This window comes from Acetobacter fabarum, assembly GCF_022483405.1.
Taxonomy (GTDB): domain Bacteria; phylum Pseudomonadota; class Alphaproteobacteria; order Acetobacterales; family Acetobacteraceae; genus Acetobacter; species Acetobacter fabarum.
This window is the reverse complement of sequence record NZ_JAKVNI010000001.1, coordinates 1,772,118-1,829,788: the sequence shown is the minus strand read 5'-3', so window position 1 is coordinate 1,829,788 and position 57,671 is coordinate 1,772,118. Positions and strand designations below refer to the sequence as shown.

Sequence of the window (57,671 nt, the reverse complement as noted above, 5' to 3'; positions counted from 1 at the left end):
AATGCCAGAGAGGACAACTGCCCTTCCAGCCGGGCCTGCCTTGGATTTACTGAAATATCAGCCACGGAGAATTGTCCCTGTCCGCCGAATTTTTTTCTGGAGCAGCATAATGCCGTAAATGAGCGCCTCAGCCGTTGGCGGGCAGCCCGGCACATACACATCCACGGGAACAATGCGGTCACACCCACGCACAACGGAGTAGGAGTAATGGTAATACCCCCCACCATTGGCGCATGACCCCATGGAAATAACCCAGCGCGGCTCGGCCATCTGCTCGTACAGGCGGCGCAATACCGGGGCCATCTTGTTGGTGAGTGTGCCTGCCACAATCATCACATCAGACTGACGGGGCGACCCGCGGGGAATAATACCCATACGGTCCAGGTCATAACGCGGCATATACGCGTGGATCATCTCCACCGCGCAGCACGCAAGCCCGAAGGACATGGGCCACAGGCTACCCGTGCGCCCCCAGTTGACCAGCTTATCCAGGCTTGCAACCACAAAGCCCTTTTCAGCCAGAACACCGGTAATGCCACGCACCACCGCATCCTGCTCAGACCCCGGCGGCAGAGCCTCCCTGTTCCACATAATGGCGTTTTCGTCGTGATGTGTGGTCATGCTGGCGTCCTCTCTCAATCCCAGTCCAGCGCGCCTTTGCGCCATTCATACAAAAAGCCGATCCCCAGCACGGCCAAAAAGCCAAGCATGGACAAAAAGCCGAACAGCCCGATCCGCCCCAGGCTGATAGCCCAGGGGAACAGAAACGCGACCTCCAGATCGAAAATAATGAACAGAATGGCCACCAGGTAAAACCGCACGTCAAAGCGGCGCCGGGCATCATCAAAAGGGCCAAACCCGCACTCATACGCCGTGAGCTTCTCAGGATATGGTTTTTGGTGCCCGCTCAACAGAGCCATACCGAGCATTGCGGCCGCGATAACAACCGATACGCAACCAAAAATCAGAACCGGGGCATAATCGCCTAGAACAGACTGCATGGAAAATTCCCGCACGCATGAAAGGCTTGTAATAAGCCGTTTGATGCAGTCACCCTAGACCCGCAAAATGCAGACGGCCATGCACGAACGCGTATGGTCGCGGCCACTTTGTTGTGAATAAAATGGATTGGCGAAAAAAAAGGCTCCCTGCCCGGAGGAGGAAGCCATTAGCAGAATAAATTATTTTGCTCCACAACACACAATGTTGGGAATGGTGGGCGATGACGGGATCGAACCGCCGACCCTCTCGGTGTAAACGAGATGCTCTACCGCTAAGCTAATCGCCCGCGCCCTATGTGTCATAAAACAAAACGGCCGGCAACCCCTTTTTTCAAAGAAATTGCCGGCCGGTCTGAAATAAAATCCGAAGGAGGATTATTTGCTAACGGCGTCCTTCAGTGCCTTGCCCGGCTTGAAGCGGACAGAGGTAGAAGCCGGAATATCAATTTCCTCGCCGGTACGGGGGTTACGGCCTTTGGCAGCCTTGCGGGTTGCGGTCACAAACGTGCCAAAGCCCACCAGACGTACTTCCTGCTTTGTGGACAGAGCTTTTTCAATCGCACCGAATACGGCGTCGACCACTTCTCCGGCCTTAGCCTTCGGCAGGTCAACGGCCTCTGCTACTGCTGAGACGAGCTCCTGCTTGTTAAGCGGCTTCTCCATCTTACGCCTTTCACTTTCTTTCAATTCATAGGAGCGGCGGGCGGGTTTCGTCCGCCTCTCCGCTGCCTGAACGCACTATGAAGCCGTTTTTTCCTACGTCAACCAAGCAAACGCAAACTTCGGGCTTCTCATGCATTTTGGTTAATGCGGCAGCACCGAAGCAACTGCCTGTGCACCGTTGGCGGGCACTGTTTCAGGCACCTCTTCCCAGTGAATCGGCTGAGGCTGGCTGACCAGTGCACGGGCCAAAACTTCGTCCACATGCGAAACGGGTACAATTTCCAGATTCTTCTTCACGCTGTCAGGAATTTCCGCCAGATCCTTCTCGTTTTCCTGCGGAATAAACACCGTGCGAATACCTGAACGAACAGCCGCCAGAAGCTTTTCCTTCAGCCCCCCAATCGCCAGAACACGCCCCCTGAGCGTTATTTCACCCGTCATGGCAACGTCACGACGGACGGGAATACCGGTCAGAACACTTACCAGAGATGTCACCATGGCAACCCCTGCAGAAGGACCGTCCTTAGGAGTCGCACCTTCGGGCACATGCACATGGAAGCTGCGCTTGTCGAAGATCGTTGGCACGATTCCAAAACTGGCCGCCCGACTCCGCACAAAAGAGAACGCAGCAGAGATGCTCTCCTTCATGACGTCGCCCAGCTTGCCGGTTTCAACAATGCCACCTTTGCCCGGCACCATAACGCTCTCAATGGTCAGGATTTCCCCGCCCACTTCGGTCCAGGCCAGACCGGTTACAACACCGACCATGTCCTCCGCCTCGGTCTCACCGTAGCGGAAGCGCTGCACACCTGCGTATTTTTCCAGATTACGCGCCGTAACCGCGACCTTTTTGGCCTTACCGGTCACAATCTCCTTCACCGCCTTACGGGCAAGCTTGGCCAGTTCGCGCTCAAGGTTACGCACACCGGCCTCACGCGTGTAATACCGGATAACATCACGCAGTGCGTCCTCATTGATCGACCATTCACCCGGCTTGAGGTTATGCGCCTCGATCTGCTTGTTAATGAGGTGCCGCTTGGCGATCTCGACCTTTTCATCCTCCGTGTAACCGGAGAGGCGAATGACCTCCATGCGGTCCAGCAGCGGCTGGGGCATATCCAGACTGTTGGCCGTTGTCACGAACATGACATCGGACAGGTCGTAATCGACCTCCAGATAATGGTCAGCGAACGTGCCGTTCTGCTCAGGGTCCAGCACTTCCAGCAGAGCCGATGCCGGATCACCCCGCCAGTCGGATCCCAGCTTGTCAATTTCATCAAGCAGGAAGAGCGGGTTGGATACCTTCGCCTTTTTCATGCCCTGAATGATCTTGCCGGGCATGGAACCGATATAGGTGCGGCGGTGCCCACGAATTTCGGCTTCATCCCGCACGCCACCCAGGGACATGCGTACATAATGCCGCCCCGTTGCCTTGGCGATGGAACGCGCAAGGGAAGTCTTGCCCACACCCGGAGGCCCGACAAGGCACAGAATCGGCCCCTTGAGCTTTTGCGAGCGGCTCTGAACCGCCAGATACTCCAGAATGCGTTCCTTGACTTTTTCCAGCCCGTAATGATCGGCGTCCAGAACTTCCTCTGCTTCAACCAGATCATGGCGCACTTTGGTCCGCTTTTTCCACGGAATGCTCAAAATCCAGTCGAGATAGTTCCGCACAACCCCAGACTCGGCAGACATCATGCTCATGCCGCGCAGCTTCTTCAGCTCGCTCAGAGCTTTTTCGCGCGCTTCCTTGGAGAGCTTGGTCTTGGCGATCCGCTCTTCAATTTCGGCCGTTTCGTCCTTACCGTCCTCACCTTCGCCAAGTTCTTTCTGAATGGCTTTGAGCTGCTCGTTCAGATAGTACTCGCGCTGTGTCTTTTCCATCTGGCGTTTGACACGGTTGCGGATTTTCTTTTCCACCTGAAGCACATCTATTTCTGCTTCAATGTGGCCGAAAACCTTTTCCAGCTGCCCCTGCACGGTGGGGGCCTCCAGAATTTCCTGCTTTTCGGAAATCTTGAGCGAGAGGTGACTCGTCACCGTATCTGCAAGCTTGGACAGATCATTGATCTGGTTAAGCGAGACCAGAACCTCGGACGCAATTTTCTTGTTGAGCTTCATATACTGCTCAAACTGCGACACGATGGAGCGGCCCAGAGCCTCGGCTTCCGGCCCAATAGCCGCCTCGGCTGGCATTTCCTCAATATCGGCTTCGAAGTGGCCATTCACCTCATGCAGCGCCTTAACGCGCACACGGCGAACCCCTTCAACCAGCACTTTGACCGTACCATCGGGCAGCTTGAGCAACTGCAGAATGGTGGACAGCGTGCCAACCCGATAAATATCGTCAGGCGTGGGGTCGTCCTGTGCTGCGTCTTTCTGGGCTACCAGCAGAATGTGCCGGTCGTCTTTTGTAACCGAGTCCAGAGCCCGTACAGATTTTTCCCGCCCGACAAACAGCGGAACAATCATGTGGGGGAAAACCACAATATCGCGCAGCGGCAGAACAGCCACGTGGGTATTCTTGGTATGGGCTTCCACGACAGTTGCATCAACCGCAGGAACAGACTGTTCGGGCACGGCCGAAACTGCCTGATCGCTCTTGCGCCTACGCCGTGGTGCCGGTTTTTCGTTATCAGCCATCGTCATGACCTCCCGATAAGGACGATCGGTGCCGGGCACCCGCCAAGCGGCATACCCCTGCACTGAAGAAGGTACCCCCAAAAGGGAACACCCCCGTGTTTCTCTTATGTTGTTATGCCCACAACCCGGAACAATAGGGCAGAGGCAAGAACAGCACGAACAGGTGACCCGCTCGTGCTGCTTACGCTAAAACTCTAACCTGCCTCAGGCGGATTGCTCTGCTGGCACGTCTTTCTTCTTGCCGTAAACATAGACCGGGCTGGCCTTGCCATCCGCCACCTCGCGGTTGACAACCACCTCCTCGACCGTATCAAGCCCCGGCAGGTCAAACATGGTCGCCATGAGGATGCTCTCCAGAATGGAACGCAACCCACGGGCCCCGGTCTTGCGAACAATGGCCCGGTCCGCAATGGCCTTGAGCGCATCATCCGTAAAGGACAACTGGACATCTTCCATCTGGAAGAGCCGCTGGTACTGTTTGACCAAAGCGTTTTTAGGCTCGGTCAGAATCTTGATCAGTGCGGCCTCGTCCAGATCACCCAGCGTTGCCAGAACAGGCAGACGCCCGATGAATTCGGGGATAAGGCCAAACTTCATCAGATCTTCAGGCTCAACATCGTGCAGGATTTCCCCCATCCGGCGGTCATCGAGCGAACGTACATCAGCCCCAAAGCCAATGCCCGTGCCCTTGCCACGTGCAGAGATAATCTTGTCCAGCCCGGCAAAAGCCCCACCGCAGATAAAGAGCATGTTGGTCGTATCCACCTGCAGGAATTCCTGCTGCGGATGCTTGCGACCACCCTGCGGGGGAACAGAGGCAACAGTGCCTTCCATCAGCTTGAGCAGAGCCTGCTGCACGCCTTCCCCACTCACGTCACGCGTGATGGAGGGGTTGTCCGATTTTTTGGAAATCTTGTCGATTTCGTCAATATAGACAATCCCGCGCTGGGCGCGTTCCACATTGTAATCGGATGCCTGCAACAGCTTGAGGATGATGTTCTCGACATCTTCCCCCACATACCCGGCTTCTGTCAGGGTTGTGGCATCAGCCATTGTAAAGGGCACGTCCAGAATACGCGCCAGAGTCTGGGCCAGCAGTGTTTTACCCGAACCCGTAGGCCCGATGAGCAGGATATTGGACTTGGCAATTTCCACATCGCCTGCCTTGGTCACCTGCGACAGGCGCTTGTAGTGGTTATGCACCGCTACGGAGAGCACCTTTTTGGCCTGCATCTGACCAATAACGTAGTCATCGAGAACCTTGCAGATTTCCTTGGGGGTAGGAACACCCTCGCGCGACTTGACCTGCAAGGTCTTGTTCTCTTCACGGATGATATCCATGCAGAGTTCAACGCATTCATCGCAGATAAACACGGTGGGGCCAGCAATAAGCTTGCGCACTTCATGCTGTGATTTGCCACAGAACGAGCAATACAGCGTGTTCTTGGACTCTCCGGACTTTGTACTCATCAGCCCACTCCCCCGATCACTCCGGACTCTACGGAACCCGGAGCCAAGCCCTGAGCCTTTTCTGCATGCCCAGGAACAGACGACCCCCTTATTGTAACAGGAGGCTTAAAGTATGCCAGATTAAGGATGACCTTTATCCTTTTTACCTGCTTCGGCCGCTTTGTGGTGGCTGATCACTTCATCCACAATACCAAAAGACTGGGCTTCGGCTGCGGACATGTAGCTATCACGCTCAAGCTTCTGCTCGATTTCTTCCAGCGTGCGGCCAGTATGTTCACGGTAGATTTCGTTCAGGCGCTGCCGGATAATCAGAATTTCCTTGGCCTGAATTTCAATATCGCTCGCCTGCCCCTGTGCACCGCCAGAGGGCTGATGCACCATGACGCGCGCGTTAGGCAGCGCAAACCTGCGCCCTTTTTCACCGCCAGCCAGCAGCAGGGAGCCCATGGAGGCCGCCTGACCGATGCACACCGTGCTTACGGGGCTGCGGATGTATTGCATGGTGTCGTAAATAGCCAGACCGGCCGACACAACACCACCGGGGCTGTTGATGTAAAAGGAGATTTCCTTGGTCGGGTTCACACTTTCCAGATACAGAAGCTGCGCGGAAATAAGCGAAGCAACCTGATCATAGACAGGCCCGGTCAGGAAGATGATCCGTTCCTGCAAAAGGCGGGAATAGATATCAAAAGCCCGTTCACCGCGAGAGGTCTGTTCGACCACCATCGGCACCAGTGCATTGCTGAAGATCTCAACGGGATCACGATCCCTCATACCACTCATTCCCGTACAAAAAACTTAAACGCCCCTCCCTGCCTCTGCCATGGACAGAACCAGGGTCAGGCACACTGATTCAAGATAGAGATAAAGTGGCAATATGCCACCCCAGAAACGAAAAACAGCCCCAAAAAGAATGTCCCGCCAGTTCACACTGGCGGGACAGAGCCGTTTTATCAGATATTAGCTGGGGGAATATCTGATAGTTCTTCCAGACTCACGTCCTTGTCCGTGACCTTGGCGAGCTCAATCAGGTAATCGACAACCTTGTTTTCAAAAATCGGTCCGCGCAGGGATTCAGCGGCCTGCGGATTCTTCTGGAAGAATTCAAAGACCTCTTTTTCCTGACCGGAGTAGCGCATGGCTTCTGCCCGCACAGCCCGCCCAAGTTCTTCCGCACTGACGGAAATACCGTTCTTGCGGCCGATTTCAGCAAGGAGCAGACCCAGCCGCACGCGGCGTTCCGCAATTTTGCGGTAGTCAGCGCGAAGGGTGTCTTCGTCCTTGTCCTTGTCTTCGTCATCAAGCTGACCAGCCTTGCGGTCGGCTTCCACCCGATTCCAGATCTGCTGGAACTCGGCTTCCACCATACCTTCAGGGGCAGCAAAATCTGCCTTGCTGGAAAGGATGTCGAGCAGGTCACGCTTGATACGCAGGCGGGACATCTGGTCGTATTCGCCTTCGATCTGCTTGCGCACCAGATCCTTGAGCTGTTCAAGGCTTTCAAAGCCCATGTTCTTGGCCAGCTCTTCGTCCACCGGGGCGTCCACAGCTTTTTTGAGCTGGTTCACCTTGATGTCAAAGGTTGCTTCCTTGCCAGCCAGCTCTTCTGCGCCGTAATCAGCGGGGAAAGTCACGGTAATGACTTTTTCTTCACCCGGCTTCATGCCTTCGATCTGTTCGGCAAAGCCCGGAATAAAGCCTTCGCCACCGATCTCAACATTCACGTCCTGAGCGGTACCGCCATCAAAGGCAACGCCGTCCTGCTTGCCAACAAAGTCAATGGCGACAACATCGCCCTTGCCTGCGGGACGCACTTCCTCGATCACTTCAAAGGTACGGCCACGCTTGGCAATATCTTCGAGCACCTTGTTGATCGCTTCGTCAGAAACCGGGGTTTTCAGGCGGGTCAGCGCGAGGTCGGAAAGGTCCGGCACAGCAATTTCTGGCAGGATTTCGCTTTCCACCTTGAATTCCAGATCCGCGCCCTTGTCTTCCTGACCGGAAACCAGATCAACCTTGGGCTGGCCAGCGGGGCGCAGGCCACGCTCTTCAAACACTGTGCGAATGGCATCGCTCACGGCCTGTTCAAGCACTTCGCCCCAGATGGCATCGCCATAACGCTGGCGTGCCAGAGAGACAGGCACCTTGCCCGGACGGAAGCCCGGCAGGTTCAGATTGCCAGCAACTTCCTTAAGGCGCGCATCACGCTTAGCCTCAAGTTCCGCGGCCGGAACTGTAACTGTGAAACCACGCTTCAGCCCTTCAGAAAGGGTCTCGGTAACCTGCATCGGCCAGGCCTTCCTCTCGGTACAAAAAATCAGTCACCCGCTGCACTAACGCCAAAAGGCGGCGGCGGACTGCGGACGGGAGCATGAAAATTTATTGGTACGGGCGGAGGGACTTGAACCCCCACAACTTGCGTCACCAGAACCTAAATCTGGCGTGTCTACCAATTCCACCACGCCCGCGCACACTCAATATACTCACCGTCGGCAAGATGCGTGGACTTAGCTCAAAGTGCCGGGCACGGCAAGACACCGAAACGGATTTTGCACATGCTAGTGCCCCTGCGCCTGCTCCGCCTTCTGCCGGGCAAGCCCCAGATAGCGGTCCAGATCCTCCGCCACAGGCCACGGACCGGCCTGCAAACCGGCCTCCCCATGGAGCCAAACGCCCGCACACGCCGCCTGCCACGCAGGCATACCTGCCGCCAGCAAGGCCGCAATCACGCCCGAGAGCGTATCCCCAGACCCTGCCGTACCCAATGCTGCGGTGGCATGCGTGTTAATTGCCAGCCGTCCATCGGGGGCCGCAATCATGGTGGAAGCCCCCTTGAGCACGACCACAGCATTAATCTGTCGGGCAGCCTCCCGCACCTGCTCGGGCGAGTTATCCCCCACAGGGCCGAACACCCGCGCAAATTCACCCGTATGGGGAGTAATCACGGAAACACCACGCAGTTTTTCCGGCTGCCCGGCGCAGGCACTTAGTGCGCCGGCATCGGCCAGCACACTCCGCCCCGAGTCCAGCAGCATGGGCAGGGCTGCCTCCACCTCTACCTCTGCCAACCCCGGACCGCAGACCCACACATGCCTGCGCTTGTCCTCCAGCAATTGTGCCAGCGGGGCATCATCCACAATCAGGCCCGGCTGCCCCAGACGGTAGGCCGGAGCAGCAGCCCCAGCCGCCACGCGCACAAGCCCCGCCCCCACGGAGCGCGCACCAGAGGCACATAGCCGCGCGGCACCGGGCATGGATTGCCCGGCACAAATACTCACCACACCTCGCGTGTATTTGTTGCTCTCCCCACCCAGCATGGGCAGCGCCCACAATCCGGGGCTATTGTGCCACGTGTTGGCTGGCACGGCCGCCAGCACAGAGTCGGGCACACCAATATCCGCCAGAACCAGGCGCCCAAGCAGCCCCCGCGCCGGGTAAAGCAGATGGCCGGGTTTGAACCGGCAGAACGTAACAGTCATGGCAGCCTGCGGCGCATAACCGCGCACCTGCCCTGTGGCTCCATCCACCCCCGAGGGCGTGTCCACCGCCACAATCCGGCGGGCTGCGGCTAGTGTTTCGGCCACTAGGCCACCCACATCACGGCTTAGCCCTGCACCAAATACGGCATCCACCACCAGTTCAGCCCGCGCGGCCTCTGCCGGAGCAAAAGGAACACGCGGCCCTTCATAGGCGGCACTGGCGCGCCCTGCATCCGTATCCGCCCGAGGGGGAGCCAGCTCCGCCACGGCAACCGGCCAGCCCATACCTGCCAGATACCGGGCGGCTACGTACCCATCCCCCCCATTATTCCCCGGCCCGCACAACACGAGCACGCGCGCAGGCCGCTCGTACCGGCGGATGGCGCGCGCAACGGCCCGGCCTGCGTTATCCATAAGCGTGACAACAGGCACATGGGCTGCACTCTGCCGGTCCATCTCCCCCATTTGCAAAGGGGTATAAAGGCTGAGGGAAGAAGGATAAGCAGGTTGCATGCTTGGCTCCGCACAGGGTGTGTGACTACTGTCAGGCATAATAGCCCCTTGCACCCGCCCCGTCCCCTTGGCAATCAGGCAGGCAGATACGCACCGGGCATGATGCTGCGCATAACAGCCTTCGCGCCCATCCCCACCCCCAACCGTGCCAACACGGAGACACCATGCCACATTCCATCCTCTGGAGCCTTGTTCTCGCTCTCCACCTCATCAGCATCATCATGTGGATTGGTGGTGGCGCTTATGCGGCTGTTGTGCTGCGCCCCAGCCTGAGCCTTCTGGACCAGACACAGCGCAACTCCGTGCACCTGCAAACCATGGCCCGTTTTTTTAAGGGGCTGACACACGCCATTCCCACAACGCTGATTACCGGCTGGCTGCTGGTGCTGCACGAAGGCGGGTTTGCCAACGCACCGTGGACAACCAACGTCATGCAACTGCTGGGCCTGATCATGGCGGCACTGTTTGTACGGATGTACATGGGCACCTACCAGAAGCTGCGCCGGGCCATCCGCCCGCAGGCATCGGGTTTCGACTCGGTACGCAAGCAGGTGCTGGTTATTGTGGCTCTGGGAATCATTACCGTGCTGGCAGCCAGCCTTGGCCATCCTTTTGTGTGAAGATAACAAGTATCCCAGCCAAAAACTTGATTTTAAGCCCAAAGACCTTTATCGGAACTAGCGCCTGAGTGGCTTTGTAATACCATGGAATAACTGGCAAACGGTCTTTGCCGGACATGCACAAAGCCACCAGCAAGCTGAGCAACGACAGACCTAAGTTCCGAGAGCATATTGACAGCCAAAACAACCGCCCGCCCCCGCAAGACGACAACTCGCAGCCGGAAAAAGGCGGCGGTTTCCGCCAGTTCAACCGCATTGGATGTGCAGGATACCGAGGTGGAAAACACCTCTCCCGCAGCCGATGCCGATGCTCCCGCTGAGGAAAAACCCGCTCCCAAAAAACGCGCACCCCGCCGCCGTACAGCCAAAGCCGAATCGGCTGCCGAGCCTGTAGCGGACGCAGCCGCAAATGAAGGCGCAACCACAGACGCCGTAGCCGAAGAGGCTCCCAAAAAACCACGCGCTCCGGCCAGACGGCGCACAAAGGCGGCCACGGCCACCAAATCCGCCCCTGCAACAAAGGTGGAAGCCCCCGTTGCCGTGGAACTGCTGGTGCCGGTCACCCCTGCGCCAGAAGCTGCTCCCGCCCCGGTTGAGCCTGCCACACCGGCAACTGCGGAACCCGTTGCGGAAGAACCAACGCTAACCTTTGCCGACCTTGAGCTTTCCAAGCCCATTCTGCAGGCCATTGATGAGATGGGGTACAAGCACCCCACCCCCATTCAGGCACAGGCCATTCCCGCCGTGCTCATGGCACGCGACGTGCTGGGCGTTGCCCAGACCGGCACCGGCAAAACGGCATCCTTTACGCTGCCCATGCTGGAAATTCTGAGCGACTCCCGCGCTCGTGCCCGCATGCCGCGTTCGCTCATTCTGGAGCCCACGCGTGAACTGGCCTTGCAGGTCGCGGAAAACTTTGTGGAATACGGCAAGCACCTCAAGCTCAACCATGCCCTGCTGATTGGTGGTGAGAGCATGGCTGACCAGAAGGAAGTGCTCAACCGCGGCGTGGACGTGCTGATAGCAACCCCCGGCCGTCTGCTCGACCTGTTTGAACGCGGCGGCCTGCTGCTGAACCACACCAAAATTCTGGTCATTGATGAAGCAGACCGGATGCTGGATATGGGGTTCATTCCTGACATTGAAAAAATTGTCAGCCTGCTGCCCCCTTCCCGCCAGACGCTGTTCTTCTCGGCAACAATGGCGCCGCCCATTCGCAAACTGGCGGATGCGTTCCTGCATTCCCCCAAGGAAATCACGGTTGCACGCCAGTCTTCCGTGGCAACAACCATTACAACCGGGCTGGTCATTGTTGATGAATTCAGCAAGCGCGAAACACTGCGTCTGCTGCTCAAGGACCCGGAACTCCAGAACGCCATTGTGTTCTGCAACCGCAAGCGCGATGTGGATGTTCTCACCAAATCCTTGACGAAGCACGGCTTTTCAGTGGGTGCCCTGCACGGAGACCTGCCCCAGTCCGTGCGTTTTTCCACTCTGGAAAAATTCAAGAACAATGAACTCAAGGTACTGGTCTGCTCGGACGTAGCCGCCCGAGGCATTGATATTGGCGGCCTGTCCCATGTGTTCAACTTTGATCTGCCGTTCCATGCGGAAGACTACGTCCACCGCATTGGCCGCACTGGCCGCGCCGGGCGCGAAGGGCATGCCTTCAGCATTGCCACGCCGTATGACAAGACACTGGCCGAAGCCATTGAACAACTGACCGGCAAACCCATTCCCCGCCTTTCCATCGAAGGCGTGCAGCAACTGGAATGGTCGGAAGAAAAACGCCCACGCGGCGGCAGCCAGCCCCGTGGCGGGCAAAACCGCAAGGACAAACCGGCCCCACAGCGGGAGCGTGAACCCAACCGCACGCGTGAAGCAACCCGCGAGCGCGACCGTGAACCCAACCGTGAGCGTGAACAGCAGCGCCCTGCCCAGCAGCAGGCCGCTCAGCCTGTTGCCAATAAGCCCCAGCCCCATAAAGGTGGGCGCAACCAGCGTGATGAAATTCCACCCGCACCCGCAGGCGAATTTGCAGGCTTTGGTGACCAGACGCCCGCCTTCATGCTGCTTCCACGCCGCAATTCTTCACGCCCGGCCACACCGGGTGTGCTTGAAGCAGAAACAGTGCAGGATACCGCCCACGTCTCTGACGTGGCATCCTGACCCAAGGAAAATTAGTGTCCGACATACAGGAAGTCACCATCTCCCATCTTGCAACTCAGGGAGATGGTGCCGCACGGCTCCCTGACGGACATACCGTCTTTGTTGCAGGGACGCTCCCCGGTGAGCAGGTTCGCATCCGCATCCAGCCTAATGTGCGCGGCCAGCTGGTTGAGATTGTCACACCCTCCCCCCATAGAACGACCCCGCCTTGCCCGCTGTTTGAGCGTTGTGGCGGCTGCACCTTGCAGTATATGGACCAGCCCTCCCTTCTGGCGTGGAAGACCGGGCTGGTAAGCCATGCACTGGAAAAAGCCGGGTTTGACATCCCGCAGAACATAACCAGCTTTCAGGTGCCGCCTAACAGCCGCCGCAGGGCTGATCTGGCAGTACGCCGGACGGAACAGGGTATTATCATTGGCCTGCACGCCAAAGGCAGCCAGGACGTAACGGACATGACCAGTTGCGCAGTGCTGCACCCGGCCATTGTGTCCAGCCTGCCAGCATTACGCACCACCCTGCGCACCCTGAATGCTGTGCACAAAACGGCTGACCTGCACATCAATCTGCTGGATTCGGGGCTGGATATTCTACTCAGCACCGATTCTCCGCTCATTGCCACGGACCGGCAACGCCTGACGGCGCTGGCGGAAGAACTGGATATTCCACGCATAAGCTGGCAGCGCCTGAAGGCTGCAACCCCGTATGAAACTGCTGTGCAGCGTGCGCCTGTTTACCAGACCATTGCCGGGCACCAGCTTACCCCCCCTCCCGGTGCTTTTTTGCAGGCAACTGCCCAGAGCGAAACAGCCATCCAGCAGGCTGTGCTGGACGCCTTACCCGCACGCCTTGGCAAGCGCGCCAGCCTGATTGAGCTCTATGCCGGGTGCGGCACGCTGAGCCTGCCTTTGGGGGACCGGTGCCAGGTCCAGGCTTACGAAGGGTATGAACCCGCTCTGGCGGCCCTTAAAAGTGTTGGCAAATCCCGCGTTACCCCTGTCTGCCGTGACCTGAACCGCCAACCCATTATGGGCAAGGATTTAGGCAAGGCAGATGTGGTTGTGCTGGACCCGCCCCATGCGGGGGCAAAGCTGCAGATGCGCCAGATTGCTCTGGGCAAGCCAGACTACGTGATTTACGTGAGCTGCAACCCGGCCGCGTTAAGCAACGATGCAAGCCAGCTTGCACAGGCCGGTTACAGGCTGGAGACGGTTTCGGTCATTGACCAGTTCCTGTGGTCGCCCGAAACCGAAGCCGTGTGCCGCTTTAAACGTGAAAGCTCTCGCCGCAGCCGCAACGCCCTTTCTCATTAGGGTTGATGAACACAAACCCTTCCTCCAGATCGGTTTCACGGTAATCCATCTGTGTACCGATCAGGAAGAGGGTGGCCTTGCGGTCCACCAGCAGGGTCAGGCCATGGTCTTTAACGACTTCGTCCCCTTCCCCGCTCTGCGTCACAAACTCCATGTCATAGGCTTTGCCTGAGCAGCCTTTGGTGGAAACGGAAATACGCAGCAACTCCCCCGCATGCGCCGTGGCGTACAGGTGCCGCAAGCGTGTGGCGGCTGTATCCGTCAGCCGCATAAGAGGGGGAAGTTCCCTTTTGGTTGATGAAATGGTCGCTGTTTGGGACATAACACTCCATCCTTTCCGTTAGAACATATTCAGGGCCAGCCGGGCCTCATCGCTCATACGCGACATATCCCATGGCGGATCCCACACAACTTCCACTTCGGCTGATTTAACACCGGGCACTTTTTCCACCGCATCCTTGACCTGAATGGGCAGTTCCTGTGCGCTGGGGCAGTTGGGGGCAGTCAATGTCATTTCAATACGCACGCGCCCGTCGTCATACAGGTCAATGGCGTAGATCAGCCCCAGCTCGTAAATATTCACCGGAATTTCCGGGTCATGCACCGTGGCTATGGCTTCGATCACGGCATCTTCGGATGCCGGGCCTGTGACTTTACTCTCCCCCTCCTGGGGAGCGGCATCACCATCAGGGGTCCAGCCTTCCACCTTTGCGGTAGCACCTGCGGCCTGATCATGCTCCGCGTGCAGAACAGTTTCCACCGGCATATCCTGCGGCGGAGCAGATGCTTGTGTTTGCGCCTGAACGCCTTCTTCAACCATCGACATGAGAAAAAGCCTCCTTCAGCGCAATCCAAGGCAGTTCTGCGCAGCGTATTCTTGCTTTATGGGACTGCAGTGGAGCAAAAACCTCCAGCGCGCCCAAAGGGGCTGGCTGGGCCTCCACCACCGGAAGCGATGGCGAGCCTACCAGCATGGCCCTGAAACGGTCTGACACCGCAAGTGCCTGAGCAACGGTGTTCCCACGCACATGCTCGGCCATAAGGTCCGCAGCGGCGGCGCAAATGGCGCACCCACGCGTGTTGTGCCTGATGTCCTGAATATGGTGCCCGTCAAGCGCAATATCCAGATGTGTTTTGTCCCCGCATAACGGGTTACGGCCATCACCCTGCACGTCTGGCGCGCTCAGCCGACCGGCGTAAAGGGGAGTGCGGGCACGCTCCACAATCAGCCTGTCATACAGGGCATCACGCTCTGCGGTGGTGGTGTTCACACAAAAAAGTCCCGTATCCGCACCAGTGTATCCGCCAGCACGTCTATTTCTTCCTTCTGGGTGTAAATCCCAAAACTGGCGCGGGCCGTGGCACTCAGGCCCAGACGGCGCATCAGCGGTTCGGCGCAATGGTGCCCGGCCCGTATGGCAATGCCGTTGCGGTCCAGCAGGGTGGCAATATCGTGCGGGTGCACATCAGCCATGGTGAAAGATACCACCCCACCTCGCACACGCGGACGCCCCACAATGCTCAGACCCGGTACTGTACCAAGCCGCGTGAGGGCATGGGCGGTCAGTTCCGCCTCGTGCGCGGCAATGGCGTCAAACCCTATCTTACTCACCCAGTCTATGGCAGCGCCCAGACCAATGGTTTCCACAATTGCCGGGGTTCCCGCCTCAAACTTGTGGGGAATATTGGCCCATGTGGAACGCTCAAACGTGACGGTGGAGATCATATCCCCCCCACCAAGGAACGGCGGCATCTGCTCCAACAGGTCACGCCGCGCCCACAGAACACCAATGCCGGTAGGCCCGTACAACTTGTGGCCGGTAAAGGTGTAAAAATCCGCCCCCAATTCCTGCACATCCGTTTTGTGGTGCACAACGGACTGGCTGCCATCAAACAGCACCAGCGCACCAGCGGCATGGGCTATGTCCGCTATCTGCTTTGCTGGCGTTATGGTGCCCAGCACATTGGACATATGGGTAATGGACACAAGGGCAACCTTGCCATCTGCCAGCAGGGCCTTGTACGCGTCCATGTCCAGATCACCGTCATCGGTGATCGGGGCAACGCGCAGGTCAATACCGGCCCGGTCACGGAGCATCTGCCAAGGCACAAGATTGGCGTGATGCTCCATCTGGGAGATCAGAACCGCCTGACCGGGTTTAAGCAGCGCACCAAAGGAATGGGCCACCAGATTGATGGCTTCAGTGCTGTTGCGGGTAAACACGATTTCCTCGCGCGAGGGCGCATTGAGGAAGTCGGCCACCAGATCACGCACACCTTCATACGCTTCGGTCGTGCGTTCGCTCATCCAGTGCAGGCCACGGTGGATGTTGGCATACTGGTGCCGCATGGTGCTGGCCATGCTGTCGATCACCGCATTGGGCTTTTGGGCCGAAGCAGCACTATCGAGAAAAACCAGCGGGCGGTCATGCACCTTTTCCCCCAGAATGGGGAACTGCTGGCGAATGGCCTGCACGTCCAGCTGTGCGTGCGCGTGGGTTGTGGGGGTATGCGTGCTCATGCGCTTTCTCCCTTACCGGCAAACCGCGCTGCCATAACCGCACGGCAGAAGGTCTGTGCCGTTGCGTCTTCCACAAGGGCGATGGCCTCGTCCAGAAAAGCATCAATCAGCATCTGGCGGGCTTCCTGCTCGGGAATGCCACGGCTGCGCAGATAAAAAAGCTGGTCATCATCCAGTGCACCAACAGTCGCACCGTGGCTGCACCGCACATCATCGGCATAGATTTCGAGTTCAGGCTTGGCGTCTATTTCCGCTTCGGGGGAGAGCAGCAGAGCCTGATTCATCTGGTAGCCATCGGTTTTCTGGGCAATGCGCTCGACCAGCACCTTGCCCTGAAAAACACCGCGCGCATGGCCATCCAGCACATTACGCACCGTCTGGCGCGATGTGCAGTCCGATGCCGCGTGGGTAATAACGCTGGTAATATCCCCCACCTGCTGCCCGGCCAGACGCTGCGCGCCATTCACATGCACAACACCACGGGTTGCCGCCAGACGGGCATGTACCTCGTGCCGCACAAGCTGGCCGCCCAGCCCCAGCACAAAGCTGTCATACACGCTCTGCTGGCCAACATGGGCATACAGGGTGCCAAGGCTGACAGCCTGCGCGCCTTCGGTCTGCAAGGTCAGGTGTTCCAGCGTTGCGCCATCTTCAACCTGAATATCCGTAACAGGGTTATGAAAATACGCCCCCTGCCCCGCCTGCACGCAGATCAGCCGCAGATGAGCTTCCTTTTCCACCACAACCGTGTGCCGTGGGTGGAAAGAAAGCGGGTCCGCCCCTGCAACGCCAAGGGAGATAAGCATGACATGCCCCGCATCCACCCCTGCGGGTACACGCAGCACCAGACCATCCTCCGCCAATGCGGTGTTCAGGGCTACCAACGGGTCCCGGTCTGGGGCGGCCTGCTGGCCAAACTGGGGATCGTCCGCAAAAAAGGACAGATCAACATCATCAGGCAGCGCACTGAAGGCGGGCGCATGCCGGCCATTGACAAACACCACCCGTGGCAGGGCTGCCATGGCGGGGTGGGCCTGCAAGACCCCGTCCAGCAGGGAGCGGACCGTGCTGGCCTCCACCTGCATGGGGGGGGCGGCATAGTCCTGCTTGCCCAAAGCGCGCAGGGTTGTGTAGTGCCATGCCTCTACCTTACGGTCGGGCAGGCCTGTTCTGGCCAGAGCCCCGGCGGCAGATTGCCGCTCTGCCCCGGCAAGGGTGTTCAGCCTGTTTGCAAAGAGCGCTAACGGGCCAGACATATCTTTGCTGAGTGCGTTCACGCCACCTCCGCCAGAAACTTGGTGTAGCCTTCCTGGTCAATCTGGCGGGCCAGTTCCGGCCCACCGGAGAGGATGATCCGCCCACGGGCCATAACGTGAATACGGTCTGGCACCAGATAATCCAGCAGCTTCTGATGATGGGTAATAACCAGCGCCGAGAAGGTAGGCGCGCGCAGGCGGTTCACACCTTCTGCCACAATGCGCAGGGCATCCACGTCCAGCCCGCTATCTGTTTCATCCAGAATGGCAAAGGTTGGCTGGAGCAGGGTCATCTGCAACACTTCGTTGCGTTTTTTCTCACCACCCGAAAAGCCGACATTCACATTACGCTTGAGCATGTCCGGCGCCATGGAAAGGGCTTTGGCCGCCTCGCGCGCCATCTTCAGGAATGCCACGGCATCCAGTTCGTCCTGCCCGCGTGCGCGCCGCACGGCATTAACCGCGGTGCGCAGGAAGTTGGCATTGTTAACGCCGGGCAGCTCGATAGGGGACTGAAACGCCAGAAACAGGCCCGCAGCAGCGCGCTCTTCCGGCTCCATGGCCAGCAGGTCCTGCCCGTGGAAGGTGGCGGTACCGGCTGTTACCTCATACTCCTCCCGCCCGGCCAGAACATAGGAGAGCGTGGATTTGCCCGAGCCGTTTGGCCCCATGATCACATGCACTTCACCCGGCGGGATGCTCAGGTCCACACCACGCAAAATCTGCTTTTTCTGCCCATCCGCATCAATCTGCGCGCACAGGCCGGAAATTTCCAAAAACTGGCTCATACTCTGCTCTCCCTTAACCCACGCTGCCTTCAAGGCTGATCTGCAACAGTTTTTGCGCTTCCACGGCAAATTCCATGGGCAGTTCCTTCAGAACGTCACGGCAGAAACCGTTTACGATCAGGCCGACGGCGTCTTCCTCGGACAGGCCACGCTGGCGGCAGTAAAACAGTTGGTCTTCTGAAATCTTGGATGTTGTTGCTTCGTGCTCGATGCGCGCATTCATGTTGCGGCTTTCAATATACGGCACGGTATGCGCCCCGCACTGGTCACCAATCAGCAGGCTGTCGCACTGGGTAAAGTTGCGCGCACCAGAAGCCTTGGGCTGCACCCGCACCAGACCACGATACGTGCTGTCCGAACGGCCGGCACTAATGGTCTTGGCAATAATGGTGGAGCGCGTGTTGCGACCAAGGTGGATCATCTTGGTGCCGGTGTCGGCCTGCTGGTGGTTATTGGTGACCGCCACGGAGTAGAACTCGCCAACCGAGCCTTCCCCCTGCAGAATGCAGGAGGGATACTTCCACGTAATGGCCGAGCCGGTTTCCACCTGCGTCCAGGATATTTTGGAGCGTGCCCCGCGGCATGCGCCGCGCTTGGTCACAAAGTTATAAATCCCGCCACGCCCGTTTTCATCGCCGGGGTACCAGTTCTGCACCGTGGAATATTTGATGGAGGCATCATCCATGGCCACCAGTTCCACCACCGCCGCGTGGAGCTGGTTTTCATCACGCATGGGGGCCGTGCAGCCCTCAAGGTAGGAAACGGAAGCCCCCTCCTCCACCACAATCAGTGTCCGCTCAAACTGCCCGGTGTTTTTGGCATTGATCCGGAAGTAGGTGGACAGCTCCATGGGACAGCGTACCCCCTTGGGCACGTACACAAACGAACCATCCGTAAACACGGCGGAATTGAGGGCGGAAAAGAAGTTGTCCCCCGCAGGCACCACCGTACCCAGATACTTACGCACCAGATCAGGGTGTTCCTTGACCGCCTCGGAGATCGGGCAGAAAATGACCCCGGCTTCCTCCAGCGTCTTGCGGAAGGTGGTGGCAACGGAAACACTGTCAAACACCGCATCCACGGCCACGGGCATGCGCTCGCCCTCGGGTACTTCCACCCCGGCCAGCAGAGCCTGCTCGTGCAGGGGAATACCCAGCTTTTCGTATGTACGCAGCAGCTCGGGGTCCACCTCGTCCAAAGACTTGGGACCGGGCTTTTTACGCGGTGCCGCGTAATAATGCGCATCCTGATAATCAATGGGAGGGAAAGCGACCTTGGCCCATTTGGGCTCTTCCATGGCCTGCCATGTTTTATAGGCTGCCAGACGCCATTCCAGCATCCATTCCGGCTCTTCCTTACGGCTGGAAATCAGACGGATAATGTCTTCATTCAGCCCTTTGGGAGCCATGTCCATTTCTATGTCGGTTTCAAAGCCCCATTTGTACGTGGACTGGCCCAGCTTCTCTACGGCTTCGCGCGTTTGTGTCACTGCTGGCATTGTTCAGGCCCCTTCCCGTACTGTGTGGGTCGCGTTGAGCTTGTTGATCTGGGAGAGAACCGTGGAGCATGCCTCCTTGGGGCGCATGCTTTCCAGCGAGATTCCCTCCAGTGTTGAGCGTATTGCCGTGTTGATAACGTCCCAGCTACCACACAAACCGCAGGACAGACCGGTATCGCACTCACGCCCGCCAACACAGGCGGTCAGGGCGATCTGGCCATCAACTGCGGCAATCACACTGGCAACAGACATATCCGCCAGGGACCGGGCCAGACGATAACCACCTTTTGCGCCACGCTGGGAGAGCACAAAACCATGGGCTGACAAAACCTTGAGCACCTTGGCAACCGTGGGTTCAGGCACACCCGTAATGGCGGCAAGGGCTGGGGATGTCACCACACCGTCCTGTTCCCCCAGTTTAACAAGTATGACGATCGCATAGTCCGCCAGACGGGAAAGTTTCAGCATAATCCGGCTTTCACCTAATTAAAGACCTGAATGGTCCTGTTTCGGATACATGGCGACAAGCGTTGCCAACGTCAACCCAAAACGTCCTGTTACAGGCAGCCCACTCCAGCCTTTCAACGCATATGTGATCTGCGGTTCCCCGCAGAACTGCCTTTAACCAAGCTTACGCCTATCCCTGCGGCACAAGCCTTTCCATATCCGCTCAAGTGCCATGCGGCTAACTTTTGCCTCGCCCTGCACCACCAGACACGAAAACAGGACTTACTGCGCGTTAATCCCGAATGTCAGCCGGAGAATGGCAAACAGCAGCGCCCCAACCGCAAACCCGACCAGTGTGCCGTTAAAACGAATGAACTGGAGGTCCTTGCCCACACGCAGCTCCAGCTTTTCTGCAATTTCCACCGCGTTCCAGCCCGATACAACGCGGGCAATAAATTCGGCCATCTGGTCGCGCACAAACGGCAGGGCCTTGCCAATTGTGCTGTCCACACGCTCCACAATGCGCTGGCGCAATACCTCGTCATTCCGCAACTGGCCGGCCATACGCGCCAGTGCATCCCGCAGTAGGCAGGCAATGCGTCCCTGCGGGTCCTCCACATCGGCCTCCACCATGCGGCGGAAGCGTAGCCAGATGTCCCCCCACCAGCCCACAACACTTTCGTGCGACAGCACGGAGGTCACAGCCTGCGTAAACTCCCGCCCACGCTCTGGGTCTGTTTCTATCCGGTCGATCTGGAGTCTCACCCAGCTTGTAAAGCCTTCGCGCAGGCTGGAATTTTCCGGATCGATTCGGTCCAGTTCCTGTGCTGCGGCACTCAGCACCTTGGTGGCAATCGAACCCCCAATGGCCCAGCCCAGAATACGCCCCCCCTGCTCCCGCACGCGGTCTTCAATCATGTCGCGCAGAGCGCCTTCCTTGGCCTTCAGCCCGTCCTTGAGCTGACTGAGGAAGTAGGAGAGCACCTCCTGATGCCGGTCATCATCAACCAGGCTGCGCAACGCCTTGGCAATAACGGGGGACAGGTCGCTCCCACCCAGCAGGCCCGGCATAATCCGGCCTATGGCGTTGCTGGCCCTGCCATCTTCCAACCGATCCAGCAGTTGCGGCATGGAGCGCGCCATGGCCCCCACCACCGCATCCTGTGTTGCGGGGTCTTCCAGCAGATTGGCAATAAAGCCGGGTACATCCACCTTGGCCAGCACACGCTCGACCTCCTTGGCGGTAAACACCTGACTGGCCACAAACCGCCCAAGGGCGCGGGCAAGACGGTCTTTTTGCGCGGGCAGAATGGCGGTGTGCGGAATAGGCAGCCCCAACGGGTGGCGGAACAGGGCCACAACCGCAAACCAGTCGGCTACCCCCCCGACTACACCGGCCCGCGCACCGGCGCGGAACATTTCCAGAAAAAAACCATCCTTTACCCAGCCCGCAGCCGGGGCGGCATAGCCCAGAGCAGTCATCCCCCCCATGGCAACCAGCAGCCCTGTGGCTGCATTCTGGTATCGCCGGAGTGTCTGCCGGGCGGCAATGTCTGCTTCCGTGTCGGTATGCGCTGTCATGGAACCATGAATAGCACTCCCCCACCGCCACCCCAAGTGTGCGTGAGGCGGTTGCGCACAGAAAGCAGACATGAAAAGCTGGCGAATAAATTGTTGCCCGAACGTTTTGTTTCTTTTCCGATTCAATCCGCAAGGATATAGAGCGCGCCATGACCACGGATTTTTCTACCCTTCCCCCTCGCATCGGGAGCGTGCTCGCCTCCATTGCCAACATGTCCTCTACCGGCACTCCGGCGGAAGGCACCAACCCCGTTATGGGCACGGCCCTGCGGCTCAGTGATGCACTGGAAAGTGGGACAATCACGTTTGAGGATGTCACCCAGCTGGTGCGTACCCTGCGCGATCAGGCTTTTCTAAACCGCTCACGCCACCTGCACCGCTATGTGGGCGGTGCCACGCTTGATACCGCACAGGACAAGCTGCGCCATGTTGCCGAGCAGCTTTGCGCCAGCCTGCCCACGCCCTCCTTTGCGGCGTATAGCCAGCTTGTTTCCTCCATCCGTTTTGCCGCTGTATTTACGGCTCACCCGACCTTTGCCCTGAGCAACTCGGTGTACGAAGCACTGGCCCAGAGTGCCTCGCGTGATATTCCGCCCGAAACCGCACCGTTTTTTGCAACCCACCGCCGCAGCGTTCACCCAACGCTGGAGGAAGAGTTCACGCTGGCCGTGCAGGCCATTACCCGTGCGCGGGATGCCATAGACCAGCTTAACGCCGCCCTGCTCACCACCGCCAAAAACACCTGGCCGCAGGAGTGGACCACCCTTTCCCCCCGCCCGGTCATTGCCACAAGCTGGGTGGGCTACGATACGGATGGCCGCACGGACATAGGCTGGTGGGACACCCTGCGCCTGCGCCTGCGCATGAAGCTGTTCCAGCTCATGCGGCTCGAACGCCAGATTACCCACGAGGGCGTTCTGGCCCCCGAACTGACAGAGACACTCCAAAAAGCCATAGACTGCGTTAAAGCCCAGATTAGCGCAGTCCCTAACGGTGCAACGGATGGGCAGGCGGTAGCCCGTTTTGCCGAACTGCTGGTAAATGGCCGCACAACAGCACTGACCTGCGCATCCGACCTGAACGCGCTGTTGCAGACCGCTATTGAAAACGCCCCCCCTTCCGCCCAGCTCCCCCTTGCGGTGGCACGGGCCGGGTTTATGGCCCACGGCCTTGGGCTGGCGCACACCCATGTCCGGCTGAACGCCAGCCAGATCCATAACTTTGTCCGCCAGAAGCTGAACCTGCTGGACGACCCGACCAACCCGGCCCAGCGCCGCGCCCTGCTCAACCGTGTGAACGATGCGCTGGAAAGCGTAACCCCCGTACCGGTGGACTTTGGCGCCCTGCTCAGCGACCCCTCATCGGCCGGGCGGCTGATGATGACAATCGCCCAGATTGTCAAATACGTGGATTCCGATACTCCCGTCCGCTTCCTGATTGCCGAGACCGAAACCGGTTACACCCTGCTGACGGCCCTTTGGATTGCAACCTATTTTGGAGTTGCCGACCGTATTGAAATTTCGCCGCTGTTTGAAACAGAAGATGCTCTGGTCAAAGGCGAACACATTGTGGAGGAAGCGCTCCGCTCCCCCACATGGCGCGATTACGTGCGCCGCGTCGGGCGGATATGCTTCCAGTTCGGCTATTCGGATTCCGGGCGTTATATTGGCCAGCTCGCGGCCTCCTACCAGATCGAACGGCTGCGGCTACACATCCATGACCTGCTGGTACGCTGGGACCTGAGCGATGTTGAAGTCGTATTCTTTGACACGCACGGCGAAAGCATAGGCCGTGGCGCACACCCCTTCCGCATGGCAGACCGGCTGGACTACCTCTCCCCCGCCCATGTGCGGAAGCGCTTTGAAAGCTCGAACATCCACTGCCGCGAGGAAACCGCTTTTCAGGGTGGAGATGGCTACCTGCTGTTCGGCAGCCCGGAACTGGCCACCGCCACCATGGCAACCATTGCGGAAAACCTGTTCCTGAGCGACCAGCAGAAAAGTGACCCTATTTACGACCATCCGGACTTTTCGGCCGACTTCTTCTCCAGCGTGATCGACAACATGAAAGGGCTGGTCGCTGACCCCGGCTACGCGGCCCTGCTGGGGGCTTTTGGCCCATCCCTGATTGATCGCACCGGCTCCCGCCCACCCGCACGGCAAAGTGCGGAGGCAGCAACCCGTAGCCGGATCACGCACCCCAGCCAGTTGCGGGCCATCCCCAACAACGCCATTCTCCAGCAGCTTGGCTGGTGCGCCAATACCTTGCAGGGGTTGGGGGCAGCCGCCCAGCGCCACCCCGAAACATTTGAAACACTCAACACCTCCAGCCCCCGCTTCCACCGCGCGCTGGACTTTGCCCGCCATGCCCTTGCCTGCTCGGATGACAAGGTGCTCAAGAGCGTTGTGTGTATGCTGGACCCCGGCTTCTGGCTGGACCGCGCAACGGAAGAAACATCTCCCAAACGGCAGAAAGCTTTTCTGGCCCTTATGGGGGGGCTGGAAGGCCTGAACCTCTCTGCGGAACTGCATACCATGTTCCGCCGCATTCAGGCCGATCATCTGGCCCTGCGTGAAGCATGGCAGCATGCCCCGCGCACGGAGCCACGCATTCGTCTGCTCCATGCCATACGGATCATGCTGATCGAGCGCATCTGGCTGCTGGCGTGCCGTATCCCCTTCTTCATGCCGCGCGGTGGTTTCAACCACGAGATGATGATGCAGCATATCCTGTGTCTGGATATTCCTACGGTTCTGAAGGAAATGAAGTTCATCTTCCCCACAGGCACCGGACCATCCGATCTGGATTTCCACGAGCCACGTGGCCCGCGTGAAGAAGGCATTTACGTGCGCGAACACCGCGACATCTTTACCCCCATGGGCCAGATGTTCGATCTCCTGCGCGAGATCAGCGTAGCGCTCATGCATGATATTGGTGAGTTTGGCTAACAGCTCCTATCCGGGCGGCAAGCGCACCACCGTTTGCCGCCACAGAGCCTGACCAACACACAGACTACCTCCTCCTCCGGGAGGAGCATGCGGCACTCCGATGCTGCTATAATGGGAACTGGAGCCAGCGCTCCCTTCCCTTTTTCCTCTTCCAAAATACAGAACTCAACCCGGCGTATGGCTTTGTGCTGTCCCGATACGCACGCAACAAAAAAGCCGCCTCCCCGAAGGGAGGCGGCCTTGTTGTTTTTCCAACCCGAAGGATGAAAAACTTAGCGGGACTGCGCCATGATTTCGTCTGCCACGTTACGGGGCACCGGATCATAGTGATGGAACTGCATGGTGAAGGACGCACGGCCCTTGGTCATGGAACGCAGGTGAGAAATGTAACCGAACATTTCCTTCAGCGGCACATGGGCACGAACCATAACCGTGGAACCCGAGGTTTCCTGGCTCTGGATCATACCACGGCGGCGGTTAAGATCGCCCACCACGTCACCAACGTGATCGTTCGGAGTGGTTATTTCCACGTCCATGATCGGTTCCAGAATAACCGGACCGGCGTTCTTCATACCTTCACGGAAGCAGGCCTTTGCAGCGATTTCAAACGCCAGCGCAGACGAGTCAACGTCATGGTATTTGCCGTCAAGCAGGGTGAACTTGAAGTCAACCGTGGGGAATCCAGCCAGAACACCTGTGGAAGACTGCATGCGGATACCTTTTTCCACCGCAGGAATGTATTCCTTCGGCACGGTACCACCAACAACCTTGTTCTCGAACGAGATGCCTTCGTTCCGTTCAACCGGCTCGAAGGAAATCTTCACTTCTGCGAACTGACCCGAACCACCAGACTGCTTCTTGTGGGTGTAGGTTTCCGTGTGCGGCTTGGAGATGGTTTCGCGGTATGCAACCTGCGGCGCACCCACGTTTGCATCCACACCATATTCACGACGCAGACGGTCGATGATGATGTCCAGATGCAACTCGCCCATGCCGGACAGAATGATCTGGCCCGTTTCCTGGTCGGTCTTGAGGTGCAGGGAGGGATCTTCACCAGCCAGCTTCTGCAGGGCCAGTGTCATCTTTTCCACTGCGTCCTTGGTTTTCGGCTCAACGGAGATGTCGATAACCGGAACCGGGAAGGACATACGTTCCAGAACAACCGGATCGGAAGGATCGGCCAGCGTGTCACCCGTCTGGGAGTCTTTCAGACCCACGAACGCAGCAATATCACCAGCGTGCACTTCGCTCAGTTCCACGCGCTTGTCAGCGTGCATCTGATAGATGCGGCCAATACGTTCCTTGTGGCCCTTGGTGGTGTTCAGAACGGTGTCACCGGTCTTGAGAACGCCACGGTAGACGCGCACGAAGGTCAGCGTGCCGTATTTGTCGTTGATGATCTTGAACGCCAGACCAGCAAACTTGCCATCGGGGTCAACCGGTAGGATGGGCTGTGCGCTTTCGTTTTCTTCTTCACCTTCCGGCGGAGCGCAACGAATGCCTTCAACGTCGTTAGGAGCGGGCAGGTAGTCAACAATCCCGTCGAGCAGGGGCTGCACGCCCTTGTTCTTGAAGGCCGTACCACACAGAACCGGACGGAATTCACCCGAAATGGCGCCTTTTTTGATGCAGCGCTTCAGGGTTTCAACGGAAACGTCGCCCTTTTCGAAGTATTCTTCCATGGCGGTTTCATCAACAGCCAGGGCCGTGTCCAGCAGGTTCTGGCGTGCTTCGGCAGCCTTTTCCTTCAGATCGGCAGGAATTTCTTCGTCGTGGAACTTCGCACCCAGTTCACCACCTTCCCAGATGATGGCCTTCATTTCCACCAGATCGACAACGCCGAGGAACTGGTCTTCCGCACCGATCGGCAGCTGAAGGGGGATAGCAACGATGTCCAGCTTTTCCTTCAGCGTGTCGAATGCACGGTAGAAGTCTGCGCCGGTACGGTCGAGCTTGTTGATGAAGATGATGCGCGGAACGTTGTAACGGTCAGCCAGACGCCAGTTGGTTTCAGACTGCGGCTGAACACCGGCAACACCTTCGATGATGAACACGGCACCATCGAGCACGCGCAGCGAGCGGTTCACTTCGATGTTGAAGTCGATGTGTCCGGGGGTGTCGATGATGTTGATCCGGTGATCTTTCCAGTCACAGGTCACGGCGGCGGAGGTGATGGTAATACCACGCTCACGTTCCTGGGCCATGTAGTCTGTGGTGGTGTTACCTTCGTGCACTTCACCAATCTTGTGGGACACGCCGGTGTAGTACAGAATGCGTTCGGTCGTGGTTGTCTTACCCGCGTCAATGTGCGCGGTGATACCGATATTACGGATCTTGGACAGATCAGTTGTGGCGGACACGAAAACCTCCAGAAAACAGGTAAGGCGCGACAGGAACAAACCTTCGCGCCTGTGGCCGCCGAACGCCTTGAACGCCCCCTGAAAATTATTGCTTTCAGAAAGCTGGCTGCCGGACACCGGCCGATAGACAAAAGCGCCTGACAAGGAGTGGCAGGCGCCTGAACCGCAGAAACCGGGTTCTGTCACCTAATGTGGCAGACCCCGGTTCCTACGGAATAGACAAAGCCCTGAATCAGACGCCTGCGGCAGCCTGCTTCTTGGCCTGCACGCGCAGAACGCGACGCTTGATGACCTGTGCTTCCGTGGGGAGCTTGCGGTTAGGCGTGCTCAGCAGGAAGGAATCCAGACCACCATTGTGTTCAATGGTCCGCAGGCCACGTGCGCTAACGCGCATGCGAACGGCGGAGCCCAGGATTTCGGACGTCAGGGAAGCTTCCTGCAGGTTGGGCAGAAAGCGACGACGGGATTTGTTGTTGGCATGACTGACGTTATTTCCGGTCAGCACGCCTTTGCCGGTGATCTGGCAACGACGGGACATTGTCTCATCCTTGTCTTAAACAAAAAAGGAACTAGAGGGCCGAGACAAACGCCCGGCGACCACATTCAGGATTGGCGCGGCTTATGACATTAGCCATCGCCCTCAGTCAAGGGTTGAAGCTCAGGCTTTCTCGCTTTCCTCACCACCATCGGCCAGAACGGAGGCGTGAACATCACCCAAACGCACGCTTTGCGCGGCAGAGTCGAGAATGCGCAGGATGGTTTCCTTGTCCATGCTGCGGGCCATCACACCCAGCGATCCGCCAAGCAATGCCGAGGCCACAGCCAGTGGCGGGAACTTCTCATTCCGCAAATGGTCAATGGCGTGTTCGATCACCATTGCGCAGCGAGCAAGATCTTCGGGCACTTCGGGGCGCTGCCCGGCATGTGCTGCATTTTCCGCCCCAGTCGTGGCGTGTGCGTGGTTATCCGCCATGTTTTTACTCCTTACGTTCTGTGCAGCATCTGCCGGATTCGGCGGGATGGCAACAATCAGCAGGTCAGCCCTCCCCCGTGGCCTGTGCAGCCCACATGGCTGCGTACTGGCCCTGTGCCGCCAGCAACTGCGCATGCGTGCCGCGCTCCACAACCAGCCCCTGCCCCATGACCAGAATTTCGTCCGCATCCACAACAGTGGAGAGCCGGTGAGCGATCACAAGGGTTGTCCGGTGGGCGGAAACGGTTTTAAGCGCTGCCTGAATTTCTTTTTCCGTATGTGTGTCCAACGCGCTGGTAGCCTCGTCAAGCACAAGAACGCGTGGGTCTTTCAAAATCGTGCGGGCTATGGCCACGCGCTGTTTTTCCCCACCGGAGAGCTTGAGGCCGCGCTCACCCACCTGTGTTTCGTACCCTTCGGGCAGGGTCATGATAAAATCATGGATCTGGGCCAGCCGGGCAGCTTCCTCCACCTGTTCGGGCGTAGCCCCCAGACGCCCGTAGGCGATGTTGTAGCCTATGCTGTCATTGAACAGCACGGTATCCTGCGGGACAACGCCTATGGCCGCACGCAGGTCCGCCTGACGGTATGAGCGCACGTCATGCCCATCCACCAGAACCGCGCCGGACCATGTATCGTAAAAACGGAACAGCAGGCGGCTTATGGTGGATTTACCTGCCCCCGTGCTCCCCACAATGGCCACCTTGTGCCCCGGCTGCACATCAAAACTGACGCCGTGCAATATCTCCCGCTCGGGGCGGTAGCCAAAGTGCACATCACGGAACGCCACCTGCGCCGGAGCAGAGTCCGCCAGACGCGTGGCAATGGGGAGCGGACTGGCCGGGTCTGCCACTTCCACCACCTCTTCCGTCAGGCTGAGCATATGCTCCAGATCGACCAGAGCGGTGCGGATACCCGAATACACGGAACCCAGAAAATTGAGCGGGCCATAAAGCTGGAGCAGGTAGGTGTTGACCATAACAAACTCACCCACCGTAATACGCCCCACCTCCACATCATGCCCGCCCAGCAGCATGATTGCGGCAAGGGATATGGCAATAATGGCGGCCTGACCGAAGTTGAGCACCCCTAGCGAGTACTGGGTTTTCATGGCCGCTTTTTCGTAGCGGGCCTGTGCGTTGTCGTACCGCCGAGCCTCATGCTCCTCGTTGCCAAAATATTTTACGGTTTCGTAATTGAGCAGGCTGTCCAGCGCCCGACCAGACGCCTCGGTGTTGGTGTCGTTCATACGGCGGCGGATACCCAGCCGCCACGAGGTGAAGCGGACCGTAAACACAATATAGGCCGTGATCATGAGCGCGATCATGAGCACATAAGTCCAGTTGAACAGCCGCCAGATCACCCCCATCACCAGCAAGGCCTGCAAAATGGTGGGCGAGAGGGACATGAGCATGCGCAAAAGCGTTTCCACCGCCTCCGTGCCACGCTCTATAGCGCGCGTAACGCCCCCTGTGCGCCTGTCCAGATGGAAGCGCAGGGAAAGCTTATGCATATGCGCAAAGCTGCGATAGGCTGCCTGCCGTGCCACACGGAAGCGCACGGGTGCGAACAGGGAATCCCGCAGGTTGGTCAACGCGCCGGATACAAGGCGCACCAGCCCGTAGCACAGGATAAGAAGTGCCGGTGCCATGGCCAGACTGTTGGGGTGCACAAACCTGTCCACCACCTTGCTATACACAATGGGCACAGACAGCGTAGCCAGCTCTCCGGCCACAAGAACAACCAGCACCAGCGCCATACGCCAGCGCAGGGCCTTGTTCTCCTGCGGCCACAGATAGGGCAACAAACGGGCAAAAGTATAGGAAACCGGCCTATTGAGTGGGCCAGACACTGCTCTACGGGGGGACATGCCCCCGGATGTGGCACGTCAGGCAGTTTTTGCAACCCCCTGCCACCTTGCCATGCCCGTTTTATGCCCCGATAACAGCATTCGTGTCTGGCACAGCAAGAACAGGACCTTTGCCCTTATGCCTTCCCATGCCAACCCGTTCCTCCGCCATCTGACGGACTGCAACACGGCTACTCTTCCGGGTGGGCGCGCCCCCCTTGCCCTTGGCGGCACGCCTTCTGGCTGGCTGGCGCCCGAATTGTTCACCCGTATGGAGCAGGCTGGCTTTGGCTCGCCAGACAAGGGCTTTAACATTCCCCACCCCAAGGGGCTTGAAGCACTGGGGGAAGAGCTTGCCAGAGAAGGATTTTACAAATCCCACCATGAACTGTTTGATGTTTATCCCGACATGGACCAGCCCGTTGTAGGCCGCATAGACCGCGGAGCGCTGCCCCTGTTCGGGTTTGTGGCAACGGGTGTGCATATGAACGGCCTTGTCCGCAAGGTAGATGGGTTGCACCTGTGGACCGGGCGGCGGGCAGCCAACAAACGGCTGGACCCTTCCAAACTGGACCATCTGGTGGCAGGCGGCATGCCCGCAGGCCACACCCCGCGTGAGGCACTGGTCAAGGAAGCCGCAGAAGAAGCCAGCATACCCGGCCCACTGGCGGAGGAGGCCGTGCAGGCCGGGCGGCTGGTCTATGCCCTGAACCGCCCCGAAGGGCTGCGACGTGATATTTTATACTGCTACGACCTGTACCTACCCGAAAGCTTTGAGCCGACCGCCGCCGATGGCGAGGTAGAAAGCTTTGCCCTGATCCCGCTGAGCGAGGCTTACCGCATTGTGCGGGATACGGATGAGTTCAAGTTCAACGTCAATCTGGTGCTGATCGACCTGTTCCTGCGCACCGGGCTGATTGACCCTACCAGCCCACAGGGCATGGAACTACGTACCGGGCTGGACAAAGGGCTATCGCCCGCCAGCCCGGGCCGGAGCGTAACTTCAGGCTGAGTAGCGGGCGTTAGCACAGGCGGATGCCTCGGCCTCCGCCTCCTTCAACCCGGCCAGCAGACGTTCACGGATTTCCTCCAGCCGCTTCTTGTCCGTAATCTTCAGGCCGAACAGGTCCTTGACGTAAAACACGTCCACCGCCCGCACGCCGTAGGTGGTAATATGGGCAGAGGCGATCTGGAGGTTCTCCCGGCTCATGGCTGCGGTAACGTCATGCAGCAGGCCGGGGCGGTCGCGACCGTTAACCTCGATAACCGTGTAAGTGTTGGACACGCCATTATCCACCACCACCCGTGGGGGCACATGGATGGCCCGCATGCGCAGCGGCATATGGCCAAAACCTGCCCGTGCAATTTCGGCCCCAATATCAAGCTGCCCGCTTAACCCCTGCTCGATCAGGGATGTCAGGCGCGCCAGACGGTGTGTTTCTTCATACGCCTGGCCTGATGTGTCCTGAATCCAGAACGTATCGAGCGCCATGCCGTGGGTCATGGTATGGATGCGCGCATCCACAATGGAGGCCCCGGCCAACGCCAGCGCCCCTGCAATCTTGGAAAACAGGCCCGGTACGTCCACCGTATAGACGGTAACCTCGGTCACACCCCGCGCTGGCAGGGGCAGAACCTCCACCGTAAGGGGGGCGCTACGCGCATCTGCATCACGGATCAGGCGGGCATGGCGGCTGTGGGTCTCGTAATCGAACGACAGCCAGTACCCTGCATAACCCAGTCCCAGAAAGTGTTCGATGTCACGCTGGGGCACACCTTCTTCACCCAGAATTTCGGCTGTTACGTCCTTGGCGTGGCGCACGCGCACATCGCGCTCGGTGGTGGAAAGGCCACCGGCCAGAACTTCCGCCACACGCAGGTACAGCTCCCGCAGCAAGGTTGCCTTCCACGCGTTCCACACGCGCGAGCTTACCGCGCGCATGTCCACAATGGTCAGCAGCAGCAGCAGACGCAACCGCTCGGGGGACTGCACAATATCCGCAACGTCCAGAATGGTTTTGGGGTCGTCAATATCACGCTGGAAGGCGGTATGGCTGAGCAGGAGGTGGTGCAGAACCAGCCATGAGACTGTTTCCGTCTCTTCCCCCGACATGCCTAGGCGGGGGCAGAGTTCGGCGGCAATTTCAGCCCCGATTTCCGAATGATCCCCGCCGCGCCCCTTGGCCACGTCATGCAGGAGCACGGCCATATACAACGCTCGGCGCGAATGCAGGCCCTTGATCAGCTCATATGCAATGGGAATTTCGTCCGCCATGCGTCCGGCGGCCACTTCGTCCAGAATACGAATAGCTTCTACCGTATGCTCATCCACCGTGAACACATGGTAGGTGTCAAACTGCATCTGCCCGACAATACGCGCCCAGTCGGGAATAAGGCGGCCAAAAATCCCGGTCTCGTTCAGGATATGGAGCCAGTAGGAATGACCCGATGGCGGATGGCTGCCATACGCGGCGGAATAAACCGGTGAGTTCTCCTCCGTAGGAGCTGGCGGAGGCAGGGCCGCCCCACGCCTGCGCGGGCGCTGCTCCTCCTCTGCCGTGTCTCCACACAACAGGTCGAGGAAGATGCGCGCGGCCTCGGGGTTGTCCCGCAGGGTAATGGCCCGGCGCTCCCACCGGATAAGCTGGTGCCGCGCCAGCGGGTGCAGTGGACGGCGGCGCAGGCGCGCCCAGTCCAGAATCTGCATCATTTTAATGGGGTCCTGATCAAAGGACACGCCCCGGTCGGGCAGGATCTGCCCGTCAAGCAGGGTAAAGCCTGCCTCACGCATGGCTTCATCCGGTTTGGCGGCATTGGCCACCGGGCCCTGCGCCTGCCGCAGCACGGCGGGTTCGAGCACATGGGTCAGACGCATGACTTCCCGCGCGGTCAGGAAGTAGTGGCGCATAAACCGCTCCACCCCGTTCTGGCGGCCGTGGCGGGTGTAGCCCATACGCGCGCCAATAACGGGCTGCATGTCAAAGGTCAGGCGTTCTTCCGCCCGCCCGGCCACGTAATGCAGGTGCAGGCGCACGGTCCACAGGAAGTCCCACGACCGGCGGGCACGCGCGGCTTCCTGCTCGGTCAGCAGGCCCATCCATATAAATTCCGGGGCCAGCAGGTCACGCACATGGCGGGTGCCAAAGGTGTTGCGGCACATCCAGTACAGGGTTTGCAGGTCCCGCAGCCCGCCCCGGCCTTCCTTTATGTTGGGTTCGACCAGATAGGGGCTATCCCCAAACTTGCGGTGCCGTTCCAGCCGCTCGCGCCGTTTGTCATGAATAAAGCCCGCAGCCCCTGCTTCCACGCAGGAGAGGATGTAGCGGGCCTCGAACATGGCAAACAGGGCTGTATCCCCATCCAGCAGACGTGCGTCCAGCAGGGCGGTACGGACCGTGGTATCCTTGGATGCCTCGGCAATACATTCATCTATCGTGCGGGTGGCGTGGCCAACCTTGCCCCCCAGATCCCACAGAAAATACAGCACATATTCCACTACGGGGTGAGCACGCTCACCCGCGCCCTGCGCGATCAGGAACAGCAGGTCAATATCACTGAACGGTGCCAGCAGCCCGCGCCCGTACCCGCCTGTTGCTGCCACGGCAAACCCCGACCGCCCCCCCATGGCAGGTGGTTCGTCCACTGTGGTCGCCCGCACGGCCAAGTCCACAATGGCGCGCAGCATAACGTCGGCAAAGGTCGCAAGGGTTTTGGCAGCTGCAGCCCCCTTGAGTTCATACTGCTCAAACCGTTTGCGAACATCCGCCTGATAACGCCCCAGATGCCGCCGGAAAATAGCCACGGCCTCATCCCTTGGGGGGATGGCGGCATCATCTGGTGTGGCGTCCCTCAACTCCCGCGTCAGGCATGCGGCAAGGGCTTCTGGCGTCAGGGTCGCCAGAACGGACATGTCGGTTTGCTGCCCGGCGGCAGCCTGTGCGGAAGAGGTGGGCATAGGGTTACGGGTTCAGCTCCTGGGAACGGTCGGGGGTTGGAGGGGATCAGCCGGCAGCAGATGTGTCTGTATCCTGCCCGGCCAGCCTGCGCAGGTCGTACAGCATATCCAGCGCGGCCCTTGGGGTCAGACTGTCCGGGTCAATCTCCATCAATCGTTTCTTTAACGTATTTTCGCATGGTGGGGGTAATGTCTTCTGTGTGTCAAAAAGCGGTAATGGTTCGGGTATGGTATTTTCAGCACGCTCAAGTTCACGCAGCAGGCGGCCGGCCCGCTCCACCACGCTTACGGGCACGCCAGCCAGCCGCGCCACATGCACACCCCAGCTTTTTTTTGCTGATCCTGCAAGCACTTCGTGCAAAAAAACGATCTGCCCGCGCCACTCCCGCACTGCCATTGTATGCAGGCACAAACGGGGCAACGTATCGACCAGCCGCGAGAGTTCGTGGAAGTGGGTTGCAAAAATTGCACGACAGCGCACCGTTGAATGCAGGGCCTCCAGCACCGACCAGGCAATGGCCAGCCCGTCCAGCGTTGCGGTCCCCCGCCCGATCTCATCCACCACCACAAGCGAGCGCGGCCCCGCCTGATTGAGAATGGCGGCTGTTTCGGTCATTTCCACCATAAAAGTGGAGCGCCCGCGCGCCAGATCATCCGATGCGCCAACGCGCGAGAACAGCTGGTCCACCACCCCGATGCGTGCGGAATCCGCCGCTACGGGAAAGCCCCCCTGTGCCAGAATGACCGCCAGCGCCGTCTGCCGCAAAAAGGTGGATTTACCGGCCATGTTCGGCCCTGTCAGCAGCATAACGCGGCGTTCTGGGGCCAGTACGCAGCCATTGGGGGTAAAGCGCGCGCCCCGCGGCAGGGCCGCCTCCACCACAGGGTGGCGGCAGCCTTGCAGGTCAAACGCCGTATCCTCACGCACGTCGGGCCTGCACCATGTTCCACCCGTGGCCAGTGCCGCACAGGACTGCAACACATCCAGCACCGCCAGTGCCTGTGCCAGTTCGGGCAGTTCCCGCTCGGCCAGCACCTTGGCCGTTAGCTCCGCAAACACCTGCTTTTCGCGCTGGGCGGCTTTTTCTGCCGCCTCGGTAATGCGCACGTTCAGGCTGGCCAGCTCCTCCGTGGCAAAGCGGGCTGTACTGGCCGTGCCCTGCCGCAGAATAAGGTCGGGATTATCCTTGAGCCGCGCACTGGCCCCCACAGGCACTTCCATAACGTAGCCAAGCTGGGCGTGATGGCGGATCTTAAGGTTGGAAACCCCAAACCGGGTTGCATACTCCGCCTGCAAGGCGGCAATCAGGCGGCGCGAGTTATCGCGCAGGGCGCGGTGTTCATCCAGCTCCCCATCATAGCCTGCGGCAATCACGCCACCATCATCAAGCCGGGCGGGCAGTTCCTCCGCCAGTGCCATGTGCAACTCGGCCTCCAGCGCACGGGCCGCACCCAGCCAGCCCATGGCATGGGCCAGAACCGTGGGGAGTTGAGCGGCATCCCCTCCATCGGGCCCTGCCAGAATACGGGCAGCCTCACGCGCGGCATGCAGCCCATCGCGTATGCCGGCCATATCACGCGGGAGCCCCCGCCCGAGCGAGAGCCTACCCAGCGCACGGGCAATATCGGGCGCTTTTTTCAGCGCATCGCGCAGTGCTGCACAACGGGCTGCGTGGTTCTTGAGCCACCACCAGCCCTCCTGCCGGGCGGCAATCGCTGTTACCTCCGTCAGCGGGGAGGCCAGCCATTCCGCCAGCATGCGCGCCCCGGCAGCGCTAACCGTGCGGTTAATGGCTGTAAACAGGGTGTGTTCCACCCCGCCATCGCGCGCGCGCAAAATATCCAGACTGGCGCGGGTGGCCGGGTCTATGCCCAGCACGCCATTCTGGCTTTGTGCAATAGGGTGGGCCAGCCGGGGCAGTTTGCCAGCCTGCGAGCGGCGCACATAGTCCACCGCCATGGCTGCGGCCACGCTCTCCTCGTCCGAAAAAGTGCCAAAGGCTTCAATGCTCGCCACATCAAAGGCCGCAGCAAGGCGCTGGCGGGCACTGCCGGGGGCGGGCAATGTGGCCTCGGGCGCGCGCCGGGCTTCATAATCGCCCAGTTCCACGGCGGCACTGGCCAGAATTTCCGCCGGGTCCAAACGCCCCAGCAGGGCGGGCAAGGCAGTGGCGGGCAGGCTTGCTGTCTCAAACAGGCCGGTGGATACGTCAATCCACGCAGCGCCAAGCGGGCCTGCACCTTCGGCCGGGGCATCCTTGCGGCGTTTGCCTTTATCTGCCCCAGCGGGGCAGACCAGTGCGAGCAGCAGGTTGGAGCGGCCGGGCTCCAGCAGTTCATCCTCCGTGAGCGTTCCGGGCGTTACCACCCGCACAATGCCACGTGCCAGTGGCCCTTTGCTGGCGGGGCGCCCTTTGCGCGGCACCTCCGTCTGTTCAGCCACCGCAACCCGGAACCCCCGGCGGATTAAGCGAGACAGATAGGCCGGGGCCGCAGCCACGGGCACGCCACACATGGCTATGGGTTCGCCCCCATGGTTGCCACGGGCGGTCAGGGCAATATCCAGCGCGGCGGCGGCTGCCGTGGCATCATCAAAAAACAGTTCGTAAAAATCGCCCATGCGGAAGAACAGAAGGGCTTCGGGATTTTCCGCCTTGAGCGTAAACCACTGCGCCATGGCTGGCGTAGCGCCATCGGGAGAGATACGTGTCATGCCTGCATCATAAAGCTACAATTCGTGGGAGCAACCGCCCTGCTCTTTGCATAGCACTGCCTGCTCCAGCCAGTGTACGGCCGTTGCAAGCGGGTGGTGCCAACTGGGAACATCCCCCTCCGGGGCAGGCTGCCGGACAATCCGGACCGAAGGGTACCACACGCTGCGCTCCAGCGCACCGGGGGAGACCGTACCCCCTGCAGGAAGGGTAGAGGCCGCAGCCCAGCGCCAGTCCCCTGCATACCGGTTCAGCAACAGGGTGGGTTTGCCCAGCAACCCCGCCAGATGAACAATCATGGTGTCCACACTCACCACCACATCCAACCCGGTTATAAGCCGGGCCGTGGCCAGCAGATCCCCCGCTGGCAGGGGGCTGAGTGGTAGCGGCACATCCTCCGGCCGCGAACAGGGCTGCAAAGCCTGAAAACTCACGCCTTTTACAGCAGACAGCCCGCCCAGCAGGGCTGGAGCAAGCGAGCGCCTGCGGTCAAACTGGTAGCTTGGGTTACCCGACCAGCACAGCCCCACCCGCACCCCCTCCCCCACACATGGCGTAACTGACCCTGCAAAACATGCAAGGTCAGGCTGCCAGGCAAAAGGGCTTGCCACCCCAAGCCTTTGGGGCAGGCTTAACAGGCTGCAACATGCCTCCGCGTGGCTTGCCTGTTCCGGCAGGCAAAGCTGCACACGCCCACCCCATTGGGGAAGCAGGCAACGCACAAGCGCGCGCATACTCTGGGGCACCAGCAGGCTAACCCGTGCCCTTTGGGCCGCCAGCCCCACATAGCGCAGGAACTGCAAGGCATCGCCCAGCCCCTGCTCGGCATAGAGCAGCACGGCACCTGTTGTGGCGCGCCCATCCCACTGCGCCATGCTGGCTACACAATGTGGGGGTGCCAGCAGGTCCCGGCGTGCCTCAAACAGCGCCCACCCCTGCGCAAACTCCCCGACAGACAGGCAAAGGCCGGCAAGGTCCAGCGTTGCACGTGCCCGGTCCTGTAGCGTGGTGGCCCGTTGCATGGCCTGTGTAAACAGGTCCCGCGCGGTTTGTGTATGGCCAAGGTCCATCAGCACCGTGCCATAATTAAGTGCTAGCCGGGCATCATCCGGGCGCTGCCTGTAGGCGGCTTCCAGCGCCTGCCCGGCACTGTGCAACCGGCCCTGCGCCATAAGCACAAGCCCCAGATTTGTCAGGGTTTCCGCTACATCCGGGGCCAGCGCGGCTGACAGGCGCAAGGCCTGCTCCGCTCCCTCATAATCCCGGATGGCAAACAGGGCTGCCCCGTGGTTTGCCAGAGCCTGCGGGTTATCCGGCATGGCCTGCGCCACATACCGGAAATGCGGTTCCGCCTCCCCCATGCGCCCGGCACGCTCAAGCAGCATGGCATGCAGGTTATGGGCGGCAACATCCTCCCCCGCCAGCCTTAGTGCACGGGCGGACAGGCTGATTGCCTCCTCCACCCGCCCATGCCGGGCCAGAAAGGCCGCCAGCGCCATGTGCCGCGCCGGCTCCAGCGGGCGCAGGGTACGTGCTTTTTTCAAGGCCTGCTCGGCCTCGGGCAGGCTGCCTGCCTTTTCCAGTATCTGGCCCATGGCGTCATGCGCGCGGGGGTCTGCGGGGGTTGCAAGCACGGCCACATTGGCCGCCGCCCGCGCCTGCTCCACATGCCCCAGTTCCAGCAGGGCCAAGCCCAGCGTAATATAAAAAAACGGCTCCCCCGCCAGCTCCACCGCCTTGCCCGCAAGGGCTACTGCGGCCGCTGCATTCCCCCCCGGCACGGGCAATACAGGCCATGGCGTGCCAGCCCTGTGCATCCCCTGGATTAAGGCGCAAATGCTCGCGCAAAAGGGATTCGGCCTGCTCGGCATCCCCCCGCGCCAGACAGGCCAGCGCCATATCCGCCGGCGCCAGCGGAGGGTCCTGATCCGTTTTTTTCCCGTTCACGCGGTCTGCCCCTTTAATTTTGCAGCCAAACCCGGCCTGAAAGGTGGATATGCCCGATCAGACACATTTTGTTTGCCGGCATGATGCTGTAGCATCCCCTGCATGAACAAAGCCTATCTTTCCCTCGAACGCCACTTTGCGCGCCTTTCCTCCCTCAATGATGCCCTTGGTATTTTGGGGTGGGACAAGGAAGTTATGATGCCATCGGGCGCTGCCGAGCGCCGGGCGGATAATCTGGCCATGCTGGAAGGGCTGCGCCACGAAATCCTGACCGCTCCGGTTATGGCAGACCTGCTGGCCGAGGCCGATGCGGGGGATGATCCGTGGCGCGCTGCCAATCTGGAGCAGATGCGCAGGCAGCACACTCAGGCCACCGCCCTGCCGGGTGAGCTGGTGGAAGCCAGCGCACAGGCTACGGCACGGTGCGAAATGGCATGGCGTACCGCGCGTGAGGAAAGTGACTTTAAAAGCCTTGAGCCGCATCTGGCAGAAGTGCTGCGCCTGACGCGTGCGACCGCCGTAGCCACGGGCGAGGCCATGGGGCTGACTGACTACGATGCCCTGCTCGACAGTTTTGACCCCGGCACCCGGCAGGCGGACATTGACCCTGTTTTTACGTCTCTGGCCGCAGAACTACCTGAACTGATTGGCTCCGTGCTGGAACAGCAGGCCAGCCTGCCAGCCCTTCAGCCCCCCGCAGGTCCATTCCCCATTGCACGGCAGGAAGCTCTGGGCCGCCGCCTGATGCACCATATGGGGTTTGACGTAACACGCGGCAGGCTGGACGTAAGCGCGCACCCGTTCTGCGGTGGTGCGACCCACGACGTACGCCTGACCACCCGCTACGTGGAGGCGGATTTTATTCCCGCCATGATGGGTGTGCTGCACGAAACAGGCCATGCCCTGTATGAAATGGGGCTCCCTGCCGAATGGGCCAGCCAGCCTGTGGGCCAGTCCGGCGGCATGACCCTGCATGAAAGCCAGTCCCTGCTGATGGAAATGCAGTTCTGCCGTTCCCTCACCTTTGCAAACTGGCTGGCTCCGCAGGTGCGCAACAGTTTTGGCGTGGCGGACACCACCCCCGGATGGGACGCAGCCAGCCTGCACCGGCACCTGACGCATGTTGAACCCGGCTTTATTCGGGTAGATGCGGATGAGGTCACATACCCCGCCCATATTCTGGTCCGCTACGAACTGGAAAAAGCCCTGATCTCGGGCGATCTGGCACTGGCCGACCTGCCCGGAGCCTTTAATGACCGCCTGCACGCCCTGCTGGGCCTGCGCGTACCAGATGACCGGCGCGGCTGCTTGCAGGATATTCACTGGCCTGCGGGGCTGTTCGGCTACTTCCCCTGTTATGCCCTTGGTGCCATGACCGCAGCCCAGTTGCGCAACGCGGCCTGCAAAGCCAACCCGGCCATTCTGCCCGCCATTGGCCAGGGGGATTTTGCCCCCCTGCTGGCATGGCTGCGCCAGAATGTTCATGACCGCGCGCGCAGTGCCAGCATGCCCCGGATCATACAGGATGCCACCGGCAAACCGCTGGACGCCACGGCCTACCTGACCCATATCCGCCGCCGTTACCTTGAGCGCGCACCCGATGCGTAAAAGGCAGCGCACCACACCCACAACAAACCGGCCCTGCACACAAGGCGTTTGCAAGGCCCGCCTGTGGGGCGGAAACTCCTGCCCACGTTTTTATGCCTGACTCTCCACCAACCGGGTGCCCGCGCGCATGACTGTTCTTATCCCCCGCTCTTACGCCCCCAATCGCCGCGCGGCTTTTGGCCTGCTGGCAGCGTTGTTTGCTCTCCCGCAGGCCAGCGCCCCGGCATGGGCGCTGCACATGCCCAAGGTTGCGGAACTGCCTGCCAGTGCGCTCCAGCCCTTCATGCAGTCCAGCAGCCAGATATGGGATGCAGTGCTCCCCCTGCCTGACGGACGCATGCTGCTGGAAGCCCCGGCATGGGTTGGCAACACCGGCCCGCAGCTTTTTGTGCGGGACACAAACGGGCAACTGGCCGCATGGCCCAATGCTGCATGGAACGCGCCCGAAGGGGATGCACAAACCCGGTTTGTAGCCCTTGGCGGGCTGACCAGAACCGCGGACGGCCACATATGGGTGCTCGACAGCGGCGTGACAAACCGCAAGAGCCCGCCCGTAGCCGCCCCCAAACTGGTGGAAATTGACCCTGGTACCAATACCGTACTCCGCACGGTGCCCGTACAGGCCAGCGCCTTGCGGCCGGGGAGTATTCTGTCGGGCATTGCCGTGCATGGCACTACGGCTTACGTGCCCGATTCAGGCGTTGCGGGCCTGCTGGTGATTGACATTGCCACCGCCACAGCCCGGCGCTTTCTGGACCACCACCCCGACCTTATTGCCAGCCGCCCGATTGTAACGCCCACCGGCCCGGTGCGGGACAACACAGGCCGTTACGCAGCCGTGGATGCCAGCATGGTTGCAGTCAGCCCCGATGGCACGTGGATTGTGCTGCAGGCTCCGGGGCAATACCTCTCCCGCGTGTCCACCGCCATTTTTACCGACCCCGACATAACCCCCGCCGCGTTTGAGGAAAGCGTGACACAGTGGTTCAAAACCCCATCGCTCGGCGGCATGACCATTGATAATGACGGCACGCTTTACTGGGCCGACATCACAACATCGAGTATTCTCAGCTACACCACCGGGCGGGTGCCACGCAGGCTGATAACCGACCCGCGCCTGCAATGGCCCACCACACCGGGGCTGGACGGGCACGGGCACCTGTATGTTTCCGCCAGCCAGCTCAACCACAGCACGGCTTTTGGCGCACCCTCGGCCACCATTACATGGCCGATCACCATTTACGAGCTGACCCTGCCCACAACACCCCCGCCGGGCTAGGCACTGCCGAAATTATCGTACAAGCCACTTCGCGGCATCCGTCATTCAGGATATAAACGCCCTCATGCGCTACATTTCCACACGCGGGAATGCTCCCGTTCTTTCTTTTTCCGATGTCCTGCTGAGTGGCCTTGCCGAAGATGGCGGGCTGTATCTGCCACAGACATGGCCCGAATTCTCACTAGCCGAGTGGCAGGCCATGCGTGCCCTGCCCTACCCGGAGCTGGCCGCCCGTATTCTGGCCCGCTTTACCGGCTCCGACATTGACGAAGACACGCTCAAAACCCTGTGCGCCAAAGCCTATGCCGGTTTTGACCACCCCGCCATTGTGCCGCTGACACAGGTGGAGGACGGGCTGTTTGTGCAGGAACTGTTCCACGGCCCGACCCTTGCCTTCAAGGACATGGCCATGCAGGTGCTTGGCCAGCTTTTTGAGCATGTTCTGACCCAGCGTAACGAGCACGTCACCATTGTCGGCGCCACCTCGGGGGATACGGGCTCCGCTGCCATTGAAGCCTGCCGGGGCCGCAAACGCCTGTCCGTGATCATCCTGCACCCCAAGGGCCGCACATCGGAAGTGCAGCGCAGGCAGATGACCACCGTGCGTGAACCCAACGTGACCAACCTTGCGGTTGAAGGCACGTTTGATGATTGTCAGGACCTGGTAAAAAGCCTGTTTGCGGATATTCCCTTCCGCCGGGAGATGCACCTTTCTGCCGTCAATTCCATCAACTGGGCGCGTATTGCCGCACAAATCCCGTACTATGTGCATGCGGCACTTGCTCTGGGCGCACCGGAGCGTGAAGTCTCCTTTGCCGTGCCCACGGGCAACTTCGGCAATATTCTGGCAGCATGGGCTGCGCGCAAGATGGGCCTGCCCATCCGCCAGCTTTGTGTCGGCTCCAACCGTAACGACATTCTAACCCGCTTCCTCAACGCCAATGACATGACCATCAAAGGGGTGGTGCCCAGCCTCTCCCCCTCCATGGACATTCAGGTTTCCTCCAACTTCGAACGCCTGCTGTTTGAACTGCTCGGGCGGGATGCACCGGCCTGCGCCCGGATCATGACCGGCTTCCGCAGCACGGGGCATATGGACGTACCGGCCGAAGTCTGGGAGAACGCCCGCACCCTGTTCTCTGGTCTGGCGCTGGATGATGCCCAGACCGAGGCCGAGATCCGCACCCTGCACCAGCGGTCCAGCTATATGGCCGACCCGCACTCCGCCATTGGTATTGCCGCTGGCCGCCGCTTCCGCCAGCCGGGTATTCCCATGGTGGCCGAAGCCACGGCACACCCGGCCAAGTTCCCCGACGCCATGGTGGCCGCAACGGGTATTCACCCTGCGCTCCCCGTGCATCTGGCGGACCTGTTCGAGCGGGAGGAACGTTACCGCACGGTCCCCGCGACCGAAGGCGCGATCAAGGATGCAGTCCGCGCGGCGGTTCTTTCCAACGCAGGCTAAGTAAAACACACCCTCCCCCTTTGCAGGGCTGCCCACGCGGCAGCCCTGCTGTTTTTCAGGACAAGAATGACAGACCCCATCCAGCTCACCCGCCTGCCCTCCGGCCTGACCGTTGTGACCGAACGCATGGACCGTGTGGAAACCGTTTCCTTCGGAGCCTATATTTCCGCTGGCACCCGGAACGAAACCGCGGCGGAAAATGGCGTATCCCATTTTCTGGAACACATGGCCTTCAAAGGCACGACCAGCCGCTCTGCCCTGCGCATTGCCGAAGAGATTGAAAACGTGGGCGGGCATATCAACGCTTATACCGCCCGCGAGCAGACGGTTTTTTACGTCAAGCTTCTCAAGGAAAATCTTGGGCTGGGGATCGACATTATTGGCGATATTCTCACCCACTCCACGTTTGATGCCGCCGAGCTTGAACGCGAGCGGGGCGTGATCTTGCAAGAAATAGGTCAGGCGAACGATACGCCGGATGACGTTGTTTTTGACCATTTTCAGGAAACCGCGTTTCCCAACCAGCCCATGGGACGCACCATTCTGGGCACCGAGGCGCTGATCAAGGGCATGCAGCGCGACACACTTACCTCGTATATGCGCACGCACTACAACCCTGCGAACATGATTGTGGCCGCCGCTGGCAATCTGGAGCATCAGGCTGTTGTTGCGCAGGTTGAGCAGCATTTTGCCCACCTGCCCACAACCAAAGCCCCAGCCATGGAGGCCGCCCACTACGCCGGGGGCGAGTTCCGCCAGATCAAGGAGCTGGATCAGGCGCATATTGTGCTTGGCTTCCCCTCCACCGGGTACCATGACCCCGACTATTACGCAGCCCTGCTGCTTTCCACCCTGCTGGGTGGGGGCATGTCCTCACGTCTTTTCCAGGAAATCCGGGAAAAACGCGGGCTGGTGTACTCGGTTTATTCCTTTAACGCCCCGTTTGAAGGGGGCGGCGTGTTTGGCATTTATGCCGGCACGGGGGAAAAGGAATGCGCAGAGCTTATTCCCGTGACGCTGGAAGAGCTGCGCAAGGTCCAGCTGGAAGTGAGCATGGACGAGCTGGTGCGTGCCCGCGCGCAGCTTAAATCCTCCCTGCTCATGTCGCTCGAAAGCACGGGCAGCCGGTGCGAGCAGATTGCACGGCAACTCCAGATTTTTGGCCGCGTCATCCCCACGCATGAAACGGTCGCCAAGATCGAAGCCGTCACGCGGGAGGACATCTGCCGTGCGGCAGCCCGCATTTTTGCCGGAACGCCAACACTTGCAGCCCTTGGCCCCATCGGCCACATTCCTTCCCTGCAAAGCATCAAGGAGACACTGGCAGCATGACGCAACAGCCCCTCGACCTTATTGCCGATCTGGTTAAGCTTGCCCGCACCAGTGGTGCGGATGCCGCCGATGCCGTTTTTGTCAGCAGTACCGCTGTAGGCGCTGGTGTGCGCAATGGCGTGACAGAAGAACTGGAACGCTCGGAAACAACCGATCTGGGGTTGAGGGTTTTTGTTGGCAACAAAAACGCCATTGTCTCCACCACCACTCCGGACCGGGCCAAGTTTGGCGCGCTGGTCGAGCAGGCTCTGGCCATGGCGCGCGTGCTCCCCGACGACCAGTACGCAGGCCTTGCGCCCAACGCCATGCAAGGCACATTCCAGACCAATGCTCTGGAACTGGCAGACCCGGCCGAGCCCGATACAGCCGCCCTGCTCGCACGCGCTCAGGCGGGGGAAGAAGCCGCACTGGCCATAAAAGGCGTGACCAACAGTGCGGGTAGCAGTGCGTCTTGGGGGCGCACCGACATTACTCTGGCAACCTCCGCCGGGTTTGCGGGCACTTACAGCCGCACCAGCCATTCCAACTCTGTCTGTGTTCTGGCAGGTGCGGGAGATGGCATGCAGCGTGATTACGACTACCATGGCACAGTCTGGCTGCATGACCTGAAGGACGCGGCAGAACTTGGCCGCAATGCCGGGCAAAAAGCAGTTGCACGCCTGAACCCGAGCCGCCCCAAAACGGGGCGCTACCCTGTTGTGTTTGATCCACGGGTTGCTGGCAGCTTTCTGGGGCATTTTGTGGGGGCCATTACGGGCACCGCCATTGCCCGTGGCACATCCTTCCTTAAAGACAAAATGGGGCAGGCCATTTTTGCCAGCTCGGTTGGCATTACCGACGACCCGACCCGCATAAAAGGCCTGCGCTCCCGCCCGTTTGACGGAGAGGGCATGGCCGTCGCCCCGCTCTCGCTCGTACAGGGTGGCGTTTTGCAAACCTGGGTGCTGGACAGCCGGAGCGCGCGCCAGCTTGGCCTGCAAAGCAATGCCCGCGCAGCCCGCGGCACGGCCAGCCCGCCCGGTCCCTCGGCAAGCAACCTGTTCTTTGAACCCGGTCATCTTTCCCCCTCAGCCCTGATGGCCGACATTCGGGAAGGGCTGTACATTACGGAAATGATGGGCTCCTCCATTAACGGCCTGACCGGGGATTACAGCCGTGGTGCCTCGGGCTTCATGATCCGTGATGGCCAGATAGCCGAGCCCGTAGCGGGCTTTACCCTTGCGGGGAATCTGCTGGAAATTTTTGCTTCCATCACATTAGCGGATGATCTGGTATTCCGTTTTGGCACCGACGCCCCCACATTACGCACAGATGTCCTGAATACTGCCGGGGCATAACTGTTAGCCGGAGACCAAAAACCCGTGAAATCACGTCTGCTGCGATCGACCCTTCATGCATTGCTGGCTGCCAGCCTGCTGGCCGGACCCTTGGCCATACAGGCCGATGCACGGCCCGGTCAGGGTGGGTCCATGGGGAGCCGTGGTAGCCGCACATGGAGCGCGCCCCCTGTTACGCGCACAACGCCGTACAGCACTGCTCCCATGGACCGCTCCATTACGCCGCGCACTGCGCCCACCCCCGGCTATGGCGCACCGCAAATGGGTGCTCCCTTTGCCCGCCCCATGGGCTACCCCAACCGCCACCCGTTCCTGACCGGTCTGGCCGGTGGTTTTCTGGGGGCCGGGCTGTTTGGTATGTTGAGCGGCCATGGCTTTATGGGCGGGATGCACGGCTTCTTCAGCTTTCTGGGTCTTTTGGTCCAGATCGGGCTGGTGGTTATGCTCGTCATGTGGCTGATCCGCCGGTTCGGGCGTTCCAGCCAGGGCACTAACGGGTTTGGCTTGTCCTCCCCCCGCGGTATGCCCGGTGCAGCACCTGCCTCCCCCACGCCATCCGCAGGAGGGGCACCCGTGCAGATTACCACGGCAGATTACCAGTCTTTCCAGCAAACGCTGATGGATATTCAGAGTGCGTGGAACCAGCAGAACATTCCGGCCATGCAGCAGATGGCCACGCCGGAAATGGTCTCCTACTTCAATGAGCAGCTGGCAACTCTGGCCAGTCAGGGTGCGCGCAACGTTGTCTCGGATGTGCGCTTCCTTCAGGGGGATCTGGCCGAAGCATGGCGGGAGAACAACATGGACTACGCAAGTGTAGCCATGCGTTACAGCCTGATCGACCTGACAACCAACGCCACCGGTCAGGTGATTGATGGCAGTTCCACCACGCCCGTAACCATTACCGAGGTCTGGACATTTGTCCGTCCCTCCCGCGGGGGGCGCTGGCTGCTTTCGGCTATTCAGCAGGCCCGCTAAACCCCGGGCCAGACTGTTGCTACAATAGAAAACCCCGCCCTCCGTTATGGAGGGCGGGGTTTTTATATGCGTTCACTGCAGCAAGTACCGGTAATGGCCCACACCGGGCACGGCATTACGGGTGGAACAATGTCAGCCCAAACATAATGCCAGCCAGAACAAGCATGAACACAAGCATGCTCCGTACCCGCTGGCTCTGCCGCTTCTGCCGTTCAAGCTGTTCTGGGGTCTGGTCCATTGGGAGAGTGGTCATGCTGAGTGCATCCATATCTGAAAGAAGTGGTCACCAAGAAGGCCACAGAACAGAAAGAACAGATAAGCCAGAGAAAACCGGAACGAGATCCGCGCAGCCTTATCACCCTTCTGGCTGACGCCGTTTTCGTCCTGCGGTTCCAGAAGTACGCGCACAGCACAGGCAACAAACCCAAGCCCCAGCACCACGGCAGTCACCGTGTAGATCAGCCCGCTCTGCCCCACAAAGGACGGGATAAGCGAAACAGCGAGCAGCACCAGTGTGTAGGAGAATATCTGCCACCGTGTATGACGCATGCCACGCACAACCGGCAGCATGGGAATACCCGCGCGCCCGTAATCCTTGCAGGCGTACAACGCCAAAGACCAGAAATGCGGCGGTGTCCAGAAGAACACAATACCGAACATGACCACCGGCATAAGCGCCATGTGGCCCGTAGCAGCCGCCCAGCCGATCATGGGGGGGAAGGCGCCCGCCGCCCCACCGATAACAATGTTCTGCGGCGTGGAGCGCTTGAGCCACATGGTGTAAATAACGGAATAGAAGAAAATGGAAAACGCCAGAATAGCGGCAGCCAGTGTATTGGTTGCAATCCACATAAGGCAGACGGACAGACAGGAAAGACCAACCCCGTAGGCCAGAGCCTCGTTCTGGGGAATACGCCCCGAGGGCACCGGCCGTGTAATGGTCCGCTGCATGACCGCGTCAATATCCCGGTCGTACCACATGTTAATGGCCCCGGCAGCGCCCGAGGCCAGACAGATGCAGAAGATGGTAACCAGCCCCACAAACGGGTCAAGGTGCCCGGGTGCCATGAACATGCCCGCAGCACCCGTAAACACGACCAGTGAAATAACCCGGGGCTTGAGCAAGGCCAGCCAGTCACGCGCCTGCGTACCAACCTGCTCCGTTTTAAAACGTGACCGTCTGGCCTGCGGCTCGGAAAGACTGGCTTCGCTCATAGGGCAGCCCCTCCGGCCACACCCGCTGCCGCATTTGCATGACCAGTAACCATGGGAATATCACGCTGGAAGCTGATCACTGCTGCCAGCACAAATACCAGTGCGGCCATGCCAAACAGGGCACAACCCAGCACCTGCATGCCAGAAACAAACAGGCAGAGCGTTGCCGCCGCCGTTAATACAAAGTGCAGACGGGCCAGCTTTTGTGGGTACCAGAACCCGCAGGCCTCACCCCGCCAGAGGTAAAAGCCACCGCAAACGGCATAAAGCGCGCCAAGCTGCAAAGCCGGGTGCAGACCTGTGCCCTGCACAAGCTGGACAACCCAGCCACCGGCCACAACGGCCAGAAAACCCATGCCCCACAGCAGCGGCGTACGCAACGAAACCCGTGCCTTCCAGGTACCCGCAAGCCACAGACCGGCAAGGCACACGGCGGAGAGGGAGCACAACGCCAGCAGGCTGTTACCAACCATTTGCGCCGTCTGGCTATCGGCTCCATGCGCCAGACTGCTTTTGGCCCATGCCACAACGCCCGAAGCCGCAGTAGCCGCCATAATATAGGCAACAGGGCGTGTTTTAACCTGCCCGATGCGGGCGGCCATTTCAAACACGATCCCGAACCCGGCCAGCAGGACAATCAACCCGATGGGGGCTGCAAAATACTCAGCGCCGATCATAGGGTTGGTCGCAGGCCACAGCCATGTCCGCAGCGTAGAAGCCGCAAAAACCGGAACACTCAGCAACAGCACGGCAGCAGACAGCATTTCCCCCCACACGAAGGGGGAGAAAGACGTCTGCTCCAGACTATCTGCGCAGCTGTCAAAAATAGTGCTCAACAGGACCATGGCGGACATAAGCGCGCCCAGTGACCACAGAATATGGGCAATACGTGCATCGGGCAGAGTGCAGGTCAGCACCGCAGCCAGGGCAAACACACCAACGGCTGCCAGATTAAGCCGCCCCAGCAGCATGCTCCCCCGCCCAAGGGCACGAGGCAGCCAGAGCGTGCCAAAACCACTGACCAGTGCGGGAACAACAACATACAGGAGCATCAGGGCCGGATGGGCCTGTGCAAGCCTGCCCCACAGCCCCGTTGCAGGCAACATGCCCATACCTGCCAGAACGGAAACACCGCCCCCAACAAGAGCGGCAGAAGCAGCAAGCAGCAGATACGCTGTTCCAGCGGCGGCATCCTGCCGTTGGCTGGCAGTTTTACCCACCGGAGCCGAATACTGGTGAGACAGGCTGTGAGCGGAGATCATGCTCCATGTTCCATATTCTGTGCAGGCCCGTAATGGAGAACAGTAAACCCGCTAGACAAAAAACGACCATATTCTAGTGTTTTATGGCACAAAAGCGTTCTGCCAAGCCACGCATGTCTAGCGCCCCAGCCAAAACTGGAGCGCACATGTTTATTAATCCGGCAGATTTTCCAGAGTAACCAGCGTGAAAAGGCCAAAAGGCCGCACTGGCTGAATAGTCGCCCGCGCGATGTCTGCCTGCGGGAGAAGCGATTCCATGGCAAAATCGGGGTGCCAGCCAAGCGAGTGGGAAGCGCGCGCCATGGCATGTTCCACTGCGCCGCGAATACCACCGGGGGCCAGAAAATGGTTGATGAACAGGATATGCCCGCCCGGACGGACAACACGCTTGAGTTCGCACAGCAGCTTGCGCGGGTGCGGCACAACGGATGCAACGAACATGGCAACGGCTGCATCAAACGAGTTGTCTTCGAACGTGGTGTCCTCTGCATCCATTTCCAGCAGGGCCGTCACATTGCTCAGGTTATCGCGTTTGACGCGTTCACGCGCTTTGGCCAGCATGTCGGTTGAAAGGTCGATGCCGGTAATGATCTTGCTGCGGTTGTAATGCGGGAGCGCAAGCCCGGTCCCCACACCCACTTCCAGCACATCCTTGCCGGGCAGAGCATTGATCGTGTTGACCGCCTTGAGGCGACCGAAACGCGAAATACCGCCGAATCCCAGATCATAGACATTAGCCCAACGCCGATAGGCCTGTTTGACGGCCTCCGCATCAAGCGCAGAACGCGAGGGAGGGGGTACGGGGCTTTCCCCTCCGCTGGAGGGGTATTCTTGGAGAACGTCACTCATGTTCTCTCTCTGCCCGCTGGCGGACATTTCTTCAAGAGCCACTATACTCTCTTCCTTCCTGCTTGCAGCACACACCACAAAAGTACCCTTGTGTGGCAGCCCGGCATGATACCGCCCAACAGGGTCTGACTGCTTTTATTGGACAGACAACTTACGTTCAATACAATCCCATATGCTGGCGGCACCATTCGTGCCATCAAACCGTTCCAGCTCCTGCAAACCGGTGGGGGATGTCACATTGATTTCCGTCAGATACTGCCCAATAACATCAATGCCTACAAAAATCAGGCCATGTTCTTTAAGAAACGGTCCGATTGCCTCACAAATCTCGCGATCACGGGCACTCAGTTCCACTTTGCAGGCCACACCCCCCACATGCATGTTGGAGCGGTGGTCATCCCCCGATGGCACGCGGTTGATCGCACCAATCGGCTGACCATCCACCAGAATAATGCGTTTGTCCCCTGCGGTTACGGCGGGTTCGTACCGCTGGATCATGAGAGGTTCGCGCGAGCGGGCAAAGTGCATTTCCAGCAGGGCGTTCAGGTTCTGGTCATCCGCTTTAATCCGGAAAACGCCACTCCCGCCGTTACCAAACAGGGGTTTGACAATTATGTCCTTCCATTTGGCGCGGAATGCCCGAATCTGCTCGATGTCCCATGTCACCAGTGTTGGCGGCATCAGCTCGGGAAAATGCGTGACCAGCAGTTTTTCCGGGCTGTCACGCACCCAGCGCGGGTCATTGACCACGAGTGCGCGGTCGGGACCAACGCCGTGGATATGGTCCAGCATATGCGTGGCGGTAATATAAGCCATGTCAAACGGTGGGTCCTGGCGCATGAGCACCACATCCATCGTACGCAGCGAGCGGCGTTCGGCATCACCAAACGTGGCGTGCCGCCCTTTTTCCCGCCGCACGGTAACCGGGCGCATTAGAGCCGTGACATCGGTACGGGTTGCGCCACGCGCTTCGTGTACACCTTCATCCAGAGCCATGGACCCCACTTCGTACACAAACAGGCTATGCCCGCGTGCCTGAGCTTCGAGCATCAGGGCAAAGGTTGAATCCCCATCAATATTAACATGCTCAAGTGGGTCCATCTGGACCGCCACAAGCCGTGGAGAAGCCATAAACTCGGGTTCCTGTTTCTGCTGGCGAAGCGATTGCCTGCCATCCTGCCTTTTTTCACATCAACACGCAAACGCCGCCTGCTAGCGCGCACCGCCAGAAAGCAAAGCGGCGTCACGCATAAAGCCCGGCACCGCACAGCGTAGCCTTACATGGAAGATGGAATACGTATCTGCCACCATACCCCGGCGCGCGCGCACCTGCTCCGGCAATACGTCCAGCACCTCAAAAAACCGGGTATCTGGTGGCCCTTGCCGCCGGTGGCTGAGAACAAGGTAAGCCTGTGCCCCACATGCTGGCCGGGGGAGCGCAAATAGCGCCCAGCGTGGTTCAACCCCGGCAACCACCCGCTCCGGCGCATAAAATGCCAGCTCGGACACCAGACCATATTCATCCGCAACAAGCGGGAACCCATGCGGCACCTGCGCCGAGACAGCACGCACAAAAGCGGGCCACCCCCCAACCTGCCGCAAGGTGACATCCAGATGAGGAGACAGGCGTAGCGGCATGAATGCCGCCTGCACACAAACGATCCCCGTAAGCCCCAGCCCCAGAAAACCTGCCACTTTCCACCACGGCCAGAGCACCCATGCAGCAGCAAGCGCCAAGGCAGGGTACAGCATGACTGGCCAGTTAGCCTGCACCCGCGCACCCAGTGCATGCTGCACAAACACGGCCACGGGCAGCATGATCATGCACAGCAGCAATACGGAAAAACTATCCCGCCGTCGCCAGAGCAACCAGACACCACCTGCAAAAAACAGAAAAACCAGTGGGCTTGCCAGCCCAACCTGCCCGCCCAGCAACTCGCCCATAAAGCCAAGCGCACGTGCGGGGTTCCAGTCCCCCAGCCGTCCGCCCTGCTTGAAAAAGCTGACCCAGCCATGCTGCGCATTCCACCAGACTACCGGAACAACGCAGACAGCCGCCACGCACGCGCCCACAAACGGCCACGGCGTACGCAGCCATGCCCTGCCCGCTTTGGTAGCAAGCAGCCACACGACAAGCCCGCCCAGCGGGAGCAGCATGGTGTATTTACTCTCAAACCCCAGCCCGGCTGCCAGCCCTACAACCAGCCACATCCAGTTCTGGCGACCTAAACAGGCATGCACCAAACCCCAGAGCATCAGTGCTACGCACAGAAGCAAAGGGGTATCCGGGGTCATGACCAGAGTGCCAAGCCCGATGCCCAGAGTACCATTCAGCAAAACACCTGCACGAATAGCCCCTGTGCGGGCCTGCTCCGGCGCAAGCTGGGTGCGCAACCAGCAGGACGCGGCCTGAACAACCAGCACCGTGCCCAAACAGGCGGAAAGTGGCCCCATAAGGCGCACACCCAAAGGAGTGTCGCCCACAAGGAACATGCCCACACGCGCCCAAACGGCCACCATGGGTGGGTGGTCCAGGTACCCCCCGGCTGGGGCCAGCGCCCATATGCGGTAATAAGCCTCATCCGGTGCAAGCGGGATGTACGCGGCCAGCACAAGGCGCAAAACGGTAACAAGACCCAGCCCCCACGCCCAGTATCCGTACTGTGCCAGACCGCCGCGCAAGATTACCGGGTTCTCCAGACAATTGTGGAGGACATGGCATAATTCCAGACTACGGCCAGCACGGCCCCAGCCAGACTGGCCTCATTCACCCTGTAGCTTTGCGCATACATCAGATGTGCCACACCCACATCGGCCAGCGCTCCTACGGAACAGACCAGCATAAACAGGACCAGCCCCCACACACAGCGCCTGCCGTGCAGACGCCGGTCCCGATAGGTGAAGTTATTATCCAGCGAAAAATTCACAACCATGGCGGCAACGGTACCAATGGCCTGCGCGGTGGAAAAATGCACTCCGCACAGCCAGACCAGATGCATAACCCCCAGATTGGCGACAATCCCCGCCAGCCCCACGGCGCAGAAGGCCACAAAGCGCAAAGGCACCAACCCGCGTGAGACTTTTTCGACCAGAAGAGCGGCAAACTGGAGCATGACCAGAGCATCCAGCTTACTCTCCCCCGCCACACGGGGTTTGAAGCCACAATCTATCTCACGCACAGTAAGTGGCTTTTTGGATGAAAGCAGCAGATCAAGCAGGATTTTAAACCCGGCCCCCGACAGATGCGGCGCAATGGCCACAAAAGTATCCCGGCGCAAGGCAAAAAAGCCGCTCATGGGGTCTGTCAGCCTGACCGGCAAAAACCGCTGTGCCAGCCATATTCCACTATCCGACAAGGCATGCCGCCACGCATTGGCCAGCCCCGCATTGCTACCGCCTTCCACATGGCGGCTGCCAACGGCAATATCGCATGCACCCGTGGATACAGCGTCTATCAGGGCGATCAGCCGGCTTTCATCATGCTGCAGGTCACCATCCATGATGGCGACAACCTGCGCGGAGGAGGACAGAACCCCTTCTATCACCGCGGAGGAAAGCCCCCTGCGGCCAATACGGCAGATGCCACGCACATAGCTTTTGTGCCTTGCCTGCGCGCATATTGTTGCTGTTGTGCCATCGGGTGAATTGTCATCGACAAAAATCACTTCCCAGCGGCGGCCCGCCATAACGGATTCCAGCATGGCAACAAGGGGTGCCACGTTGGCGGCTTCATTATAACACGGTACAATAATGCTGATTAGGGGACCACCTGCCATACCGCCCTCGGGCGCATCCGTGGCTGGCATTACTCCGCAGTTCCTTCCCGCGGGCCGGGCAATGGCACACCCTTGCGTTCCAGACTGGTGCGGATGGTCTGCAATGTCTGCACCCGAATAACGTGTGCGGCTTCGGTCAACTGCCGGGTCAGTGCGTTCTCATGCGCTGCGTCACGCGCGATCAGGCGGACCAGAAAATCCCCCCCACCGCGAATCATGTGGCATTCACGCACTTCCGGCCATTCGGCAAGCTGGCGTTCAAAGGCGGAGAGTACGGTTTCCTTCTGGCTATCCAGGCCGATCAGCGCAAAAAAGATGATTGGCCAGCCAAGGGCCGTCGCATCCGGCTGGGCGTGATAACCACGGATAACGCCTTCCTCCTCCAGCCGCCGAACACGACGGAGGCAGGGAGGAGCGGAAATACCAACACGCCGCGCCAGTTCGACATTGGTCATGCGACCGTCATCCTGCAATTCAGCTACGATACGAAGATCAACAGCGTCCAGATCCGTCACCTTATCCGACCTATCCTGTGCAAGATGCCACTCCCATGAAGAGTGGGGAGTATATGCCACGCTCCCCGCCATGCCGCAAACTGATCTCTCAACACTTGCTCAACGCCAAGTCACCCGTCATATCCTTTTGTCCAACACATTTTGGACCATGCTTGCGCGGCACAACTGCACCCGCACTTCTTGCTTTGGGGAACTCTTCTGGCATGACTGAGACCATCACAACCGACCTGCTTGTTATTGGCGCAGGCCCCGCAGGCTACACGGCGGCCATTTACGCTGCCCGCGCCAACCTCTCCCCCGTTCTGGTGGCTGGCCTGCAACCCGGCGGGCAGCTGACCATTACAACGGATGTAGAAAACTACCCCGGCTTTGCCAAAGCCGTGCAGGGCCCGTGGCTGATGGAACAGATGGCCGAGCAGGCCCTGAATGTTGGCACCCGCATTGAATACGACATTATTACAGAGGTGGACTTCAGCACGGGTTCCCCCTTCCGGCTGGTTGGGGATTCCGGCACCGTCTATAATGCCAAAGCCATTATTGTTGCGACAGGTGCCCAGGCACGCTGGCTTGGCTTGCCGAGCGAAAAACGCCTGCAAGGCGGTGGTGTTTCCGCCTGCGCCACCTGCGATGGCTTTTTCTACCGGGGTAAAAAGGTGGCTGTGGTTGGTGGTGGCAATACCGCAGTGGAAGAAGCTCTGTACCTGACCCACCACGCAGCCCACGTGACCCTGATCCACCGCCGCGACTCCCTGCGGGCTGAAAAAATCCTGCAGGACCGGCTGTTCAGCCACCCCAAGATTTCGGTCATCTGGGATAGCGAGGTGGAAGATATTCTCTCCACCGGAACGCCAGAAGTGGTCAGTGCCGTGCGCCTGCGCAACCTGAAGGACCAGAGCGAAACCACGCTGGAAATTGATGGCCTGTTCATTGCCATTGGCCATGCCCCCACCACCGGGATTTTCAAAGGCCAGCTCGCGCTCGATACCGAAGGGTATATTCAGACCACCCCCGGAACGACCCGCACATCTGTCCCCGGTATATTTGCCGCGGGCGATGTACAGGACAAAATATACCGTCAGGCCGTTACAGCCGCAGGCACAGGCTGCATGGCGGCGCTGGACGCGGAACGGTATTTGGCAGAACTGCCCAAAACGTAACGCTGCCCATACCTTGACCACGTGCAGTAATTACTGCACGTAGTAACTTTGAAAGCATGGTATTGTGCTTTTGTAATTTCAGTCAATTTAGCAGGAGGCGTGCGTGGACTGGGACAAACTCCGGGTTTTCCATGCCGTAGCGGAAGCCGGTTCCTTTACCCACGCGGGGGATGTGCTTAACCTAAGCCAGTCTGCCGTATCCAGACAGATTTCTGCTCTGGAAGATGTTCTTCAGGTACCCCTATTCCACCGCCATGCGCGTGGATTGATCCTGACTGAGCAAGGGGAAACCTTGCATAAAACAGTGCGGGAGGTGTTCTCCAAGCTGGAGATGACACAGACCTTGCTGACGGAGAGCAAGGAAAAAGCCGCAGGCCGCCTACGGGTTACAACCACAACAGGCTTTGGTAACTGCTGGCTTATGCCACGACTCCATAAGTTTATGGAAGCCAACCCCGAAATTGATATCTGCCTTATTCTGGAAGATAACGATCTGGACCTTGGCATGCGTGAAGCGGATGTGGCCGTACGAATGCACGCCCCCCGCCAGCCGGACCTGATCCAGCGGCATCTGGCGGACTTCAACCTGCCCATTTTTGCCGCACCACAGTATATTGAACGCCACGGCATGCCTTCCAGTCTGGAAGACATTAAAAACCACCAGCTGGTTCTGTTCGGTGAGCACCACCCCCCGGTTGCCCATATCAACTGGCTGGCTGAAGCCGGGCAGGTCAGCAGCCACGCACGTCCTGCGCGGCTGGAGGTCAACAGCATGGCCGCCATGGCTTCTGCCATTGCCGCCGGGCTGGGTATTGGGTCCATTCCGTCTTACGCCGCAAGCAAGTTCCCTGATCTGGTGCAGATCCTGCCGGAAATTACGACCCCAACGGTGGACGCCTATTTTGTCTATCCTGAGGAATTGCGCAGCTCCAAGCGTGTTGCCGTGTTCCGTGATTTTCTGATGAGCGAACTCGGTATTCGTTAAGACTGAATACACGGTTTTTGAAAATCCCGGCCTTTCCTCCATACGGAAAGCCGGGATTTTTTTGTTCCAAAATCAACCGCGCCTATAAAGCGTTACAGATATTCCAAAAACGCAGTCCTTATTCTCAAGAGGACAATACTAAATAGGAATACTGTCTTTTCTACCGTCCGCTCATCCTGCGAATGCGGTCGTTATCAGAAATATTATAATATTATCAATCAAACTTCATAAAACATCAAGACAACCACCAGAACCCGAGCACAGGATAAAGCCGCTCTGCGCACCTGTATAATCATTGAGTATTATTAAACAAAATATTACGAATAATTTATACGAATTCCTTCAAATACTAAAAAAATCAATCGGGCATTCCAACATTTTATACCAGACGGGCCTTATTTTTGCTTTTTTGTATATTGGTAGTTCACAACGATTAAATAATTGAGTATGGTTCTTATTATTCACACTGAATTTTTAATTAGGCCTGTCATGAGTGAGATCCAGAACTATTCGCCTCTCCTAGATCTTGTATCCGAGATCGTGTCTGCACACGTCTCCAACAACCCGACGGACCCTGCTGTCATTCCGGTTTTGATCAAGGACGTTTTTCAGGCTCTCAAAACGGCTGACCAGCCGCAGAGCGAACCGGAAAAACTGCAGCCAGCCGTTCCTGTCAAACGCTCGGTCTTCCCCGACTATATCGTTTGCCTCGAAGACGGCAAAAAGCTGAAGATGCTCAAGCGTCATCTTCAGAGCGCATATGGCATGTCCCCCGAGCAGTACCGTGAACGCTGGAACCTGCCCGCGGACTACCCCATGGTTGCCCCCAACTATGCAGAACGTCGCTCCACGCTGGCACGGGAAATCGGCCTTGGCCGCAAAATCCACGCTGCTGGTGATGAAGACGATACGTCTGGCCGTGCAAAGCGCGGCAAAAAGGCAGCAACCGCCTAAGATCGTCCCGAATGCTACGGCGGTCTGGCCCTGTGCTCTGGCCGTCACGCATTTTTTATCTTGACGCTCAGCCATAGAGAACGGAATGCTTGCATCTGTCTGGCACAGATTCAGTCAGACCTTAATTCTCTACCCTATTCGGCAGGGGGCTCAATGACGCGGTCTGAACTTATTGCCATTCTTATAGAGAAAAACCCGCACCTACAGCTTAGAGAGGCTACGCTGCTGGTGAATACGGTTTTTGGTGGCATTACAAG

48 protein-coding genes, 2 tRNA genes and 1 pseudogene (2 of these 51 cut by a window edge) are annotated in these 57,671 nt (G+C 59.4%); 15 read left to right on the top strand and 36 right to left on the bottom strand.

Features of this window, described 5'->3' with window-relative positions:
* The 11 genes from LKE65_RS08555 to LKE65_RS08505 form a co-directional block, all read right to left on the bottom strand.
* A protein-coding gene (locus tag LKE65_RS08555) for an NADH-quinone oxidoreductase subunit C (protein ID WP_278740991.1) crosses the window boundary here: on the bottom strand, positions 1-65 show its start. 595 nt of this gene lie to the left of the window's left edge; 65 of the gene's 660 nt are visible here — the first part of the coding sequence; its start codon is at positions 63-65; its stop codon lies beyond the left edge, outside the window.
* Complete coding sequence (locus LKE65_RS08550; protein ID WP_278740990.1) at positions 58-621, bottom strand: NuoB/complex I 20 kDa subunit family protein; 564 nt, start codon at positions 619-621, stop codon at positions 58-60. Before LKE65_RS08550 ends, LKE65_RS08555 begins: the two co-directional genes overlap by 8 nt.
* Positions 622-635: 14 nt before the next feature.
* Complete coding sequence (locus LKE65_RS08545; protein ID WP_059024086.1) at positions 636-1,001, bottom strand: NADH-quinone oxidoreductase subunit A; 366 nt, start codon at positions 999-1,001, stop codon at positions 636-638.
* A 212-nt stretch (positions 1,002-1,213) separates the two neighbouring features.
* Positions 1,214-1,288: transfer RNA gene (locus LKE65_RS08540), tRNA-Val, on the bottom strand.
* Between the two features lie 88 nt (positions 1,289-1,376).
* Positions 1,377-1,664 (bottom strand): HU family DNA-binding protein, encoded by a 288-nt coding sequence (locus LKE65_RS08535; RefSeq protein ID WP_086637932.1) that lies wholly within the window; start codon positions 1,662-1,664, stop codon positions 1,377-1,379.
* Between the two features lie 141 nt (positions 1,665-1,805).
* Positions 1,806-4,307 carry an endopeptidase La gene (gene lon / locus LKE65_RS08530; protein ID WP_086645431.1) on the bottom strand — a complete coding sequence of 834 codons (2,502 nt, stop codon included), beginning with the start codon at positions 4,305-4,307 and terminating at the stop codon, positions 1,806-1,808.
* Between the two features lie 204 nt (positions 4,308-4,511).
* A complete protein-coding gene (gene clpX / locus LKE65_RS08525; protein ID WP_086645432.1) occupies positions 4,512-5,777 on the bottom strand; it encodes an ATP-dependent Clp protease ATP-binding subunit ClpX in 1,266 nt (421 codons plus the stop codon).
* 120 nt (positions 5,778-5,897) lie between these two features.
* Entirely contained in the window at positions 5,898-6,560 is a 663-nt protein-coding gene (locus LKE65_RS08520; protein ID WP_179290119.1) for an ATP-dependent Clp protease proteolytic subunit, read from the bottom strand.
* 170 nt (positions 6,561-6,730) lie between these two features.
* Complete coding sequence (gene tig / locus LKE65_RS08515) at positions 6,731-8,065, bottom strand: trigger factor (protein ID WP_086645434.1); 1,335 nt, start codon at positions 8,063-8,065, stop codon at positions 6,731-6,733.
* Between the two features lie 95 nt (positions 8,066-8,160).
* Positions 8,161-8,245: transfer RNA gene (locus LKE65_RS08510), tRNA-Leu, on the bottom strand.
* Positions 8,246-8,335: 90 nt separating this feature from the next.
* On the bottom strand, positions 8,336-9,769 hold the full coding sequence (locus tag LKE65_RS08505) for an NAD(P)H-hydrate dehydratase (protein WP_278741820.1): 1,434 nt from the start codon (positions 9,767-9,769) through the stop codon (positions 8,336-8,338).
* Between the two features lie 164 nt (positions 9,770-9,933).
* On the opposite strand from LKE65_RS08505, the gene LKE65_RS08500 reads away from it, so the two are divergent.
* The 3 genes from LKE65_RS08500 (at position 9,934) to rlmD (ending at position 13,868) form a co-directional block, all read left to right on the top strand.
* Entirely contained in the window at positions 9,934-10,389 is a 456-nt protein-coding gene (locus LKE65_RS08500; protein ID WP_086645436.1) for a hypothetical protein, read from the top strand.
* Between the two features lie 540 nt (positions 10,390-10,929).
* The gene (locus LKE65_RS08495; RefSeq protein ID WP_434734880.1) at positions 10,930-12,558 is read left to right on the top strand and encodes a DEAD/DEAH box helicase; all 1,629 of its coding nucleotides are present in this window, start codon (positions 10,930-10,932) and stop codon (positions 12,556-12,558) included.
* A gap of 14 nt (positions 12,559-12,572) precedes the next feature.
* Entirely contained in the window at positions 12,573-13,868 is a 1,296-nt protein-coding gene (gene rlmD, locus LKE65_RS08490) for a 23S rRNA (uracil(1939)-C(5))-methyltransferase RlmD (RefSeq protein ID WP_278740984.1), read from the top strand.
* Here rlmD and LKE65_RS08485 read toward each other — a convergent pair.
* The 9 genes from LKE65_RS08485 to LKE65_RS08445 form a co-directional block, all read right to left on the bottom strand.
* The gene (locus LKE65_RS08485; RefSeq protein ID WP_086645439.1) at positions 13,822-14,190 is read right to left on the bottom strand and encodes a HesB/IscA family protein; all 369 of its coding nucleotides are present in this window, start codon (positions 14,188-14,190) and stop codon (positions 13,822-13,824) included. The genes rlmD and LKE65_RS08485 overlap by 47 nt on opposite strands.
* An 18-nt stretch (positions 14,191-14,208) precedes the next feature.
* A complete protein-coding gene (locus tag LKE65_RS08480) occupies positions 14,209-14,634 on the bottom strand; it encodes an SUF system Fe-S cluster assembly protein (RefSeq protein ID WP_086645665.1) in 426 nt (141 codons plus the stop codon).
* Positions 14,635-14,680: 46 nt separating this feature from the next.
* Positions 14,681-15,139 carry a Fe-S cluster assembly sulfur transfer protein SufU gene (gene sufU, locus LKE65_RS08475; protein WP_278740983.1) on the bottom strand — a complete coding sequence of 153 codons (459 nt, stop codon included), beginning with the start codon at positions 15,137-15,139 and terminating at the stop codon, positions 14,681-14,683.
* Complete coding sequence (locus tag LKE65_RS08470; RefSeq protein ID WP_278740981.1) at positions 15,136-16,389, bottom strand: aminotransferase class V-fold PLP-dependent enzyme; 1,254 nt, start codon at positions 16,387-16,389, stop codon at positions 15,136-15,138. Before LKE65_RS08470 ends, sufU begins: the two co-directional genes overlap by 4 nt.
* The gene (gene sufD, locus LKE65_RS08465; protein WP_408744096.1) at positions 16,386-17,645 is read right to left on the bottom strand and encodes a Fe-S cluster assembly protein SufD; all 1,260 of its coding nucleotides are present in this window, start codon (positions 17,643-17,645) and stop codon (positions 16,386-16,388) included. The genes LKE65_RS08470 and sufD overlap by 4 nt, the downstream gene beginning before the upstream one ends.
* 17 nt (positions 17,646-17,662) lie before the next feature.
* Positions 17,663-18,433 carry a Fe-S cluster assembly ATPase SufC gene (gene sufC, locus LKE65_RS08460; protein WP_086645443.1) on the bottom strand — a complete coding sequence of 257 codons (771 nt, stop codon included), beginning with the start codon at positions 18,431-18,433 and terminating at the stop codon, positions 17,663-17,665.
* Positions 18,434-18,446: 13 nt separating this feature from the next.
* A complete protein-coding gene (gene sufB, locus LKE65_RS08455) occupies positions 18,447-19,931 on the bottom strand; it encodes a Fe-S cluster assembly protein SufB (protein WP_086645444.1) in 1,485 nt (494 codons plus the stop codon).
* 3 nt (positions 19,932-19,934) lie between these two features.
* Entirely contained in the window at positions 19,935-20,399 is a 465-nt protein-coding gene (locus LKE65_RS08450) for an SUF system Fe-S cluster assembly regulator (RefSeq protein WP_086645445.1), read from the bottom strand.
* A 261-nt stretch (positions 20,400-20,660) separates the two neighbouring features.
* Positions 20,661-22,031 carry a DUF445 domain-containing protein gene (locus LKE65_RS08445; RefSeq protein ID WP_253528861.1) on the bottom strand — a complete coding sequence of 457 codons (1,371 nt, stop codon included), beginning with the start codon at positions 22,029-22,031 and terminating at the stop codon, positions 20,661-20,663.
* A 77-nt stretch (positions 22,032-22,108) separates the two neighbouring features.
* Here LKE65_RS08445 and LKE65_RS08440 point away from each other — a divergent pair, with 77 nt between their 5' ends.
* Complete coding sequence (locus LKE65_RS08440) at positions 22,109-24,907, top strand: phosphoenolpyruvate carboxylase (RefSeq protein WP_278740978.1); 2,799 nt, start codon at positions 22,109-22,111, stop codon at positions 24,905-24,907.
* A 272-nt stretch (positions 24,908-25,179) separates the two neighbouring features.
* On the opposite strand, the gene fusA is transcribed toward LKE65_RS08440, so the two are convergent.
* The 4 genes from fusA to LKE65_RS08420 form a co-directional block, all read right to left on the bottom strand.
* Positions 25,180-27,267 (bottom strand): elongation factor G, encoded by a 2,088-nt coding sequence (fusA, locus tag LKE65_RS08435; protein ID WP_086645666.1) that lies wholly within the window; start codon positions 27,265-27,267, stop codon positions 25,180-25,182.
* A gap of 232 nt (positions 27,268-27,499) precedes the next feature.
* Positions 27,500-27,805 (bottom strand): 50S ribosomal protein L28, encoded by a 306-nt coding sequence (gene rpmB / locus LKE65_RS08430; RefSeq protein WP_086645448.1) that lies wholly within the window; start codon positions 27,803-27,805, stop codon positions 27,500-27,502.
* 120 nt (positions 27,806-27,925) lie between these two features.
* Entirely contained in the window at positions 27,926-28,240 is a 315-nt protein-coding gene (locus LKE65_RS08425; RefSeq protein WP_165925432.1) for a hypothetical protein, read from the bottom strand.
* Positions 28,241-28,304: 64 nt separating this feature from the next.
* A complete protein-coding gene (locus LKE65_RS08420) occupies positions 28,305-30,047 on the bottom strand; it encodes an ABCB family ABC transporter ATP-binding protein/permease (protein ID WP_278741819.1) in 1,743 nt (580 codons plus the stop codon).
* A gap of 181 nt (positions 30,048-30,228) precedes the next feature.
* On the opposite strand from LKE65_RS08420, the gene LKE65_RS08415 reads away from it, so the two are divergent.
* A complete protein-coding gene (locus LKE65_RS08415; protein ID WP_278741818.1) occupies positions 30,229-31,101 on the top strand; it encodes an NUDIX hydrolase in 873 nt (290 codons plus the stop codon).
* Here the strand turns inward: LKE65_RS08415 and LKE65_RS08410 are convergent.
* The 4 genes and pseudogenes from LKE65_RS08410 to LKE65_RS13485 all read right to left on the bottom strand — a co-directional run.
* A complete protein-coding gene (locus tag LKE65_RS08410; protein WP_278740977.1) occupies positions 31,093-34,044 on the bottom strand; it encodes a [protein-PII] uridylyltransferase in 2,952 nt (983 codons plus the stop codon). The genes LKE65_RS08415 and LKE65_RS08410 overlap by 9 nt on opposite strands.
* Positions 34,045-34,090: 46 nt before the next feature.
* Positions 34,091-36,757 (bottom strand): DNA mismatch repair protein MutS, encoded by a 2,667-nt coding sequence (gene mutS / locus LKE65_RS08405; protein WP_278740976.1) that lies wholly within the window; start codon positions 36,755-36,757, stop codon positions 34,091-34,093.
* A 15-nt stretch (positions 36,758-36,772) separates the two neighbouring features.
* On the bottom strand, positions 36,773-38,572 hold the full coding sequence (locus LKE65_RS08400) for a tetratricopeptide repeat protein (protein ID WP_278740975.1): 1,800 nt from the start codon (positions 38,570-38,572) through the stop codon (positions 36,773-36,775).
* Positions 38,573-38,597: 25 nt separating this feature from the next.
* A pseudogene (locus LKE65_RS13485) lies at positions 38,598-38,654 on the bottom strand (hypothetical protein); the annotation flags it as partial.
* A 150-nt stretch (positions 38,655-38,804) separates the two neighbouring features.
* Between LKE65_RS13485 and LKE65_RS08395 the strand changes: the two are divergent.
* The 6 genes from LKE65_RS08395 (at position 38,805) to LKE65_RS08370 (ending at position 46,701) form a co-directional block, all read left to right on the top strand.
* Positions 38,805-40,310 (top strand): carboxypeptidase M32, encoded by a 1,506-nt coding sequence (locus LKE65_RS08395; RefSeq protein WP_278740974.1) that lies wholly within the window; start codon positions 38,805-38,807, stop codon positions 40,308-40,310.
* Between the two features lie 127 nt (positions 40,311-40,437).
* Positions 40,438-41,589: an L-dopachrome tautomerase-related protein gene (locus LKE65_RS08390; protein ID WP_278740973.1), complete on the top strand. Its 1,152-nt coding sequence runs from the start codon at positions 40,438-40,440 to the stop codon at positions 41,587-41,589.
* Positions 41,590-41,653: 64 nt separating this feature from the next.
* Positions 41,654-43,054: a threonine synthase gene (gene thrC, locus LKE65_RS08385; protein WP_086645454.1), complete on the top strand. Its 1,401-nt coding sequence runs from the start codon at positions 41,654-41,656 to the stop codon at positions 43,052-43,054.
* Between the two features lie 66 nt (positions 43,055-43,120).
* Positions 43,121-44,386, top strand: a complete 1,266-nt coding sequence (locus LKE65_RS08380; RefSeq protein ID WP_278740972.1) for a M16 family metallopeptidase — start codon at positions 43,121-43,123, stop codon at positions 44,384-44,386.
* A complete protein-coding gene (locus LKE65_RS08375; RefSeq protein ID WP_086645456.1) occupies positions 44,383-45,723 on the top strand; it encodes a TldD/PmbA family protein in 1,341 nt (446 codons plus the stop codon). The genes LKE65_RS08380 and LKE65_RS08375 overlap by 4 nt, the downstream gene beginning before the upstream one ends.
* A 24-nt stretch (positions 45,724-45,747) precedes the next feature.
* The gene (locus LKE65_RS08370; protein WP_278740971.1) at positions 45,748-46,701 is read left to right on the top strand and encodes a Tim44 domain-containing protein; all 954 of its coding nucleotides are present in this window, start codon (positions 45,748-45,750) and stop codon (positions 46,699-46,701) included.
* A gap of 115 nt (positions 46,702-46,816) precedes the next feature.
* On the opposite strand, the gene LKE65_RS08365 is transcribed toward LKE65_RS08370, so the two are convergent.
* The 8 genes from LKE65_RS08365 to LKE65_RS08330 form a co-directional block, all read right to left on the bottom strand.
* Positions 46,817-46,954 (bottom strand): hypothetical protein, encoded by a 138-nt coding sequence (locus LKE65_RS08365; RefSeq protein ID WP_165925424.1) that lies wholly within the window; start codon positions 46,952-46,954, stop codon positions 46,817-46,819.
* The gene (locus tag LKE65_RS08360) at positions 46,951-47,916 is read right to left on the bottom strand and encodes a heme o synthase (protein WP_278740968.1); all 966 of its coding nucleotides are present in this window, start codon (positions 47,914-47,916) and stop codon (positions 46,951-46,953) included. Before LKE65_RS08360 ends, LKE65_RS08365 begins: the two co-directional genes overlap by 4 nt.
* Complete coding sequence (locus LKE65_RS08355) at positions 47,913-49,178, bottom strand: cytochrome C oxidase subunit I (protein ID WP_278740967.1); 1,266 nt, start codon at positions 49,176-49,178, stop codon at positions 47,913-47,915. Before LKE65_RS08355 ends, LKE65_RS08360 begins: the two co-directional genes overlap by 4 nt.
* A gap of 153 nt (positions 49,179-49,331) precedes the next feature.
* Positions 49,332-50,027 carry a class I SAM-dependent methyltransferase gene (locus LKE65_RS08350; protein ID WP_408744052.1) on the bottom strand — a complete coding sequence of 232 codons (696 nt, stop codon included), beginning with the start codon at positions 50,025-50,027 and terminating at the stop codon, positions 49,332-49,334.
* Positions 50,028-50,162: 135 nt separating this feature from the next.
* A complete protein-coding gene (gene gshB, locus LKE65_RS08345) occupies positions 50,163-51,158 on the bottom strand; it encodes a glutathione synthase (protein ID WP_165925422.1) in 996 nt (331 codons plus the stop codon).
* An 81-nt stretch (positions 51,159-51,239) separates the two neighbouring features.
* Positions 51,240-52,709 (bottom strand): ArnT family glycosyltransferase, encoded by a 1,470-nt coding sequence (locus tag LKE65_RS08340; protein WP_278740966.1) that lies wholly within the window; start codon positions 52,707-52,709, stop codon positions 51,240-51,242.
* 2 nt (positions 52,710-52,711) lie between these two features.
* Positions 52,712-53,833 carry a glycosyltransferase gene (locus LKE65_RS08335; protein WP_278740965.1) on the bottom strand — a complete coding sequence of 374 codons (1,122 nt, stop codon included), beginning with the start codon at positions 53,831-53,833 and terminating at the stop codon, positions 52,712-52,714.
* On the bottom strand, positions 53,833-54,258 hold the full coding sequence (locus LKE65_RS08330) for an Lrp/AsnC family transcriptional regulator (protein WP_233129058.1): 426 nt from the start codon (positions 54,256-54,258) through the stop codon (positions 53,833-53,835). Before LKE65_RS08330 ends, LKE65_RS08335 begins: the two co-directional genes overlap by 1 nt.
* Positions 54,259-54,521: 263 nt before the next feature.
* Between LKE65_RS08330 and trxB the strand changes: the two genes are divergently transcribed.
* From trxB to LKE65_RS08310, 4 genes are all read left to right on the top strand, one after another.
* The gene (gene trxB, locus LKE65_RS08325; protein WP_278740964.1) at positions 54,522-55,475 is read left to right on the top strand and encodes a thioredoxin-disulfide reductase; all 954 of its coding nucleotides are present in this window, start codon (positions 54,522-54,524) and stop codon (positions 55,473-55,475) included.
* A 103-nt stretch (positions 55,476-55,578) separates the two neighbouring features.
* Entirely contained in the window at positions 55,579-56,460 is an 882-nt protein-coding gene (locus LKE65_RS08320) for a LysR family transcriptional regulator (RefSeq protein WP_095349392.1), read from the top strand.
* A gap of 489 nt (positions 56,461-56,949) precedes the next feature.
* Positions 56,950-57,414 (top strand): MucR family transcriptional regulator, encoded by a 465-nt coding sequence (locus tag LKE65_RS08315; protein ID WP_086645466.1) that lies wholly within the window; start codon positions 56,950-56,952, stop codon positions 57,412-57,414.
* Between the two features lie 153 nt (positions 57,415-57,567).
* Positions 57,568-57,671 carry the beginning of an integration host factor subunit beta gene (locus LKE65_RS08310; RefSeq protein WP_086645467.1) on the top strand. It continues 187 nt past the right edge of the window, so the window shows 104 of its 291 coding nt (coding positions 1-104); its start codon is at positions 57,568-57,570; the stop codon falls past the right edge of the window.

Bases quoted from the DNA above. Each gene is read 5' to 3' on its own strand.
- LKE65_RS08535 (WP_086637932.1), bottom strand. From the start codon at position 1,664: ATGGAGAAGCCGCTTAACAAGCAGGAGCTCGTCTCAGCAGTAGCAGAG.
- LKE65_RS08390 (WP_278740973.1), top strand. From the start codon at position 40,438: ATGACTGTTCTTATCCCCCGCTCTTACGCCCCCAATCGCCGCGCGGCT.
- gshB (WP_165925422.1), bottom strand. From the start codon at position 51,158: ATGGCTTCTCCACGGCTTGTGGCGGTCCAGATGGACCCACTTGAGCAT.
- mutS (WP_278740976.1), bottom strand. From the start codon at position 36,757: ATGACACGTATCTCTCCCGATGGCGCTACGCCAGCCATGGCGCAGTGG.
- LKE65_RS08335 (WP_278740965.1), bottom strand. From the start codon at position 53,833: ATGCCAGCCACGGATGCGCCCGAGGGCGGTATGGCAGGTGGTCCCCTA.
- LKE65_RS08485 (WP_086645439.1), bottom strand. From the start codon at position 14,190: ATGTCCCAAACAGCGACCATTTCATCAACCAAAAGGGAACTTCCCCCT.
- LKE65_RS08360 (WP_278740968.1), bottom strand. From the start codon at position 47,916: ATGAGCGAAGCCAGTCTTTCCGAGCCGCAGGCCAGACGGTCACGTTTT.
- thrC (WP_086645454.1), top strand. From the start codon at position 41,654: ATGCGCTACATTTCCACACGCGGGAATGCTCCCGTTCTTTCTTTTTCC.
- LKE65_RS08400 (WP_278740975.1), bottom strand. From the start codon at position 38,572: ATGCACAGGGCTGGCACGCCATGGCCTGTATTGCCCGTGCCGGGGGGG.
- LKE65_RS08415 (WP_278741818.1), top strand. From the start codon at position 30,229: ATGCCTTCCCATGCCAACCCGTTCCTCCGCCATCTGACGGACTGCAAC.
- LKE65_RS08375 (WP_086645456.1), top strand. From the start codon at position 44,383: ATGACGCAACAGCCCCTCGACCTTATTGCCGATCTGGTTAAGCTTGCC.
- LKE65_RS08500 (WP_086645436.1), top strand. From the start codon at position 9,934: ATGCCACATTCCATCCTCTGGAGCCTTGTTCTCGCTCTCCACCTCATC.
- LKE65_RS08445 (WP_253528861.1), bottom strand. From the start codon at position 22,031: ATGTCTGCTTTCTGTGCGCAACCGCCTCACGCACACTTGGGGTGGCGG.
- LKE65_RS08315 (WP_086645466.1), top strand. From the start codon at position 56,950: ATGAGTGAGATCCAGAACTATTCGCCTCTCCTAGATCTTGTATCCGAG.
- LKE65_RS08425 (WP_165925432.1), bottom strand. From the start codon at position 28,240: ATGGCGGATAACCACGCACACGCCACGACTGGGGCGGAAAATGCAGCA.
- sufB (WP_086645444.1), bottom strand. From the start codon at position 19,931: ATGCCAGCAGTGACACAAACGCGCGAAGCCGTAGAGAAGCTGGGCCAG.
- LKE65_RS08505 (WP_278741820.1), bottom strand. From the start codon at position 9,769: ATGCAACCTGCTTATCCTTCTTCCCTCAGCCTTTATACCCCTTTGCAA.
- sufC (WP_086645443.1), bottom strand. From the start codon at position 18,433: ATGAGCCAGTTTTTGGAAATTTCCGGCCTGTGCGCGCAGATTGATGCG.
- lon (WP_086645431.1), bottom strand. From the start codon at position 4,307: ATGGCTGATAACGAAAAACCGGCACCACGGCGTAGGCGCAAGAGCGAT.
- LKE65_RS08410 (WP_278740977.1), bottom strand. From the start codon at position 34,044: ATGCCCACCTCTTCCGCACAGGCTGCCGCCGGGCAGCAAACCGACATG.
- clpX (WP_086645432.1), bottom strand. From the start codon at position 5,777: ATGAGTACAAAGTCCGGAGAGTCCAAGAACACGCTGTATTGCTCGTTC.
- LKE65_RS08365 (WP_165925424.1), bottom strand. From the start codon at position 46,954: ATGACCACTCTCCCAATGGACCAGACCCCAGAACAGCTTGAACGGCAG.
- LKE65_RS08355 (WP_278740967.1), bottom strand. From the start codon at position 49,178: ATGATCTCCGCTCACAGCCTGTCTCACCAGTATTCGGCTCCGGTGGGT.
- LKE65_RS08545 (WP_059024086.1), bottom strand. From the start codon at position 1,001: ATGCAGTCTGTTCTAGGCGATTATGCCCCGGTTCTGATTTTTGGTTGC.
- LKE65_RS08350 (WP_408744052.1), bottom strand. From the start codon at position 50,027: ATGAGTGACGTTCTCCAAGAATACCCCTCCAGCGGAGGGGAAAGCCCC.
- LKE65_RS08380 (WP_278740972.1), top strand. From the start codon at position 43,121: ATGACAGACCCCATCCAGCTCACCCGCCTGCCCTCCGGCCTGACCGTT.
- LKE65_RS08450 (WP_086645445.1), bottom strand. From the start codon at position 20,399: ATGCTGAAACTTTCCCGTCTGGCGGACTATGCGATCGTCATACTTGTT.
- LKE65_RS08480 (WP_086645665.1), bottom strand. From the start codon at position 14,634: ATGCCGGTGGAAACTGTTCTGCACGCGGAGCATGATCAGGCCGCAGGT.
- sufD (WP_408744096.1), bottom strand. From the start codon at position 17,645: ATGTCTGGCCCGTTAGCGCTCTTTGCAAACAGGCTGAACACCCTTGCC.
- trxB (WP_278740964.1), top strand. From the start codon at position 54,522: ATGACTGAGACCATCACAACCGACCTGCTTGTTATTGGCGCAGGCCCC.
- LKE65_RS08470 (WP_278740981.1), bottom strand. From the start codon at position 16,389: ATGAGCACGCATACCCCCACAACCCACGCGCACGCACAGCTGGACGTG.
- LKE65_RS08395 (WP_278740974.1), top strand. From the start codon at position 38,805: ATGAACAAAGCCTATCTTTCCCTCGAACGCCACTTTGCGCGCCTTTCC.
- LKE65_RS08440 (WP_278740978.1), top strand. From the start codon at position 22,109: ATGACCACGGATTTTTCTACCCTTCCCCCTCGCATCGGGAGCGTGCTC.
- LKE65_RS08550 (WP_278740990.1), bottom strand. From the start codon at position 621: ATGACCACACATCACGACGAAAACGCCATTATGTGGAACAGGGAGGCT.
- rpmB (WP_086645448.1), bottom strand. From the start codon at position 27,805: ATGTCCCGTCGTTGCCAGATCACCGGCAAAGGCGTGCTGACCGGAAAT.
- LKE65_RS08520 (WP_179290119.1), bottom strand. From the start codon at position 6,560: ATGAGTGGTATGAGGGATCGTGATCCCGTTGAGATCTTCAGCAATGCA.
- tig (WP_086645434.1), bottom strand. From the start codon at position 8,065: ATGCAGGTTACCGAGACCCTTTCTGAAGGGCTGAAGCGTGGTTTCACA.
- LKE65_RS08330 (WP_233129058.1), bottom strand. From the start codon at position 54,258: ATGACCAATGTCGAACTGGCGCGGCGTGTTGGTATTTCCGCTCCTCCC.